A 55,980-nucleotide genomic window follows, 5' to 3' on the forward strand; every position below is an offset into this window, starting at 1 on the left:
CGCTTCCTCTTCGGCCTGATCGTCGACGGTGAAAAGGGCGCGTCCGACTGGCTCTACGCCTTTCCGCTGTTTTTCCCGGCTGTTGGCATCGCGCTTTATTCCAGCCGGAAACATGTCGAAACGGTCTTTGCGATCTATTTCCCGATCGCCCTCGCCGCCCTGCTGATCTCCACCGACTACCGGCTGATCCTGGAAGGTAACGCACGTATTTCGCCGCTCTTCCATCACAACCTGATCCATGGCGCGATTGGCTGCGGCTTCCTGATGATCGGCGCCTTCTATTGGCTGTTGCACGCCTGGGAGACCGGCAAGCTCGCGCGCCGTTCCGGCAACTGGATAGCCGCCGTCGCCGTATCTGTCATCGCACTCTGCCTTTTCAATATTTATGGCTCCAAGGCGAAAGGCGTCTGGCTGAGCCTCGTTCTCGTCGGGCCGCTCATGCTGGCCTCGCTGCTGCTTTACGCAAACAGACGCCGCGCCGCGTTGGTAGGAGCTGCGGTCGTCGCTGTCATTGCAGCAGCGCTTTTTGTCGGCGGCGATGATATCTGGAGATTTGCCGGCCCGACCTATGAGGCAACCGCGCGGATCGAGACGGCGATTTCCACGCAGGGTGGCGTATGGAACGCTGTTGCCGCCGCAATCGCCTCGGAGGATACGCCGAATGCCATGAGCGAGCGCCTGCAGTTGTGGGCGAATTCCTGGGAAGTCTTTTCCCAGGCGCCCGCCTTTGGTGCGGGCAACCACTGGCTTACGCTCTGGCAATCGACCACCTATTCCAAAGTTCCCTATACGCTGCTTCACAATGGCTATTTCGAAATGCTTGTCCGCCATGGGTTGTTCGGCATGATCGTCTTCGCCATTCTGGCGGTCGCCATGTACAGGCGGGTACTGTTTGCACAGCGTAAGAAGCTGATCAGCCTCAGCACGCTTCTGGCCTACAGCATGGTGACGCTGTTCTTTCTCGGGACGATCCTGTCGAACTCCAACAACCGGTTGGCAATCGGCGAATCGTTTTTCTTCGTCTTCTCAGGCGTGGCGTTCGCCTGCTGGATCATGTTGAGGAAGGGAAGGTCACTACATAGTTCGAGCACACGAAATCGCCCGAACTGATCCGTGGGTCAGTCGCGTGGATTTCACGACATATTTTCCTTGTACAGAATGCGCTGGGCCGGTCGAGGCTCTGATTGCAGGTGTTGGCGTAGGGCCTGTGATCAGATAGAGGGGCGTCAGCAGGAGCTATGCTACCTAAAATGCCGGGGCTCCCCAGCACGTCCCGGCCGATATCGAAAGCGCGAATGAGAGTCCTTCATTTCTTCAAGACGTATTGGCCGGATACGTTCGGCGGCGTTGAACGCACTATCCATGCAATTGCGAAAGGTACGCAAAAGTACGGTGTTGAGAGTGATGTCCTGTCGCTGAGTCAGACACCGCAGGCGAACACAAGGCTATTTGATGGCCACATGGCGTATAAGGCCAAGCTTGATTTTGAGTTCGCTTCCACAGGTTTTTCGAGAGCCGTTTTCCGGCGTTTTAAGGAGCTGAGCGCAACGGCCGACGTCGTTCATTTTCATTTTCCCTGGCCACTTATGGATGTAGTGCACCTGCTGTCGCATCATCACAAACCGACACTCGTCACGTACCACTCCGATATCGTGAAGCAGAGGTCACTTCTGCGACTCTATAGGCCCCTAATGAATAGCTTCCTTGGAAGCGTTGACCGCATTGTCGCGACCTCGCCGAATTATCTGGATACGAGTAAGGTTCTTCGAAAATTCAAGTCGAAGACGTCTGTTATTCCTTTGGGGTTGGCTGAGGCGGACTATCCAGATGTCGATGGTGCGGTTAGGGCCTATTGGAAGGCGACGCTGCCTCCGCGGTTTTTCCTTTTTGTCGGGGTCCTGCGCTATTACAAGGGGGTTCATTTCCTGCTTGAAGCCGCGGCCAAGACAGGTCTTGACGTGGTAATTGTCGGCGAGGGACCGCTGAGACGAAATCTGGAAAAACAGATAGTGCGGCGAAACATCACCAGCGTCCGATTTCTAGGAGCTCTCCCGGATGTTGACAAGCGCGCGATCTTCGATCTCAGCCTCGGTCTAGTGTTTCCGTCACATCTGCGCTCCGAGGCGTTCGGACTGTCTCTCGTCGAAGCCTCCATGTTTGGCAAGCCGATGATATCCTGCGAAATCGGTACGGGAACGAGTTTCGTTAACCTGGATGGGAATACTGGCTTGGTTGTCCCGCCAGGCGACGTTGATTCCCTCGCCAGCGCTATGGTGAGACTCTGGGAGGACGAGCGATTGGCTCTGTCGTTCGGTGTGAATGCCAAGCGTCGATACAATGAGCATTTTAGAGCTGAACAGATGGCTGTAGCCTATGTGGAATTATATCGTGAGTTGGTTGAGCCTACAGAGCGCATATAGGCGTATTTGAACTCTACCGGTAAGTTTGTTGGATCTCCGACTTACATGCATAGCTCGGGAAGGCCGCACAATTCGCTTGCAAATGCACGGAGCCTCAACTATTCGGCTCACTTGCATTGAGCTTAGGTCTGGCGGTCGTAGCGACGAACACATAGGGTTTGACCGTCAAACGGTCCTTTAAGGCACCCCATATATCCGAATAAGTCGAGGCCAATCTTGAGTATTTGCTCAATTGAGTCGTATGCGAAAAACAACAGGACGCCGGTAGCAGTATTCGCTTATAACCGACCGGAGCATACGGAGCGTGCGCTGCTCGCTCTTTCGCGATCACGACGTCTTCAGGACTGCGATTTCTATTTTTTCTCCGATGCAGCCAAGACCGAAAGCGCGCGCGCGAAGGTCGCTGAAACACGTGAAATTTTGCGCCGCTGGGCAAAGACGCTGAACGCGACGGTGGTTGAGCGAGAGGCGAACATCGGGCTTGCGCGTTCGATTTCAGCCGGTGTCAGTGAACTGTGCTCGCGCTACGGGCGGGCAGTCGTTGTCGAGGATGATTTAGTTGTAAGCCCTGATTTTTTGCACTTTATGATCGAATCGCTTGATCGTTATGAAAACGAGCCTGGCGTCGTTCAGGTGGGCGGTTTCACGATTAGTCCGCCGGAAGATCCGGTTGAGGATGCCTTCCTTTTGCCAGTAACAACGACGTGGGGTTGGGCAACGTGGCAGCGAGCTTGGAAGGATTTCAATCTCGATGTTCCCGATCTGGAAGCTGCGCGCCGAGATGGTGAGTGGATGCGCCTCTTCAATTTCGACGGCAGTTCCGCTTATACGGCGATGCTAGAAGATCGGATTTCCGGACGTAATGACTCCTGGGGTATACTCTGGTGGTTTGCCGTGTCGCGCAAACGGGGGCTTGTCGTCTATCCTTCGAAAAGCCTGGTATGGAATGGTGGCTTTGACGGATCCGGCGTGCACTGTGGCGTCGACGATTTCCTCAATCAGGGCGATGCCACACTTTACGCCGGCTCCGCTCTGCCGGAGCGCCTCTTCTTTCCTGCGCAAACGGCCTTCGAGGAGAGCCACTTCACGCAACTGAAGGATTTCTTCAGAAAAACACAGGCCCCGGCGGCGTCGTTGGATGTGCCGGCAGCCGGAGTGATTGCGTACCTGAAGACGTTTGCCCGCAGGGCACATAGGAAACTCATCAATGCGTTTTCGTGATAAACTCAAGCGAAGAGCATTCGGCTGGCTGTCGCGTGAACTTGAGCGCGAGCGTAGGCGCGCTCATGGCGCTGAAGCCTGCTTATTAGGTGAGGGATCTTCGTTAACGCCAGAAGCCGAAGTCAATAATTTTTCGGGTGGCCCGGAGACGATAACCGTTGGATCCAATTCCTTTGTCCGCGGCAGATTGGTAACTTACGGCCATGGTGGCCGCATTTCCATTGGTGATTGGTGTTACGTGGGTCACAGAACCGAAATCTGGTCTATGGAGTCAATCAAGATTGGCAATCGCGTTTTGATTGCGCACGACGTAAATATCCATGATGGGACCGCGCACTCAACCAATATGGCAGAACGTCACAATCACTTTCGAGATATAATTACACGCGGCCACCCGAAAGAGCATTCGCAGCTACCTGGAATTGTTTCGCAGGAAATTGTGATCGAGGATGATGTTTGGATCAGTTTCGGCGTTACGATATTACGGGGTGTTCGGATTGGCAGAGGCAGTGTCATTGCTGCTAAAGCGATTGTCACCAAAGACGTTCCACCAGGAGTTGTATATAGATGCGAAGTATCGCCCGTAATCTCGCCGCTAAAGCACTACGACCAATAATTAATTTTGTGCGGGAAAGCCAATCGCGCGACGCCATTACCAATCCGTCCAATGCAACGAGTGATGGCACCATACTCCTCGGTTATGTGTTGGATATACGATCCGGCAAAACGGAAGGGCGAGTCAAAATCGGATCTAACTCAGTCCTGAGTTGCAGGGTCGTCTTAGAGAACGCGCAAGGCCATGTCGCGATTGGCAATGATACGTTTATTGGTGGATCAATGCTCATTTGCGCGACAGCCATCGAAGTTGGGAACAATGTGCTGATCTCTTGGGGTTGTACGATCGTCGATCATGACTCCCATTCCCTTGATTGGAGGGAGAGATCAAAAGATGTCGCAGACTGGCGAGCGGGACTAGCGTCCGGCGGTCTGACTCAAGCGGCACAGCTGAAAAATTGGGATATTGTCGAAAAGCGTCCTATCGTCATTCGCGACAAGGCTTGGCTTGGTATGAATGTGACTGTGCTTAAAGGTGTAACGATAGGTGAGGGCGCAGTTGTTGCCGCCGGGTCGGTTGTTACAAAGGATGTCCCCGACTGGACCCTTGTCGCCGGAAATCCTGCCCGACAGATCAGGGAGCTGGAGAGAAGCTAAGTGCGCTCTCAATTGACGTCTTTGAGTGCCTCGCTTTTAAGTACATTCATGATTGCTTGTCTCAATTCAGCATAGGTTTTTGCAGTTGGATGAACCCCATCTGTTGTGGAGCCCGAGTTGGCAAGCCCATGGCCGTCTCCAGCCAAACTTACCGGCAAAGGCACGATTGACACGCCCGAAGTGGCGCTGATCTCGATTATTTTCTGATTCATTTGATTTATCATGTCGACATCGAAATATTTACTTCCCAATTCCTTTCCATTTTCAACGGGAAGAACGGGTATCAAATAAACGGCGCGGGCAAGCTTTTTTGACCTATCAATGATTTCCTTATAGCGGATTGTCCAGTTCTGCAGGTAGTCCGATCTACCCGCGCTGTCGGAGTTGACTAGACCGGAATAGGCGTCGTTGACGCCAATCCCAAGGACTATTGTATCGATCCTTCCTTTGTAAGGACCAAGTCCGTCAAGTACCACGAGTGTCGAATCGACACCCCCGCCTCCAATACCGGCATCAATTATTGGAATTGACGACGGTCCCGTGTAAAGCGCTTCAACAATGCTGTCGCCCAGCAGAACATTGAACGATGCGCTCAGCCCTGCAATCTGCGGAAGTTCAAGGCCGATAATGTTTGTTCGTACAAGGGCGTGTGATGACACAACCTGCGGAGAAGATGTCGGGTTGCTCTGGAGCGATTTGGTTCCAACAAACAAAGCTGAGAATACTAGCGCGCCGCAAAAAATTCCCGTGATAGCTGGATGTATCTTCATTAACTCGCCACTCTGGACATACGCGTGCTCCTCCTATAGCAGTTCCGTCCGACTGGGTAGGGTGGAAATCGAGGTACGCGCCCATAATGGTTGAAAGCGCTTGTGCAGCTTTCATGTGGCTGTTTTTTGCCGTATTCGCAGAAACAAGCCTCGACTAGTTGAAAGATTAAGGACTGCGAATGCAACAAATGAGCTGGGAAGAGTCGGTACAATGGCTGCGCGATCAGAAAGATCAGCAGGCACTTGTACGCGCCTGCTACTTCGACGATCCGCTGCAGGATGCGGCCGAGCGCTTTTGGGCAAGCACGGAGTGGAAGGCCATCGCCGCCCTTCTTCCGACGCCCGGCGGAAAGGCGCTAGACCTGGGCGCAGGCCGCGGCATCAGCAGTTATGCCATGGCGCGCGACGGCTGGGACGTGACGGCTCTCGAGCCCGACCCCAGCATGCTGGTCGGTGCCGGTGCCATTCATTCCCTCTCGGCCAGCAGCGGGCTGACCATCAAGGTTGCGGGCGACTATTCCGAGAAGCTGCCCTTTGCCGACAATACCTTCGATGTCGTCAACGCCCGCCAGGTACTCCATCACGCCCGCGATCTGCCGCAGACTTGTCGCGAAGTCTTTCGTGTCCTCAAGCCGGGCGGTGTGATGATCGCCACCCGCGAGCATGTTTTGAGCCACCGCGAAGATCTGCAAGCTTTCCTCGATGCGCATGCGCTCCATAAATTCTATGGCGGTGAAAATGCCTTCCTACTTCAGGAATACCTGTCGGCGATGACCGATGCCGGACTGCATCTCGATCAGGTGCTCGCTCCGCTGGATTCGCCGATCAATTACTTCCCGATGACGCCCGATCAATGCTTCGTCCATTGCACGCGGCCGGTCGCCGCCATGATCGGTCGGCCGCTAACCAATCTCATCTTCAGCAGCAGGCATTTCATTGGCCGGATGCTAATGAAGCGTTTGGTGGCCGCACTGAATGCGCGTGACCAGACGCCCGGCCGGCTTTACTCGTTCCTTGCGGTCAAGCCGATTGCTGCAAGCGGGCGCCAATGACTGTGGAGCCTGTAAGCAAACCCGCAAAGATCGTGCGAACCTATGAAGCGGTCGGCGACGTCCTGGGACCTGTCGGTTCCGTCGTCCTTGCTGCCCGTGAGCTCTCATGGTCGCGGCATGTGTTGTGGCACCTTTTCAAGCGAGATTTTGTCGCCGGCTTTCGTCAGAAGCTTCTTGGGTACCTCTGGATTGTGTTGGTCCCGTTGCTCGGCATTGCCAGCTTTGTGTTTATGCAGCTGACGGGCATCCTGAACCCCGGCAATATGGAAATACCCTACCCGATCTATGTATATCTCGGCACGACGATCTGGGGCGTTTTCATTTCCGCTCTATCGGTTGTCGCCAATGGACTGATTGCCAATACCGACCTCGTAATGCGCACAAATATCCCGAAGATCGGCCTTGCCGTCACCGGGCTTGCCTCGCTGTGCTATAATCTCCTCGTCAATCTCTTGGTGCTCATTCTGCTTCTACTAGTCTTCGGGCGGTTCCCGTCGGTCTGGGTCGTCCTCTATCCCCTGACGGTCTTACCGATCATGGCACTCGGAGTGGGAATTGGTCTGATGTTGTCAGTTGTCGGTGCCGTGGCGCGCGACGTAACAAGCATGTTCGTGACGCTGATCAACCTTGTCATGTATGTGACGCCGGTCGTTTACACGGCCGAGTTTGCTAATCCCGTTCTCCAGCAGGTTGTTTTCTGGAATCCGCTGACCTATCTGGTTGACGCGCCGCGCAGCATCGTCGTGCTCGGGACCGTACCGTCCTGGCTCGGCTATATTGCAGCCTCGCTGTTTTCGGTCATCGTGCTGTGGATCGGCGTTCACGCCTTCTATTTGATCAAAGACAAGGTTACTGAGCGGCTATGAGTGCTTATAACTGGGCGATCCGCGCTGAGGGGGTTTCGAAAAAATTTGGCCTGACCCTGCGGCAATCCATGAAATATGGACTTCGCGATTCTGCCCGCAAGCTCGCGGGCCGTCCGAGCACGGCGGATGTCCTTCGGGAAGGCGAGTTCTGGGCCGTCAACGATGTCAGTTTCCAGCTGAACAGCGGCGAAGCGCTCGGCATCATGGGTGTCAACGGCTGCGGCAAGACCACATTGCTGCGCATCCTGAACGGCGTCTATGCACCTGACAAGGGGCGTATCCAGATCCGCGGCCGTGTCGGCGCGCTTATTGCCGCCGGAGCTGGCTTCGCGCCCATGCTAACCGGACGCGAGAACGTCTATGTCAACGGCGCGCTGCTTGGTCTGTCGACGCGAGAGATCGATGGGCTCATGGATGAGATCATTGCATTTTCCGAACTGGATCACTTCATCGACCTGCCCGTGCGTAACTATTCGAGTGGCATGTATGTCCGCCTCGGCTTTGCGATCGCGGCGCTCAGCCGTCCCGACGTGCTGCTGATGGACGAGGTGCTGGCAGTCGGCGACTTGAATTTCCAGAAGAAATGTTTCGATCATATTCTGCAACTAAAGCGCCAGGGAACGGCGATTATTCTGGTATCCCATTCGCCAGGGGCAATTTGGTCGGTTTGTGACAGGGGTCTTTTCATGAACCGCGGCTCAGTCTTGGTCGACGGTCCTGCGGAAGATGCCATACGGGCCTATGACGATCAAAACTCTCGAAACGCCTCGATCGCTTCGAGCCGCTTTGATCGCGCGGTTTCGGCTCACGACAAGAAGGCCTCCGAGGATGAGGACAAAGCGGAATATGGTCATACCAAAGGCGGCACCGGTGACGTTATTTGCACGTCGGTAGAGGTGATCGGTGAAAATGGTCGAAGGTTTGGTGGTGAATTTCGGTTTAAGGAAAGTATCGAAATCGTTGCCGATATCGAGATAAAAGAACCGCAAGAAAATCTTCTAATCCGTTATACAATAGATGCTGTCCATTATAGATTTATCGCTACGCTGGACAATTATGAGCAGGGTTTTGACTTACCAAAGGTCATGCCAGGCCATTATGTGTTGAGAGTTAGGGTTCCGGCGCCGAATTTTAGGCCAGGTGCCTACGTCGTCAATATAGGAATTACGCGTAAAGAGGTGGGCGCGCACCTGTTCTACTGGTTTGGCGCAGGAAGATTCGTGGTCTTGCACCCCAAGGACTTGTTTCTGTATGCCGATAACAATGCGGTGATGCATCTGGACAGCACGTTCGAACTGACGCCCGGTCTCCAGGCTTCGCCAATAGCTCCGACGCTACTGTGAATGGGGGCAGCTAGCATGAATACTTTTTTCAAAAAGACCGTGGACGAGTGCGGCGTATTCACGATGACGACGGAGGATGTTCGAAAGATCACTCCTCCGGAGCTTCCATTGAAGTTTCTTTCTGAGTTCATGGCGGATGGCCGAACCCCGGCGCGAGCTATGACGGACGAGGCGATGATCAAATTTCTGCCCGCTCTTCAAGGAACTGGTACGATACTGGAGCTTGGTGCGGGCAGCGACTATTACAAGAAATTCCTGCCGTCGGATCAGTCATATCTGACAAGCAATTTGGTTTCTGGCTTCGATATGGTTCTGGACATGACGAAGCTAGATCTGCCAGATGACTCTGTCGATGCGCTTGTCTCTGTGTTCGCCCTGGAGCATCTATTCGACTTTCAGGCTGCATTCGAAGAGCAATATCGTGTGCTGGCCCCAGGAGGTCGGTTTCTTTTGATCGTACCGTTCATGTACTATTATCATGCCGCTCCGGACGATTTTTTCAGGTTCTCATCCTCGGCGCTCGATAAGTTGCTCTCCCCCTTTCGCGTTCTATCGCGTCAACCTATCGGCGGACGCTGGCTGATTTTTGCCGAATTCCTTCACGAAAAGAAGGTGATGGGATCGAAACTAGGTTCTATTGCCCGTGTCGCATTACGATGCCTCGCTTTGCCTTTCCTTACAAAAGGGTTGAAGGAAAACGATCCAAGATATGCATTGGCGTTTGCCTATTTGTGCGAGAAGGAAAGAAGGAGTTGAGCGGGAGAGGTTTTCGACGCAGAGTTGCGACATTGCTTCGGCAATTGGCGGATAACATTTTTGTCGAGCCCGTGATAAGCGAGATTCACGGCAACCAGCCCTATTCGGCCGACGGTTGGGATCATATCCCGCAAGGCCACTATGATTATGTTCCGAAAGGAAAGTATGTCTATGGCCCGGTCGATCGATTCCTGCTGGTCCCGAAAAACCGCTATCGCGCGGTTTTGCTTCCAGACCAGACGCGTAGCGCTGACCTCGGGGTAGGCTGGCTGACGGAGGACAATTCGGCCGAAGGTTATGACCTGCTATGGGGCGACAACTCCAATCTCGCCGCTTTCAAGGCAGAAGGCAACCACGCGCGTGACAAGCTGACGATAGAGATCGTTGACCAAATCGAGGTATATTTGCCGGAAGGCGGAAGCGTCTGCGATATAGGCTGCGGTGTCGGCGACCTGCTGCGCGAGGTGCGCCACCGGAGGCCTACTCTTGCGGTTTTCGGCCTGGATTTTTCTGGAAAGGCTGTCGAGGGTGCGGCTCGGGCCATGCCCGACGGCGCATTCCAGCAGTTCGTCATCCACCAGACGCTGCCCTACGAGACGGCATCCTTCGATGTGGTTCTTTGCACTGATGTGCTAGAGCATCTTGAGTATCCGAAGCTCATTGCTGCCGAACTCGTACGCATCTGCCGTCCGGGCGGCACGGTGGCGATCGTCGTGCCTGATGGAATGGGGGACCAGTTCCTCGGCCACAACTGGTTCTGGAGCGAGGAGAGCTTTGCCGTCATGCTTGCCGAGCTTGGCGCCAGGGTCTCGACGCTGCCTGTCACGAAAGAACTGATGGCGGTCATATCCCGCCCACATGAAACTGGGACACAGTGATGCTGACACGCATAGTCAACCGTCTCGAGCGCCGCAGGCGCGAGAAGTTCGAAGCTTGGATGAAGGCGCGCTCGCGGTTCTCCAAGGCCGCCGGCGCTGATGATGTGCGCTGGCTGCTTCCGATTGTCAAGGAACTGGTGAGGTCGAGCGGGATAGAGGACAATGCGGAACTGCGTCACTCGGCGCAGGAGCTTCTGTTGACGCAGTTACCGAAAGAGGCCTGGGTACTGGCTCCGGGACTTGAGAAACGCGCCGAACCGGTGCGTAGCACCTGGACGTACCAGAACGAAGTGATGAAGTGGGACATCGCCGAAACCGATCTGGTACTGGACGTTGGATCGGGTGGCTATCCATTTAAGCGCGCCAATCATCTCGCCGACAAGTTCCCCGAGGAAACGACGCATCGCGTCGAACCCATGGTTCTCGACGGCCGTACGTTTTTCGAGGTCGATATCGAGAAGCTGCCCTTTGAGGATGGTGCCTACGACTTCGTATTCTGCTCGCATGTGATGGAGCACCTCGACAATCCCGGCCGGGCAATGCGCGAACTGTCACGCGTCGGCAAGCGGGGCTACCTGGAAGTGCCCACGCGTCTTTCGGATGTGATGTTCAATTTCACCCGGCTGCAGAACCATCATCGCTGGCACAGCATTAGGCTTGGAAATACGCTATGCCTGATAGAATGGAACGAAAGCGAGCGCCGTGAACTCGGAAACGAATTCTTCGAAGCGCTTCAAAGCGCTTATACCAATCCGTTCCAGGACTTTTTCGAGCGCAACCGCGACCTGTTCTTCACCTCTTTCCCCTGGGAGGGCCAGATCGACTTCCTGGTTATCGGCAAGAATGGCGAAATTCTTGATTCTTCCTCCGGTCTTGGCACGTGAAGATGAATGCCGGGGCGGAGATTGGCGCTGCGACAGAGGCGGCCGGGTCTGGCCGTCAGACCGTGCATGTGGTCATTCCGGTATTCAACAGGCTGCATTTCACTCGCGCCTGCATCGCTTACCTCCAGGCCCAGACGTGGAAGCCGATCAATATCATCGTTTCGGATGGTGGCTCGACGGATGGAAGTGTCGCAACCATTCGCACAGAATTTCCTGACGTAACGGTGTTGACAACGGACAAGGAGCTCTGGTGGTCGGGGTCGATGGCACTGGGCATAAACCATGTTCTCTCGCTTGGAGGTCGACCGGACGATTTCGTCCTGATGATGAACAACGATACGATCTTGGTTCCCGATTACGTCGAAACGCTGGTCAAGGCGTCGCTCGAGCACGACGCGGCGGTCGGCGGGCTGATCGTCGACAGCCGCGACCATGCGCAGATTCTCGATGCCGGCGAATATGTCGACTGGGAGAGCTACACATTCCCAGTCAGGCAGCATGCCGATCCCGGTGAGATCTATCGCGACGACGTGGATGTGCTTCCGGGCCGGGGCAGCATCATCCCGTTGCGGATGATCACTGCCGCGGGGAATGTCGATGCCGAGATGCTGCCGCATTACCTCGCCGACTATGAGTTCTTCTGCCGGTTGAAAAGCCACGGCTTCAAACTGGGCGTGACCTATGAAACCCGCATCATGGCGCATATCGAGGAAACTGGCATCGTGCCGACGCAGGGGCGCCGCACTTTTCGCTCCATCTGGAACGAGTTGTTCTCGCGCCGGTCCATGAGCAACGTGCGTGACCATTGGCGCTTCATCGGCCGTCATGCGCCGGCTGCCTACCGCAATCGCAACCGCATGCGTCTGATCAAGCGCGTCGTCATCGATCTGACCTTGCGCACGGGGGCAAGGCCTCTCTTTTTGCCGATCTTCTGGCTCACTTCTCTGCCCGGACGCACCATCGCGTATGTCCGCAACCAGCGTCGGATGTTTCGGGAGTTCTGGAAGGCGATCGGAACCGAGGGTGCCGATGTGCTGTGCCGTCCTGAGATATTTCCAGGCGTGATCCGCCTGCCGTTGTTCCTGGTGGCCGCCACCGGGCCGGTGCAGGAAGCGGACGTGCAATCCGTCGGCCTGGATGTGGCGACGCTGCGGAAGCGCGGTCTTCTCCGCACGCTGCAGAGTGAGGCATGGTTCGGGCTGACGACGCTCGACTTTTCTAACCTCCCCGATCGCGCCCAGCTGGAGCGTCTGCGCCGGCTCGCCTGGAACCCGATACCGAAAATTGGCAGGAAACGGGCCTGGCGCCGGTCGATGCGGGAGCTACACAGATTGTGAACGGACCAGAGCGCACACTTCGCATCGGAATAGAGCTGATCAGTGATCCGACCTGGATGGGCGGCGTGCTGTATCTACAAAACCTCGCCATCTGCCTTTCGCGGCTGCCGGCCAATGAGCGCCCGCATGTCGAGCTCCTCGGGGCGCCGGATGTGGTCGGCAAGTTCCTTGCCGAAAATCATCTGGCGGGTGCTCTGGGTGGCAAGACAGACCTGCTGAAGCGGATTGCGCGAAAGATCGGCCTTAAGATTGCCGAGCCGCCGATCGATATTGTCTATCCGGGCTTCGGGCGCGAGGTGGAAGGCGCGGTGACCATGCGCTGGATCCCGGATTTTCAGCACCGCTACCTTCCCCATCTGTTTTCGGCAGACGAGATCGCCGCGCGCGACCGTTCCATCGCGGAATTGGCGGCAAAGCCCGGTGTGATCGTTGTCAGCAGCGAGGTTGCCGCTGTCGATTTTCGCTCCTTCTATCCCGGTCAGCCCGCGACGCCGCGCGTCTGGCATTTCTGTTCGCTGCTGGAGACCTCAGGGGCGGCTGACGATTCGATAGTCGGGAAGTTCGGACTGCCGCCAAAATTCCTTTATCTGCCCAACCAGTTCTGGGCGCACAAGAACCATATCGTAGTGCTGAAGGCGCTCACAATGCTTAAGCGCGATTATGGTCTTACCATCCCACTTGTTTGCACAGGGGCGCAGTCTGACAGGCGCAACGAAAGCCATTTTGCCGGGCTTCTCGCCTTTATCGAGGAGAAAGGTCTCCGGGATCAGGTCAAACTTCTGGGCCTCATCGACCGTCTTGCGCAGGTGGAAATCTTCCGGCGCGCCGCGGCGATCGTCCAGCCGTCACTGTTCGAGGGCTGGAGCACGGTGGTCGAGGATACGCGCGCCATAGGTCGCCCGATCTTCCTGTCGGACCTTCCGGTCCACCGTGAGCAGGATCCTGCCCGCTGCACCTATTTCGATCCTCACGAGCCCTCCGATCTGGCTGCAAAGCTCGCCGCCGCCTGGGCCGGGCTTGCACCTGGGCCGGACCGGGCATCGGAACTGGTGGCGCGGGGCGAGATGGAAGGCCGCATCCTAGATGCCGGCCGGGTTTTCCATGACATCGCCCGGCAGGCGATGGGATAGGCCGTGCATGAGGTTGAAGCTACGGATCGAGTTTTTGGAAGACGCGCAGTGGCTTGGCGGATCGATTTATATCGACAATCTCCTTGCTGCGCTGTCCTCGATGCCTGTCGGAGATCGACCTGATGCGCGACTGGTATTCCTATCATCGGGCGAAACCGCGCTCGCTCGGCGAATGCTTAACTATCCTGTGCTGGCGCGTCAGAAAGCCGGACGCTGGTCAGTCGGATTGATGGCCCACGCGCGGCGCCTTCACCGGGCGATCCTTCGCCGGGCGCCTGCCCTCGGCGCATCCTGGCCGGCGGCCCGTGACACCGTCTATTTCCCGGCATTCGATGCCTCGCAGCGCTGGCGCACCAATCTCTACTGGGTGCCCGACTTCCAAATATTTCATTTCCCCGAGCTTTTTTCGCCGGAGGAACTGGCGACCCGCACCCGCAGCATCGGCGAGATCGCGGCCACAAAGGGTGTCCTGCTCCTGTCGAGCCATGCCGCGCTCGCCGATTTCCGCCGGTTCTTTCCCGATGCGACGGTCGTGCCGCGTGTCTGGTCGTTCTGCAGCAGCATCGACGCCGGTGAGGTGGGCGACGGCAAGCAGATACTTGAATCCTACGGTCTGCCGGAACGCTTCGTCTATGTTGCCAACCATTTCTGGAAGCACAAGGATCACGAGACGGCCTTCAGGGCATTGAAAATCCTGAAGGATCGCAACGTGATCGTCAGAATGGTCTGCACCGGCCTGCAATCGGATCGCCGCGATCCCGGCTATTACGACAGGCTCGTCCAGAGCCTCGCCGATTGGGGAATCGCCGATCAGGTGACGATCCTGGGGCTCGTGCCTCGGGACCATCAGATCGAACTTTTTCGTGCAGCAAGCCTCGTGCTTCAACCCTCCCTGTTTGAGGGGTGGAGCACCGTGATAGAAGATGCTAAGGCCCTGGGTAGACCCATCCTGGCATCGGACATCGCGGTTCACAAGGAACAGTTGAACGATCTCGAGCAGTGTCATCTGTTCAGGGTGGCGGATGCGAACGATATGGCTGAACGGATCGAGCGGGTATTACCAGGATTGGCGGCCGGGCCCTGTGTCGAGACGGAACGCGCGGCAGCCGATAGGCGCAATGCTGCGAGGGTGGCATCCGCGCATGCGTTTGTCGCCATTGTAAACGAAGCGGCCGGCCGTGCGCCGAAAGCGGGATAGAGGAATAGGAAGGCGAGCATGTGCGGCATTAGCGGTATGATTTCAAACTTGGCTCTGACAAAGGCGGACATAGCCGGCGTCGGCCGGATGAACGCGCTGCTGGAGCATCGCGGTCCCGATTCGGAGGGCATGTTCAACGACACAAATGTGATGCTCGCCATGCGTCGCCTGTCGATCATCGATCTCACCGGCGGACGCCAGCCGCTTTTCAACGAGACGCGCGACATCGTCATCATTTGCAATGGCGAGATCTACAATCACGATGCCTTGCGCGAGGAACTGCGCGCGCTCGGGCACCAGTTCTCCTGCCTGAGCGATGTCGAGACGATCATCCATGCCTACGAGGAATACGGCGTCGATTGCCTCGCCAAGCTGCGCGGCATGTTCGCCTTTGCGCTCTGGGACAAGCGTAACGGGACACTGCTCCTGGCCCGCGACAGGATGGGGGAAAAACCCCTTTATCTGCATCGCGGCGATGCCGGGCGGATCTGGTTCTCCAGCGAAATCCGAAGTGTTTCCTCCGTGATGCCTAAGCCGCTGAAGCTGACACCGGAGGCCTTCAACATGTTCCTGACGTTCCAGTACGTCCCGGAGCCGCTGACCCCGCTCCAGGGTCTCGAACTGTTGCCAGCTGGCCACTATCTGCTGCTGAAGCCCGGCGCGCTCGATGCAGCGCCGCAATCCTACTGGGATCTGTCCGAGGTCCGCGAAGATGCCGGCAAGCCGGTCGCGGTTACCGAGGAAATTCTTGACAATGCCTGCCGTCTGATGGGCACGGCGGATGTTCCCGTCGCCGTCGCGCTCTCTGGTGGCATCGATTCCAGCCTGGTCGCAGCGCTGACGGCGAGGCATTTTCCGGGCCAGTTGCACGCGTTCACGATCGGCTACAAAGGCCGGCCCGAGACGGATGAGCGTGGTTTTGCCGAGACCCTTGCGAAGGATCTCGGCATCGGCTTCACGGAAGTGGAGTTGGACACGGACCAGGTGATTGACGGCTTCCCGGCACTTGTCGACGTCATGGATACGCCGATTGGCGACATAGCCGCCTTCGGCTACTACTCCGTTGCCAAGGCCTCCCGCGAGGCCGGCTATCCGGTCCTGATGTCCGGCATGGGTGGCGACGAATTCTTCTGGGGCTACGAATGGGTGCGCGAAGCCATGTCGCGCAACGAGAAGCTGCTGGCCGGTAAGAAGGTGAAACTGCCGTGGTGGAAACGGCTTATGGGGCATAAGCCGCCCGAAAAGCCGGATTTCTTCGGGGTCCACCCCGATCTGCGCAACGGCGACGCCTGGTCGCGCAAGCTCATGCCGGAAAAGGCGCTTGAACATCTGCCGGAGGGCTACTGGCTGAAGGAGGCCGCGCTCGATCTCTCGCGGCCCCTGCATCTGGCAATCTCGAACCTTTTGAACCGCACCTGGCTGCGGTCGAACTGCCTGGCCCTGTTCGATCGCATGAGCATGGCGCATTCGGTGGAGGGCCGGTTGCCGCTTCTGGATGTCGAGCTCGTAGACCGGGTGACGGGTATGCGTAACAGCGGCCTCGTCGACTGGCACAAGCCGCACAAGTGGCTCTTGGTCGAAGCCCTGCACGACGCTTTGCCGGCCGATGTCCTGTCTCGCAAGAAGCAGGGTTTCACGCCGCCTGTGCGCGATTGGATGCACGGCATCGTGACCCACTTCCTGCCGCTCGTCGAAAACGGTGCATTGGTGCGCCAAGGCCTGATCGCGCCTGAGAAGTCCCGGGACCTATCCGCCTACAACCTGCCTTTCCTCTACAAGCTCGTACTGCTTGAATGCTGGACGCGTTTGCACATAGAAGGAAAACCTGTAGGCGAGTTGAGTCGCAAAGCCGCCTGAATTTGACTGGGAGGGTCGCGTCCGCCTTTCCCGGCAAGCAGCGCAAGAGGGAATATCGGCCGCGGTGGCGGCTCCCGGAAGGATCGTTGAGTGCGCAGAGTGACTGATATCGCGTTGGTAACGGGTGCCTACGGCTCGATCGGCCGGAATGTGGCTATTGCCCTTGCGCAGAAGGGTTGGACCGTTCATGGCATCGGTCACGGCAGTTGGGGCGTCGAGGAACAGCGCTCCTGGGGCATCGAGCGCTGGGCCGAAAACGATGTCTCTCTTGCAGAGCTGCGCTCTCTGGAAATCCGGCCGGACCTCATCGTTCATTGCGCAGGCAGCGGTTCCGTGGGTGCTTCGATCAGCGACCCGCATCTGGATTTTCGCAGAACCGTATCAGCTACGGCCGACCTGCTAGAATTCGTGCGCCGCGAATGCCCGCAAGCGACTCTGGTCTATCCGTCGAGCGCCGCGGTCTATGGGATCGCCGAGCAGTTTCCAATACGGGAGGATGCGCCCCTTCGTCCTGCTTCCCCATACGGCGCACACAAGCGTTTGGCCGAGGAACTGGTTCGCGACCACGCACGGCTTTTCAACCTCAACGCAGCTGTGGTGCGTCTGTTCTCGATCTACGGTGAGGGTTTCCGCAAGCAACTGCTCTGGGATGCCTGTCGCCGCATCTGTGCCGACGAAACTGAGTTTTTTGGCACGGGACTCGAAACACGCGACTGGCTGCATGTTTCCGACGCAGCGGAACTCATGATCTGTGCAGCAGATAACGCCGGCCCGCATTGCCCGGTGGCAAACGGCGGGTCTGGTGTTGCTGTCACCGTCGCCGATGTCGTCGGCGAGCTCTTCGAACTTATGGTCAAAAACGACCGCCCGGTGTTTTGTGGCACCGAGCGGCATGGCGATCCGCGCGACTATCAGGCCGACATATCCCGAGCAGTGGCTTGGGGCTGGCGACCCTCCGTTGACTGGCGGGCTGGATTGGCGCGCTATGCCGCGTGGTTCCGCAAGGAGAGTGGTCTGGTATGAGGGCGACACTATCTGCGCTCGGCCTCGGTACAACGCTGAGGCGCATGGCGGGGCTGCGTCTCGGTCTGTTTCATCAGTATCCCCCGCGTCCGCTCAGTATATCGACGATCGCGCAGTCCGGCGACGATCGCAATCTCCCGCAGATCAGTCTCGTAACGCCGTCCTTCAACCAAGCCCGCTTCGTCAGCATGACGATCGAAAGCGTCCTGTCGCAAAATTACCCAGCTTTGCAGTATATCCTACAGGATGCAGTATCTTCCGACGGCTCGCAGGCAATACTTGAGAATTATCTCGGTCGCGGTGTTGACATCATTGTGGAAGCCGATAAGGGACAGACAAATGCGCTGAACCGTGGTTTTGCCCGTAGCTGTGGCGAGATCATGGCCTATCTGAATTCCGACGATATGCTGCTACCCGGGACGCTTCATCTGGTTGGTCGCTACTTTCGCGACAATCCATCGGTCGAGGTGATTTATGGAAATCGTCTCATCGTTGATGAGCTGGGAAACGAAATAGGTCGCTGGATATTGCCGGGGCACGACGAAGAGGTCTTGCGGTTTATCGATTATGTGCCTCAGGAGACGATGTTCTGGCGGCGTAATCTATGGGATAGGGCGGGAGCCGGTTTCGACGAGCATTTCCATTTCGCGATGGACTGGGATCTGATCCTGCGTTTCATGCGAGCAGGGGCGGTGTTCAATCATGTGCCCGGGCTGTTCGGATTGTTCCGCGTTCATGGCGATCAGAAATCCCAAAAGGAGTTTCGCCAGCGGGGCGCGCGCGAGATGGCGGAACTCCGTCATTCCCACGCTGATGGCAGGATGAATACGACGCAGCGTATCATGTGCCATATCGCGTATCTCTTGAAACACAAGCGTGCCGATGATGCTTACAGGTCGCTTTACGGAAGAATGGATAGGACATGAAAAAGGCGCTGATCACAGGTGTAACGGGGCAGGACGGCTCATATCTGGCTGAGCTCCTTCTGGAGAAGGGGTACGAGGTTCACGGCCTGAAAAGGCGCGCGTCGCTCTTCAACACCGACCGCATCGACCATCTGTATCAGGATCCACACGAAACCGGCCGCCGATTCATCCTCCACTACGGTGACATGACGGATTCTTCCAGCCTGACACGCATCATCCAACAGGTCCAGCCGGACGAGATCTACAATCTTGCGGCCCAGTCGCACGTCGCTGTCTCCTTTGAGGAGCCGGAATATACCGCCAATTCCGACGCTCTGGGCGCCCTTCGCATTCTCGAGGCGATGCGTATTGTCGGTATCGAAAAGACCTGCCGCTTCTATCAGGCCTCGACCTCTGAGCTCTACGGACTGGTGCAGGAAACCCCGCAGCGCGAAACCACGCCGTTCTACCCGCGTTCGCCCTATGCCGTTGCCAAGCTTTACGCCTACTGGATTACCGTCAATTACCGTGAAGCCTACGGCATGTATGCGTGCAACGGCATCCTGTTCAACCACGAAAGCCCGGTGCGCGGCGAAACTTTCGTGACGCGCAAGATCACGCGCGCGATCGCCCGCATCAAGCTCGGCTTGCAGGACTGTTTGTTCCTCGGAAATATGGATGCCAAGCGCGATTGGGGCCATGCCAAGGACTATGTAGAGATGCAGTGGCTGATGCTGCAGCAGGAGAAAGCCGAGGACTTTGTAATCGCGACCGGCATCCAGTACAGCGTCCGCGAATTCGTCGATGCCGCCGCGCGCGAGGTGGGCATCGAGATCACCTGGAAGGGCGAAGGCGTCGACGAGAAGGGTTATGATCCCGCTGGCAAATGCATTGTCGCCGTCGATCCGCGCTATTTTCGCCCCACCGAAGTCGAAACCCTTCTGGGCGACGCCACGAAGGCGAAGGAAAAACTCGGATGGACGCCCAAAATCACCTTCCAGGAACTTGTGCGGGAAATGATGCGTGAAGACCTTAAGTCGGCTGAGCGCGACGAACTGGTCAAGCGCCACGGCTTCTCAGCCTATGACTATCACGAGTGAGCCGATGGACAAGCTGGCGAAGATCTATGTTGCCGGGCATCGCGGCATGGTCGGATCGGCGATCGTACGGCGGTTGCAGGGCAACGGCTACGGCAATATCGTCACCCGCACCCACTCGGAACTCGACTTGACCAACCAGCAAGCGGTCACCGCATTTCTCGCAGGGGAGAAGCCCGATTTCATTTTCATGGCTGCCGCCAAGGTCGGGGGCATCCATGCCAACAATACTTTCCGTGCCGATTTTCTCTATGCGAACCTTCTGATCGAAGCCAACATGACCCACGCGGCTTGGCAGGCCGGCGTGCGCCGCATGTTGTTTCTCGGCTCCAGCTGCATCTATCCGCGAGATTGCCCTCAGCCGATCCGCGAGGACTACCTGCTGACAGGTTTGCTGGAACAGACCAATGAGCCCTATGCAATTGCCAAGATTGCCGGTATCAAGCTGTGCGAGAATTACAACCGCCAGTATGGGACGCAATATGTCTCCGCCATGCCGACTAACCTCTATGGTCCAAACGACAATTACGATCTGAACAATAGCCATGTGCTGCCTGCGCTGATCCGCAAGGCGCACGAGGCTAAGGTTCGAGGCGATCGCGAACTGGTCGTCTGGGGTTCGGGCAAGCCCATGCGCGAGTTCCTCTATGTCGATGACATGGCGGATGCCAGCGTGTTCCTTATGGAAAGCGGCATTACCGAGGGACTTTACAATATCGGCACCGGTACCGACGTGACTATTCGCGAACTGGCGGAGACGGTTATGCAGGTCGTGGGCTTTTCCGGAGATATTGTTTTCGATCAGACGAAGCCAGATGGCACGCCGCGCAAACTCCTAAATGTTGATCGCATGAAGAACCTCGGTTGGCAGGCAAGCACGTCTCTAGTAGATGGCATAGTCAAGGCCTACGCGGATTTTCAAGGGCGAGTGGGGGGGTAAGCTATGAGCGCACCCTTGGTGACGATCGCTGTTCCGTCCTTCAATCAGGGCCGATACCTCGATCAGGCACTACAGTCCATCTTTGAGCAGGATGTGCCGGTCGAGGTCTTCGTCATGGATGGAGGGTCCACGGACGGTTCGCTTGACATCATCCGTCGATGGGAACATCGGCTGGCCGGTTGGAGAAGCCATCGCGACAATGGGCAGGCGGCTGCCATTAATGAGGGCATTGCGTGCGGCAGCGCACCATACGTGGCTTGGCTGAACAGCGACGATTGGTATCTAAAAGGCGGGCTGGCGCACCTTTGCCGCGCGCTTTCGGACGAGGCTCCAAATGCGCCGATGGCCTATGGCCTCGCGTTGAACGTTGTCGAGAAGAGCGGACGACGTTATCCGGTGTGGGTGGAACCGTTTAGCGAGCGCAGGCTGGCGCTGCGCTGCATCATCTCTCAGCCCGCGACGCTCATCCGCCGCTCGGCCTGGGAAGCCGTCGGCGGTGCCGATCCGGACCTGCATATGGTCATGGATTACGACCTCTGGTGGCGTCTTTTCAAGGCACGCGGCGCGCTTTATTTTGTGCAGCAAGATGTCGCTGTCAACCGGGAGCATGAAACGACTAAGACCAACACCCTGCGCCGTCGGCATTACAGCGAGGCGATCCGCACAGTCCGGAAGCATCACGGCAGCGTGCCGATCAAGTGGTGGCTGATGCAGCCGTATGCCGTCTGGTACAAGGCCCTGATGGGTTAGATCCGATCCTCGGAAAGCGTTAACCGCATCCTTGGTCAGCGTCAGCTTAGGGTCCTGTAAAGATCGACATATTTGGCAACCATGCGCGCTGCCGTGAAATTTTCTATATAGCGATGGAATGCTGCAGCTCCATAGCGCTGCGTAAGTTCGGTATCGTTCGCCAAATCGTTCATTGCCTTCGTCAGTTGCCGGGTGTCATCCGGCGCAACGACGATTCCGGTGACACAATTGAGATGACCTGTTTCGCTGGTTCGTATCTCGCAGCTGAGAATCGGCTTTCCGAACCTTTCCGCCTTCGCCAGCGACAGACCGAAAGCCTCCGATCGGAGACGCGAGGGGAAAACCAATCCAATGTAGAGTTCGAATAGCCGCCCTCGAACGGTCCGCTTCCGCGCCTACGTTTCGTCTCTTCAGCTTGCCTGACGTAATGCGGCCCGAGGATAGGAGACTTGGGGGAAGTGCACGTCGAATTGGTTCACTTCCGCTATCCTCCGTGTTTCCGTCAATTTATTCCGGCCACCTCGCGAAGACGCTCTTCATCGTCTTTGGACGTGTTAAACTCGGTCGGGATGTTACTGAGAAACAGTCGAAACTCGGCGAAGGTGCGCGGGCGGTAGTTTGGAGTGTTGACATCCACTGGCACCATGTGGTCTCGCGCTTGCTATAGATGTGATTGGTGTAGCCCGCAGTGCCTCTCACCAACATACCTTAAGAATACGGGCAACGCCTTTACTTTAGCGATTCGTGACAGTTGCCCTGTTCATCCGGCTTGGCGGCAGCAGCTTCTCGAAAAAGCCTCTACCTTCCTTATGCTCTCTTGCTTTCCGAACATCTTTAAACGATGAAGCGATCAAGCGGATTGGACATCGATAGTCGACTAACCTCGAAGTGCCCTTCTTCGAAGGTACTTGCAGGGGTTTCGCGCTGGATTTCCAACGCGAACGTCTTGCGCGCAGGCACTTCGCCGATATTCACAGATACACGACGCCAATCGGCGTTCGCTTCAAACCTGCTGGCCGGCTTGCCATTTAAGACAACAATGAACGATGCTGGGTGGACAGACCGCACATCAAAGGTAACAGACTTCGAGAGCAGTCGGCTAAAGAACCAGCGCGCACGTTTGAAAGCCCGGCGATGCACCTCCTTCTCCCGCGGCATTCGCCAGCCATTCAAGAGATCAAATTTAGTGTGTGGCGCCGATAGTTTTCTATTCACATACTCTTTGGGGATGAAGTCTGCTAGGCTGGATATCGCTAATGCCTGATCTGTGAGCAAGCTAGCAAAATGATCTGGCTGCAGGGCGTATCCCTTGATTTTGCCTCTGCTGCCTGGCACGGTTTTCAGTTTTTTCACTCGCATCGCTAACGAGCCAGAGCGCTGCCTCAGTCGATCCGCGTCCTGTAGACCCCATTTCAGAAGCTGAGTGGCATTAGGCCCATTGCCATCTATCCCGCCATACAGAGTGTGGGTATAGAGATCGACCCTCACGCAGTCCGAGTGCAGGATTAGTGTATCTGTAAAATCCCTAAAACGTGGCACCTGTTCGTTGACGCCAAGCAGGACGGCCTCGTCCGCGTCGAATATCTGCAACTCCTGTGAAATCGACGTATTATCGGGCCGAAATGAATCACAGGTGGTGATTAGCGTCCCACCGGGGCGCAGAACGCGTAATGCTTCAAATATTACAGTCGGCAAATTGCGCATGTGGTGCAGCGCTGCATTGAAGAAGACCATGTCGAAGGACTCATCGGCGAATGGCAGTGCGTGCGCCATCCCGCCAACCCATCGAATTTTCGGAAAGTTTGCCGCCCCTACTTCTTGTAAGATCGGACTGAATTCAATGGCGGTAACATTCGCTCCCTTGCTAGCCAAACGATGACTATCATACCCAACACCGGCGCCAACATCGAGGACGGCCTTGCCGTTCAAATCGATATCGGCCGTCAACTCGTGAACTTCCTCCCATTCCGCATATCGGTTGAGGAAATAGGGTCCGTGCCTATCTTGGACACTTGCCAGGAATTCAACCTTGTCGGTCGATGTGTAGTAGCCGTAGCAAAGCCCTTCAATCTCTTCCACCGTTTCGGGAGCCAGCCCAACAGATTTTCTGTTTGGAACATTTGCTGCGATCTCAATTAAACCTAGTATGTCTTCAGACTGATATGCCCCAATGAAAGGTGAACCCAGAATCTGAGGAAACTTATGACCACATTCCGAGCATGATAGATTGTTTATAGCGCCACCGCAAAACGGACACTCTAAATCGCTTGTCATCAAACAATCCGAAAGAGGAATGGCTATTCTCGCCCAAATTGAGTGACAAAAGCTGTTCTTGTCAACCAGTAAGTGAGGTGATTGAACGAATGACAGTCGCCAATATCCATCAGAAGAAGATCGGTGCGGTGACCTGATGAAGTGCTACCCGATTTTGGGCCAGCGGGAGCGGGAGTTTTCCGGGGTTAAGGCTCTGGTCGGCGGGGGTGCCGATGAGCCGTTCATGAGCAAAATCGGCACCTTGGTGCCGATCGCGCTGTGTGGCCGGAACTCGTTGTAGATCCTATGCAAGCTCACCGCGGACCTTGATAGTTCGACCTCCGCTTTCGCTACGGAGGATGACCATGAGCGCGGATGCCGTCAACGACTGCTATATTGCATTGGAATTGAGCCAGAGAACTTGGCTCGTTGGGTTTTTGCTGCCTGGCTCCGAGAAGGTCCAGACAATGGCGATTGCCGGTGGTGATGCCGACGCGTTGCTCGGTGCGATTTCGAGAATCGAAGCAAAAATTGAAGGAGATGTCTGGTCGGAAGGCCTCACATGCCGCATGCGTGTCTGTTTTGAGGCGGGCTATGATGGGTTCTGGCTGGCCCGCTTTCTTCTCGATCATGGCATCGACACGACGATACTGGATCCCTCGAGCTTTCTGGTCTCGCGACGAGGGCGCCGTGCGAAGACAGATCGCATTGACGTCGAGGCAATGGCGTTCACGCTGAAGGCTTACCTCCTAGGCGACAAATCTGTCTGCCGCCCGGTTCGACTGCCCACGCCCGAGGAGGAGGATGCAAAACGCCTCGCCCGAGAACGCACTCAATTGAAGAAGGAACGGACACGCCACGTTAACCGGATTCGAGCTCTCTTGATCCTTCACGGTGTCCGTTCAGTGCCCGGCCTATGGGGAGGGCGCTGGAGAGATGCACTTTCGAACATCCGCACAGGGGATGGCAGAGAGCTTGGTCGTTTTCTTTTACGTGAACTCTGCCGCCAATTTGAACGGCTTGACGTCGTTCATGCACAGCTCAAGACTCTGGAAAAGGAGCGCATTGAAGCATGCAGCACCGAAGGGTCGATCAATAGCGGCCAGAAGATCAGGATATTGAAGCAGCTCAGTGGTATCGGTGAAGTCGGCGCTGCACATCTGGTGGCTGAAGTATTCCACCGAACCTTCAGAAACCGAAAGCATCTGGCATCTTATCTCGGATTGGCGCCCAGTCCCTACGCCAGTGGAGAAGTGTCACGCGATCAAGCAAGGCGGGAAACAAACAGGCGCGCGTCATGCTTGTCGAACTTGCGTGGTGTTGGCTCAAATACCAGCCACAAAGCCATTTGACGCAGTGGTATCGTTCTCGCTTCTCGGGGCGCGGAAGCCGATCTGGGAAGGTAGGCATCGTCGCTCTGGCTCGTAAACTGGCAATAGCGTTTTGGCGATTCATAGAAGACGGTGTGGTTCCTGAAGGAGCCACGCTATCGACCGCTGCTGATTAAGGATCATCTGCCGACGGGCAGTTGACGGCAAGTGCGGCTACCGTGCGTAGAGAGGGCAATCATCGGCCGAGTTGTAGTTTGGTACCGTGCTTCCATGCAGACGTCTGGCCACCATGAATCGGGATTATGGTCCGGGGCAAAGCTTCGACCGGATACAAGTGGAGGCACCAGCGGCGCCAGAGCAGCCAGACGATTGCAAACTTCAAAAAGGAATTGAGTCGAACTCTTCGGAAGGCACTGCCATGGATTGACAAAACCCGCCTCATACAAGTCTCTACGCCAATCCTCCATCTTTGCCCGTGCGTCGTCAAGGCTCATGAACCAGTGGGCGTTCAGGCATTCGGCGCGGAACTTGCCATTAAAACTCTCGATGTAGCTGTTGTCGGTCGGCTTACCTGGTCGCGAGAAGTCGAGCACGACGCCCTTGTGATAGGCCCAGAGATCAAGATCTCGCGAGATGAATTCACTGCCATTATCGACGCGGATCGACGTTGGATACCCGACCTGGCGGCACACCCGCTCGAGCGTCTGAACCACATCCTCAGCCTTGTAATTGAAGCGTGCATCGACCGCCGGCGAGAAGCGGGAGAAGGTATCGACGACCGTCAGAACCCTGATCTTGCGGCCGGTAGCCAACTGGTCATGAACGAAATCCATGGCCCAGAATTGGTTGGAGTGCGTTGGCTCCGTGCGGTCGGCCCGCAGCTTCGCCTTGACCCGACGCTTGGGAACCTTGTTGCGGAGTTGCAGGTCCATCTCCTTGTAAAGGCGATAGATTCGCTTCGGGTCAACGGGCCAGCCGTCACGCTTGATCAGGACATGCACACGCCGATAAGGGTCCGCAGGACGGCCCCTAGCGCCTCCCTCCGTTCAATGGATAGGATTTCACTATCAAAGTCTGGGATCAACCACCTAGTGCATCCTGGGGTCTGAGGTGTGTTCTACGGAATTTCGTTTGATGGGTTTAGGGCAATTTAGCGCGGCAGTACTGGAAGGCCTTCTTTCCGCTTCCGATACCTGCGGTAAACGGCTTGCATGAATTCGCCTCTATCTCAAATCCGTACGCCGCCACCGCTTCCGAGGCAAACCGTATGTAATTGCGATTTGAGAGATCGACATCAATGACGTCCGACGGACGGTCCCCAATTCGGCAAAGCTGGTCGCTATTCTCGATCGGATCGACAGTCGCGCGAAAATGCATGCGATCCACAACGGACCGTAAAAAGTCGCAGCCGCTTGGTGTCCGCGTCAAACCTAGTCTACTTGCCATATCGTTATAGTATTGCATCTCCAAGGCGTGCCGGTTGTCCTCGCCATTCGTAAACACATAGATGGGGCCACCACGGTTTCGCGCCGTGTCGCGCACGCGATCCGCATAAACCTCCGTTTCAGGAAAGCTGCCCTTGATGCCAAGAAAGGCAGTTTGCGGCGGAAACAACGTCGACAACCAACCCAAAGGATTGGTTTTGGATACAAGGAGGACCGTCGCCCTTTCGGGTTGTTCTAGGGCAGTAAGGTTCGTGTGGTATAGGGGATACGCCCAGCCTTCATGGCCCCATGTGCGACCGCCAATTACCACAATTGCTGTAGCAAATGTGAGAACCCAGGCGCAGATCCGACGGGCGCGCAAATAAGGATACAGTTGGAAAAGAAGAATGAATGTGGCAAGCGGCGACAAAACCTCGAAAGCAACAGTATATCTGTAAATGCTGAAAACAATCATCCAGATAAAGAAAGCAGATGAGACGAAGACTACTATGAACCTTGAGCGGGCGTCCATTGGCCTTCCAGGACGTCTCGCAAGTCTTCGCCACAGCGACTGGCAGATCCAAGCGATAAGAAAAACATAAACGACAGACCAAATTATCTGATAAACGTGCAATTCGCCCACGCGGCGCGAATTTATTGAAAGAATAAATGGCCACGTTGCGTACTCTATAATTCCACGTGGCAGCCAGCGCACGTCGGCAACATTTATCGGCTGGGCCAAAGGGTTAGGGAAGAGATTGCCGAACTGTGGAAAGAGCGGATTTCCAAACTCCTTCCACATCAGGAACATCCAGATCCCACCCGATGCCGAGAAGCCGGCGAGTACGGCGACCCCAAATAGAAAGCTGGTGCAAATCCTCTTCGTATTCCCGCCCGGGCTGCACACAAGCAGAGAAAGGCAGATCGCCAGAGCAGAGGTAGCGTTAGTGAGCTTCAGGCCAACAGCCAGCCCTACTAATATCCCTGAGAGAAAAAGTAAGCATATGGCTCTCGGGCCGAAGTGGTCGAGCACTCTCCATTGCGAAACGATCAAATATACGGCACTCAAAACCAAGAGTGCGGTAGTATTGTCTCCCATGCCGTTGCCAACTTCGGAACGGAAGTTTGCGGTGAGGCATCCGGCAAGCGCGAGTAAAATAGGCAGCCTATGCTGATCCTCCGGTGCGAGCGCCGTCAATACCTGGCGCGCTATCCCAAGAACGAGCACAAAAGCCAGCCCGTGCATGGTACCTTGTAGAAAGGCTGACAAGCGCGAAGGAAGATACTCATTCAGCCAATAGGGCAAAAAATCCAAAAAAGGATTGAAATACCCTTGGAAGCCGCCCGCTCCCAGATCCATTCCGAACTTACCATTCAGGAGCGCAAATGGACCATATCGATGATAGTTGTATAGGTCCCAGTTCGCATCAGCGCCCAAGTAAACAGCATATAATCCGAACATAAACGGCACTATGATGACCGCGTATCGCGTGGCTTCGCGTTTGTTCAACCCGGAAAGGATAAAGCTTCGCCTCGGCTCTTCTTGATTTTGTGTAATCACAAGGTTCCCCAACCATGGGTAGGTCTGAACACCCACCATTTTCCAAAGCAAAATCAATCGCCAAGCCGCATCGAACCGGACGCCGTAAATCCGATAATACCAACAAGGCCAAAGCGGAGGAAAAGCGGCTCAGTCATTCGAATGGATCCTCCACGAGCCTGGTATCGACAAATAAGCCAATCGTCTCGTTTCGGTGCGGCCACGCGTGACAATGTCCAAAACGAGCCCACATGTCAGCAACAGCATTCCGAATAACGTTATTGACGCGCAAAGAAGGGCGGTCGGCAACCTGGGTACAAGCCCAGTTTCGAGATACGTCACCAGCAAGGGCACGGCTAAAACGAGCGCGACGAAAATGCAAACTATGAAGCCAGACGCGAAAAAGGGCAGCGGTTTCTCCGCTTTATATAGCCGACCTATGGTCAGTAATATTCGCAAACCATCCCGATAAGTATTTAACTTACTGGTCGAGCCAGCCGGTCGCGCTCGGTACACTGTATCTATTTCGGCAACAGGCATCCGCAATTCTAGCGCATGAATTGTGAGTTCAGTCTCTGTTTCAAATCCGGCAGCGTGCGCAGGAAACGATTTCACAAAGCGCCGTGAAAATACGCGGTAGCCCGACAGCATGTCAGTCAACTGACGCCCAAAAAGGGTGGCGACACAGGACGTTAAGAGTTTGTTTCCAAAGCGATGGCCTGGCCGATACGCCGCGTTATGATCGGACCGTCTGCATCCAACCACCATATCAAGGCCCTTTGACGTAAGCTCGTTCACCAACACAGATGCAACAGATGCGTCATAAGTGTCGTCGCCATCAACAAGAACGTAAATGTCTGCCTCAATATCTGCAAACATGCGGCGAATGACGTTTCCCTTGCCTTGTTCGCGGACGTTATTGACGATTGCGCCCGCGGCCCGCGCGCGCAGAACAGTTTCGTCGGATGAGTTGTTGTCAAAAACATAGACGGTCGCGTCAGGTAAGGCGGACTGAAAGCCCTTAACCACGGCCGTAATTGTTAGCGACTCATTGTGACAGGGAACTAAGACGGCAATGGTTCTATCTTGCATATCGGTCGCCAACTGTATGCTGGAAAATGGATAAATACTTCGCCTGCGCCCGTATCGGCCGGAATTGGAGCGTCGGTATATGACCGTGTCCAGACTCTAGTCAATTGAGATCCGCGCGGGAGATCGGTGGCTTCATAGTTGACTGCACGGTCTTCGGCAATACTGCCCGATTCTTTTGACCGCCGCTGCCGGTTTCTTGGGCGTAGAGCTATCCTTGGCGACGTAGTAACCGCCACACTACCGAGGCTCGCCTCCAGCGACCTCGAAATTAACACCAGCAACCTTTCGCAGGCGTTCTGCATAGTCGCCTGACGAGTTAAAAGCAGAGGGTATGTCGGGCAAGAATTCGTTAAATTCCGCTAGTGTGCGAGGCCTATGGGTTGGTGTGCGCTTCCACCAGGCGACCAGGTCATCCAAATCTTCGGAAGTCCACCGACGCCAGGTTTCCTCCCGCTCGCTACGGATTGCGTTGACATAACTCGCCGTCAGTGGCGTGCCATAAAGGCCTTTTTCGCCCGGATCAATAAAGCGGAAGTAAACTGGGAGCGCCTTCACTTTAGCTTTTTCCGAGAGGACTTCCTGTTCGTTGACACTGCTGGTCAACAGGGCTTCGAAGAAGCCACGCCCGCCCGTGTGCGTTCTTGCAATTCGTACATCGAAATTGGAGTCCAACATATATGCTGTATCCTCTTCCGGATCGTAGACATCAGCAAAGACGTGCCCTGGAAGCGCTGGCGTATTGGCCGAGATGAGAGCAGCTTTTAGCCCGAGTGCTTCCGCGACGATCATCACACGAATTGTGAAGTCGCTGCAGTTTCCGCTGGTTCCAAGAACCATACTCCTGAAGTCATTTGGCACCGCATCCCTGACCTCATAAGTGGGCATCGAACCGTTTACTCGCAACATCGCAAACGTGATTAGCGCGCGGCGTTTTGTCTTTCCCAACTTCAGGTTTTGGGGGTCGCGTTCAAATTCTGTCACAATGCGAATTTGAAGAAGCTGTTTTATCTGATCGGCAGAGAGCTTTTTGAAGTCTGTATTCAGATCGAGGAGAGGACCGCGGAAACGCTTTAAGAAATCCAGGTCGTCTTTCGTTACGCCGAATTCGGCGGGAACGAGTTTCAGCCCTTGCGGTGTCTCTGCATAAGCCAGTGGCAGTTTGCCCAATTGGCTGACCGCATCGCTCAGCCTCGTCAGTTGCTCCGAAAGCCGCTCGTTCTGTTCAGACAACTGCCTGTTCTCAAGCTTGATGTTCGAGATTTTCTTCGATGTGATGTAGTTTTGGACGGCGACACCTGCGAGGAGTGCCGCGCCAAGACAGAGTGTGAGGGCAGGAAGCAGTGGCCGCCCTTTGAAATAGTTCAGAGCCATTCAAAGTACCTCCTTATGAAGGTCAGCATGATTTTGCTGGCTAGCATTCTCAACAGAGGCCACGAAGGTTTCGACGGTTGTCCCAATCATAAAAAGCAATTGTGTGGCGCAGAGGCATCACTGCCGGAGCGATTATTGGCTATGTCTCGTGTGTGGGTAGGCAGAGGCCTGGCCCCTCGTGCTGACCGGGGCTCCAGGTCCAACACAACCTTGAGAGCCAGCGGCGGCAGTATGAGCTGGTCGATGAGGCCCGCCGGCGCGGATTCCGAGACGTTGAAGTTATCGATGATGTCCTTGGCCGTTCTGCTAGCGGAACGGTCGCTCGCCCAGGATTTGATAAACTCGTCGCTGGGCAATGTGGGCGCCGTTCTCTGCCTGGATGCGTCGCGTTTGGCAAGCAATGGGCGTGACTGGCATCATTTACTTGAGCTCTGCGGGCTGGTTGAGGCAAGGGTCATTGACCTTGCCAGAAGCGGCGAATGCAGTCGGCTTGCGTTTCACCGGCCTCGGGCTTTATCTCTCGCCCCTGCCTTTAGATCCGGTAGAGCTGCTCGAAGAACCTGAGAGCTTGCTCCGGCGGGCCGCCGCCATTCTTTCTCGCCTTTGAGGGCTTCGACGAGCGCCGCCTGGAGTGAGCCATGCATCCGACATGGGCTGCGCCATGCAATGTGCGCCACGCTGTGTAGCCATCAGTTACCCTCGGCTTCTCATACGGGTTCCGGCAAGGAAGGGGCCAGCATGACGCGCTGGACGCCTTGTGGGTTGGGATCGACAAGCGCGAGATCAACTGGATACTGGACGCGGATATTCGCTCGTTCTTCGATGAAATCGATCACGAGTGGATGCTCCGTTTCCTGTCACATCGAGTAGGTGACCGCCGTCTGATACGTCTGATCCACAAATGGCTGAAAGCGGGCACGATTGAGGATGGCCGTCGCGTCGCATCAACGCGAGGAATCCGTGCTATCGAATATCTACCTGCATTACGCATTGGATTTATGGGTCCAGCAATGGCGTACTCGCGCCCAAGGCCGTGCCTAAGGAGATCTAGGCAGACGGTAACGACGATATTGCCTGAAGATTTCGCGAACGGACTGCGCGGATATTCCCCGCCATTCGCGTTTGTTCTGCGTTTTCGAGCTGACGTACACGGCGGGTGAGGGGGGGTGCTTTTCGGTAGGTTTCTGATTTCCTTGAAGGAAGCAGGTGCTGCCGAGTGAACCACCGACCTCGGGCTTCTACGGGTTCGCTCTCGAACCGCCTTCAAGTTCTCAATCACGAAACCCGTCGATATCGTTGAACAAAAAGGTGAGGGGAACGTTCCGGGATTCGCTTTAGAATCAAAGGTCGAATTGGTCGGTAAGGTGAGGGGATTCCGGCAGTCGCAATCACCAGCAAGTGATTGGAATCGTTGCAAAAATACCAAAATTTGATAGAAAATATGGTGGGCGATGAGAGACTCGAACTCCCGACATCCTCGGTGTAAACGAGGCGCTCTACCAACTGAGCTAATCGCCCTCGATGCTCTGTGTCATCGTTCGGTGCAGCGTCTCTAACGATATTGAGAAAGAACCGCAAGCCTCTTTTTGAGTTTCTGTGCAATTTGCTTGGGGGCGCCGCTCTTCCCCATAGCGGGCATTCTCTGTAGAGGTGCGGTTGAAAAAAATCGGAGCGAAAATGACGACGCGAGAGCAGCGAGCGGCCCTTCGGCAGAGCACCCCCCGGACATTTCTGGATTACGCCCACACGGAAGAAGCAAAGTTGCTTCCCGATCGCGGCAAGCTTCTGGACAATCTGCCGAAAGGTGGGATCGTGGCTGAGTTGGGGGTTGCGGAGGGCGCCTTTAGCGAGGAGATCGTTGCGCGCAATCAGCCGCAGCGGCTCTATCTCATCGATCCCTGGAATATGGACCGATACTCAGAAGGTCTTCAACTCATCAATGGCAAATTCGGACAGGAGATCGCCGCCGGCAGCGTTGTCATTCGCCAGGGCACGTCGCTCGATATGCTGTCCCAGTTCGACGACGGCACGTTCGATTGGGTCTATATCGACACCGATCATTCCTTCGAGCTCACATGGGAAGAGCTCCTGCTGGCGGACCGCAAAGTGAAGCCGGATGGCAGAATCGCAGGTCACGATTTCTGCACGGGTAACACGGTCAAACCCGTCGTCTATGGGGTTGTCGAGGCGGTCAACAAGTTCTGCGTGGAGTACGGCTGGCGCTTCGAATTTCTGACGCTCGAGCCGGATGCTCACTTTTCCTACTGCCTCAAGCGCATCAGCGCATCGCGATAGCCCTCAGCAGCTTACATATCGATCGTGCCGAGCTCCTGCTTGGCTTCGAGATACCACTCGACGAAAGCCCTGGCGCCTATTTCTAAAGGTGTGTTCGGCTGGTAGCCCGTGAGGGCCAGGAGAAGGTCGGGGCTTGCAAAGGTGCGGGGCACGTCGCCCTTCTGCATGGGAAGCATGACGTGCTTTGCTCCGTGCCCCATTACATTCTCGACCTTCTCGATGAAGTCCATGAGGCTGACCGGTTGCCCGCCGCCGATATTGACGATGCGGAAGGGGGCCTGATGCGAAAGGGTTTCAATTCTGGTATCCGCGAGGCGGTCGGCTTCCGAGGGAATGACGTCAGACAGCCGGACCACCGCCTCAACCAGATCGTCGATATAGGTGAAATCGCGGCTCATATTTCCCTTGCCGTATACCTCGATTGGCTTACCCTCGATCATGTTCTTGACGAACTTGAAGAGCGCCATGTCGGGCCGGCCCCACGGGCCGTAGACGGTGAAGAAGCGGAAGGCCGTAGTCGGAATCCTGTAGAGATGCGAATAGCTATGCGCCATCAACTCCATCGACTTCTTGCTGGCAGCATAGAAGCTCAGTGGCTCGTCGGCGCGATCGGTTTCGCGAAAGGGGACGGTCCGATTGGCGCCATAGATCGAGGAGGTCGAGGCGAGCATGAGATGGCGAAGCTCGATACGGCTTGCCAGCTCCAGAATGTTCCAGGAACCCTCGATGTTCGAACGCAGATAGGCCTGCGGATTTTCGATGCTGTAACGCACACCGGCTTGTGCGGCCAGATGAATGAGAACATCCGGCTTTGCTGCCGAAACGGCGGCCTCCAGCGCTGCCTTGTCTTCGAGCATGGCAACGACTGGACGGAAGGCAGGATATTGCATCAGCGCGGCATGACGCATTTCCTTCAGCCTGACATTGTAATAGGGCGTCAGTCCGTCGAAGCCTGTTACCTCATGCCCATCCTGCAACAGCCGGCGGGCGAGATGAAAGCCAATGAAGCCTGCCGTTCCCGTAATGAAGTAGCGCATTTCTACCTTTTTCTCGGGTCTCCTGCCGATGGCAAGTAGCCGAATCCGTATTCGATTGCTTCACTTATCGGATAGATGCTCCCGAGATCAATAATCACCTGGATTTTCGGAGCTTTTAAGCGCTACAAGACGAGCGCGCAAAGGGTGCCGCTTCGATTACCGGAGCTGATGTCCGTGGCAATCTTGAGATCGTCGCGTGAGCAATCGGCTCGAACACATATATCTATTTCTATTCCGATATCTTGCCACCTTCGCCGGAGGAGACTCTGAGAAGTCGTTTCCTCACGGAGTGATGTGACCGATGTTTGTGGGATCGCCCCCGCGATGGCGCAGAGTCCGATCAGCCCTCCCACAACAGGACGAGGTCGGATTCAGAGAACGGAGCATCAATGGCTATATGCTCCCACCTGCTGCCGACACCGAAAACCTAATTGCTTGAGTGCGCTTCATCGCTTGAGCACCCAAACGGTCTTGCCGTTCTGTGACGCTTCGATGCCGGCTTTGGTCCGGGTCAGTCGAAGGCATTTTTCGTCATCCCCCGGCCGCGGCCTGCAAATCCCGTCCGGAGCGGCCCTCCACGTCGGACTTATGCTCACCAGGCTGTCGCTGATGGTTCCACCGCCGTCGGGACGAAACACGAGGATGTTTGAGGCTTTTCGTTTGACGACGACCATCTCCCACGGCTTGCCGTCGGCAATGACGCTGGAAAGCGGTTCTTCGGCTCGCGCCGGTGCGCCGGCGAAAATTGCAAGGACAAGCAATGGCATGAAAAATCGGCAAGAAGAGAGGTCGCCTGGCAAGCGAGCTGTGGGCATTACGTGTTCCTTTGCGTGAGTATGACCCTCTGATGGCAGGTCGTGATCGAGGGATAAAACTGAGCGAGCGGAACGTGGCCATGCCCTTCCGCCGGTGGTGATGTTGTCGCGATATTCTCCAACGCGCTCGGCAAAGTCATCACGAGATATATTTTGATTTGTTAAGCGCGCCGGGCGGTATGTCTCCGCATAGCCGTCACCAGATGGGATCATGCGGCATGTCCGCAGCAGCGCAGGTTCGCACAAACGCTGCGTACCGGAAAATTCTACCTGGCGTTTCGCCATCGTCACAGCGCAAGCCGTTCCGAAATCAAAATGAGCATCACGATCGGACCGCCGAGAAGGGCTCCGAACAGGATCGTCGCGAAGAACAGGTTTGCGAGCAGGTGAAGCATGGTCTTGCGCGTCATGGGTGCATGCCGATCCTTGCAGGGTCAAAAAGGACGGGACCCAGTTTCATCTCGGCCATCCGCACCTTGCCTGTCCAGACATCGACGATCCTTTCGTCCCATCTGAAGATGAGGATGATCAGCCATTGCCCGCCGTCGGGCGTGCTGCATGCCGCCTCGAGCATCACGAAGGCAATGTGCATGGATCCGATAACCACCAGCGCCGCAGCTGCTCTTGCCGTCCGTTTCGAAGTCATAGCCCTGTTCCAAAAGTTGAGGTCGGATGAGGTCATGCCCTGCCGTTTCCAGGTGAACGCTTTTCCATTTGGGCTCCGACAATTGCGGAAACATGACTGGATTTGCTTTTTTGCGTGTAATGCGAGGCGGGGGGTCTGGGGCTTAGCCTCGTCAAGCAGATCACCGAAACCATGACGGAAAAGTCGGCATCGAAAGCGGTCCGTCGGGAACAAACCTATCGATTCAGCTCTAAGATGCTGCAAGTGGGGCCATGTAATTGTGTCGCAATTGTTCGCACCGAATGTCCGGTCATCGTCATGATCGGAGGCCAACGAGATACATGCCCAGCAATTCGCATTCACGTCGTCAATTTTTCAACCAGCCATCCAGGGCATCGCTCCTTGGATTTATTGCCTTGCTGACAACGGCAACCGTTTCGGGATGCGCTGCCGTGCCGCTCAAGGAAGCAGGAACGCTTGCCTCCTACGGGAACCTTGGTCCGTCGAAGGGGACGCTCGCCAAGAGGCGGCTCTATGTCGACGGGCCGAAGCTGGCACGGGTAAAGACCGTCGCCATCGTCCCGACCGTCTTTTCCTTCAGTGCTGCGTCCAAAATCAAGTCCGAAGCCGATCGGTCCCTGGTTTCCAATGCTCTCGACCGGGCGCTGTGCGTTTCATTGAGTGACAAATACCAGATGGTCCCGGCCGGTCAGCCGGCAGATCTGACCGTTCGCTCGGTTGTCGCCGACATCGTTCCCACCAACAAGGCAGTTGCCGGGGTCGCGACCGTCGTCAGCGTCGGTTCGGGCTTTGCCCTGCCTGTGAGCGTACCGCGCCTCCCCTTCGGCCTTGGCAGCCTGTCGATCGAAGCCGAAGCTACCGACGCCACGGGAATGCAAAATGCCGCAATGCTATGGGCGCGTGGCGCAAACTCCATTCAGGACAATCCCCGCGTTTCCGAGGTCGGGGACGCCTATGGTCTCGCAGCGAAATTCGCCGGCGACTTCTCACGGGTGCTGATCGCCGGAAAGGAACCGAAGGGACTGAACCTTTCGCTTCCGTCGAGGCAGCGCGCCCGCTCCTGGCTCGGCGGAAAGCCGAAATATGCTGCCTGTGATGCGTTCGGCCGCGCACCCGGACTGCTTGGCGTGCTCGCTTCGAAGTACGGCGCTCCGCCGCAGTGGACGGAAAGGAAGTCAAAGCCCCCCATGACGCATTGACGGAGGGCCGAGCGGCCATCCAGCTGCTCCGCGAAGGTTTGGAAGAGGCGCCAAGGAAATCGACCGGCCGCGCTGGTCGAGGACGGGCAGAGACAGTGCCGGAATCCCGCGGCATTGCTCTGCCCGCCTGCACTTTGCCTGCAGGGAGCGTCAGATCCTGACGGTCTCGCTCGCAGCGACCTCACTCCGTTGATAAGAACTCGATCCATCCAAACGAACGGCGCAGGGGATGATCTGATGCAACATTCTTTCCTTTGCATAGAGACATTGTATTCTGATGTCGCAGACACACTTCGGCTTGAGGAAAGAGTATGCGTGTCGACCATTTCGATATTCGTTCGAAGACAGGATCTGGCCTGACCTGCGACATGAAGCGTCAGGTCGTGATTTGCCGGAACGGTCGGCGCCATCTGAGGTGCATGGCGCTAAGCGTGATCATTGTTGCCGCATCATCCTTCAGTTCGCCGGCATCCGCCGCCAATGTTCTCGAACGAGCGATCGAGGCCGCTCAGCCCTGCAAGCCTTTGAAGGTCAGGCAGGAGGTTTTGGGCGTCAAGGTCGAACTGGGCATCGACGAGCTCGACTTCGTCAAAATCGACACGATCGAGATCAGAGTGAACGGCGATTTGGCCGAAGCAAACGCACTCGGCACGCTCGCATGCAAGACGTCGGATGATGCCCCTCTCCAGGGCGGCTTTTCAGCAAAGGCCCGAATTCACCTGCAGGCAAATCTTGCCACCTGCATAACGAACGCAAGTTCGATCGATATCATCGAGGTAGGGGGAGAGTTTGGTGACGTTGTCACGACCTTCGAACCCGAGATTTCGGCCGCCCTTCGCAAGGGCGTGGAGAGGGCGCTGAAGAAGCTGTGCGCGAGCTGAAATCGGGGATGTGTGAAACGAGCCGATCGGTCTGCAAGCCGGCAGCTCCGTGCCTCAGGCACGCTGCGTCGTCAACGGAGATAGTGGATGTGCGGCCGGGCGTGATAGGGCGAGGCTTCGACGCGCGCATCCACCGAGAAAACATCCCTGAGGACCTCTTCGGTCAAGACTTCGGTCGGTGTGCCGGACGCAACGATCTTTCCGCTTTGCATGACGATGAGCTCGTCACAAAACATGGCCGCATGGTTGAGGTCGTGCAGGGCAATGATGCTGGTGACCGGCAGACCGGAGACGAGCCGCATGAGGCTGATCTGGTGCTGGATATCGAGATGGTTGGTCGGTTCGTCGAGGATCAGTTCTTTTGGCGACTGCGCCAGAGCTCTTGCGATATGGGCGCGCTGCTTCTCCCCACCGGACAGGCTCTGCCAGCGATCATGTCGCTTGCCGGTCATGCCGGCCCGCTTCAACGCTTCCTCAACCGCCTGATCGTCTGTGAGCGTCCAGCCGGAAAACATCGAGCGGTGCGGAAAGCGTCCGAGCTTGACGACATCCACGACCCTCAGATCGGCGTTTGTTGTCGAATTCTGTTCAACGAAGGCGACGCGCTGCGCGATCGTGCGGCGTCCGATTGTCCCTATGTCCCTCAAATCGAGCGAGATTCGCCCGGAATTGGGCCGCTTCAGGCCGGCCAGAAGCCGCAGCAGCGACGTCTTTCCAGAGCCGTTCGGGCCAAGAAGGCCGAGCATCTTTCCCGGTGGCGCTTCGAAGGAGACGCCATCAATTATGGTCTTCCTGCCAATTTTCCAGACGAGGTTTTCGGCTTTGATGCTCATGATGCGCGCTGGAACCGGTAGAGAATGACGGAGAAGAAGGGAACGCCAACCAGCGCCGTGACGACCCCGATCGGTAGGACCTGCTGCGGGATGAGCGCGCGCGAGGCAATGTCGGCAAGCACCATGAAGATTGCGCCGACAATGGCGCAGGCTGGGAGAAGCCGGATGTGGAGCGGACCGACGACGAAGCGCGCCGCATGCGGCACGACCAGACCGACAAAACCGATCGAGCCGACCATGCTGACGATCGTGGCCGTCATCATTGCGGTAAGCGCAAACAGCACGATGCGGACCCTTCCGACGTTGACACCGAGAGATGCGGCTGCTTCATCACCGAAGGCAAAAGCATCCAGAACCCTGGCATAGAACAGGCAGACGACAAGCCCGAAGCCGACGATGCCGGAAACCAGCATGAACTCCGGCCAGCGCACGCCGCCGAAGCTGCCGAGCAGCCAGAACATGACGTCGCGAGCCTGCTGCGCATTGCCGGAAGTCGTGACCACATAGGATGTGGCGGCGTTGAAGAGCTGCGAAGCGGCAACACCTGCGAGGATTGTCCGGTCAGCGCCGCCACGCGTACCGTTGGACAGCAGCGCCACAAAAAAAAATGCCGCAAACGCGCCGGCAAAAGCCCCGGCCGACAGCGAAACCACACCTGCACCAACGCCGAGAATGACGATGGCGACTGCGCCGGTGGACGCGCCGGCGGAGATACCGAGCACATAGGGCTCGGCCAGCGGGTTGCGAAGCAGCGATTGCATGATCGCACCCGACAGAGCCAGTCCCGCGCCGCAGAAAGCGGCCACGAGCGCGCGGCTGAGCCGATAATCCCAGATCACGGTCTCGTGGATGCGGTTGAGTTCCACCGCCGTCCATCCCAGCCTGTTCGTGACGGCGGCAAAGGTCGTGGTAAGCGGGATCGGCAGGTCGCCAATCCCGACACTGATGCCGACGACCAGGCCGACCGCCACAAGGGAGGCCAACAGGAGGGCGCCGAAGGGGGCAGCCTGCTGGAGGGAGCGGTTCGGGGCGGTCACTTGATCAGGCCGAGCGCTTTCAGTTGTTCGGCCACCTGTTCGGCGCCGTAGATGGTGCGGATCGTCGGGTTCATGGCCTGGCCGTCCATGACGACGATTGCCTTGTTTTTCACCGCCGGCATCTGGCTGACGGCCGGATCGCTGTTCAGGAACTTGATCTTGGCCTCCGGCTTGTCGAGTTCCCAGCGGTTGCGGTCGAGATTGGCCACGACGATGACATCCGGATTGGCGGCTATGATGCTTTCCCACCCGAGTGTCGGCCATTCGGCTTCCGCGGTGACGGCATTCTTGCCGCCGAGGAGATCGGCGATGAAGCCGGATGCGGCGTTCTTGCCCCCGAGATAGGCGTCTGCGGAAGGAGACTGGCTGGAGAACCAAAAGACGTAGGAAAGCTGCTTGCCATCCTTGGACACGCTGGTACGCAATGCCGCTTCACGCTTCTTGAAGTCGGCGATCAGCGCCTGACCACGATCGGCGACGTCAAAAATCTGCGAAAGCTCGTCGATCTCCTTGTACAGCAGATCCATGTTCCAGAGCTGGTCGCGGCTGCCGTACTCGTTCTTGACCTTTTCGGTGCTGAGGCAGGTACTGGGCGAAATGTAGCTTGGTATGCCGACCTTGTCGAAGTCCTCGCGCTTGGCGACCTTGCTCGTCGGTCCGATCAGGCTTGGCAAGGCCGCTGCCACGAAATCCGGGTTCTGCGCCAGAATCGACTCGAAGGTCGGAAACTCGACAGACAGAAGCTTAACCTTCTCATTGGCTTCGGCGAGCTGCGGCAGAACCTTGCTCGGCCAGAATGCGGTGCCGGCCATTTTGTCTTCCAGACCGAGAAGCAGCATGATCTCCGCGCTGTTCTGGCCAAGTCCGATGGCTCGCTCCGGAGCCCTGGCGATGGTGACCTTCGCGCCGCAATTGTCGAGCGTCAGCGGATACGTGGTCGGCGCGGACAATGCCGGCGTCGCGATCAGGCCGAGTACCGTGAGCAGTCCGGGAACCGTAAGGGACTTGAAAACTTTCATGAAAACTTCCTGTTCTTCGAGCCCCCCCAACATGGGGATTCTAAGGGCGCGGGCGGTATAACCCACTTGCCCGAAGAAAAACAAGAGTAATGCAGTCACCTTTGGCAATGGCAGATGCTGGCTCCCGTTCCCCAAGCGGCCGAGCTGCTTGAGAAAACGAGGAATGAGCTCGTTAGGAGCGGTCCCCGAATGTAGTACTGGAACTGCCGGCCGATCAGCGACTTCATCGCGTTGCAATGGAGGCGGGGGGCTTTGCGGACGACTTTCGGGGTATGAGGGTCGGCGCCGAAACGCGGATCCGGTCCTCTGCCGAAACAGCGCCACTTGTGAGCAGATCTAAAGCGTTGGACGCGATCTGCTCAAAGGGGACGCGCAGTGTCGTCAACGGGGTCGCAAGATGGCTGACGATAGGGATATCGTTATATCCGACGACCGAAACATCGTTGGGTACGGAAATCCCAAGGCGCGAAAGACCGGAAAGAGCGCCGATCGCGGTATTGTCGTTCACGGCAAAAATCGCCGTAGGACGATCTTCCAAGCGCATGAGCTGCTCGGCCGCATCTGCTCCCGTGTCGATTCCAAAGGTCGACGGAACAATGCAGTCCGGACGGAGCAATACCCCTGCCTCTTCCAGTGCCTGCCTGTAGCCTTCAACGCGTCCGAGCGCGCTGGAGGCGTATGAAGGACCGGCGATCACGCCGATACGACGGTGGCCAAGGTCCAGGAGGTGGCGCGTCGCCAGATAACCACCCAGCCGGTCGTCCCCAATCGAAGAAAGGCTCCGACCGTCGGTCCGCAGAGCCAGGACAAGCGGCACGCCCCGGGCCACCAGCTCGTCAGGGAAGTCATCGTCTTCGCGCGCGGTCGAGAGGATCAATCCGTCAACGCCACGCTTTAGAAGTGACTCGGCGGCAAGTCGATCGGCTTTGGGCTTGTCATCGGTCGTCGCGACAATGGCAAAGCGACCGCTTTTGCTGCACGCCTTCGCCAGGGCCTCGTAGAGCATCGCCATGACCGTATCGGTTAGCCGGGGAACAATCACGCCGACCGTCATCGTGTTGCCGCGCCTCAGGCTCGCAGCCGAGACATCTCGGACATAACCCATGTCTTGCGCGATCTTGCGAACGCGGCGCGACGTTTCGTTGTCGGACCGGGGAAGCCGCTCGTCGAGGATGCGTGATACCGTGGATTTGGAAACGCCTGCGGCCGACGCAACATCCAAGATGGTCACGCGTGTCTGGCGGTTGCCTTCTTCGGCCTTTGAATCCATTTCACTTTTTCCCATCTGCAGCGCTCTCGCGATTGAGGCCCTAAGCATGCATTAAAAAAAATGTTGACTCCAGCAAAATCGGAAACGATAGTGGGAACGTTCCCATTAACGATCCCATCGCTGATCGCACAGGCGAACAGCGGCTATCTAGGAGGAGATACCCCGATGCAAGCTATGGATTTGAGAGGCCTGAGCCCGGCACCCGTCACCGCATTCACCCGCGACGGAGAGGTCGATTACGCGGCCAATGCCCGTATCGCCAAGTGGCTTGCCGGCATGGACGGCGTGAAGAGCCTCGTCATTCTTGGCCATGCCGGCGAAGGTACGTTCCTGACTGAGGAAGAGCGCCTGAAGCTCATCCGCACCTATGTTGAAGCCGTCAATGGTCAACTTCCCATCATTGCAGGTATCACCGGTGAGGGCACCAGGGTTGCGGCGGAAGAAGCCAAGAAGTGCAAGGCTGCCGGTGCGACCGGCGCGCTCGTCTATCCGAACCACGGCTGGCTGCGTTTCGGCTTTCAAAAAGGCGCGCCGCAGGATCGCTACAAGGCGATTTGGCAGGAATCAGGCCTGCAGTGCATCCTGTTCCAGTATCCGGATGCCACAAAGGCTTCCTACGATATCGACACGCAGCTTGCGATTGCGACCCAGGACGGGGTCGTTGCCACAAAGAACGGCGTCCGCAACATGAAGCGCTGGTACGTCGAGATTCCGGAACTCAAGAAGGCCAACCCGAACCTGCAGATCCTGAGCTGCCATGACGAATGGCTGCTGCCGACCATGTTCGACGTTGACGGCCTGCTTGTTGGCTACGGCAATATTGCACCGGAGCTGCTGATCGACCTGATCAAGGCAGGAAAGGCGCAAAACTATCCGCAAGCCCGCGAGATCTTCGAACGTCTCCTTCCGGTCACCCGTGCCGTCTATCACCGTGGCTCCCATATGGAAGGAACCGTGGCCCTGAAGCTCGGCCTCGTCCATCGTGGTGTGCTTGACCATGCCACCATCCGCGAGCCGCTGAAGAATCTGGGCGAAAAGGCAGAGGCCGAAATCTTCGCCGCCTTCGAGGCCGCGGGCATCGGTCGGGTCGAGCAGTTGATCGCAGCGGAATGATTGAGAACGCCCCCGTCGTTCGAACGGGGGCGTCTTCTTCGGGGAGGAAAATTGCGGTCGCATCGGGAGTGACGCGCCGCCCGCAGTCGCACGGTCTGTTACGCCGTGCATACTTCGCCGACGAGAGAGCTTCCGGATCCGCAGCCGCACCCAAAGGATCCTGAAGTGAGCCATCCAACGTGTAGGTTCGAAGCCAGGCCGGGAGAGGGCCGGGCATAGGGAGGAAAACATGAATATGGAACAGCGCATAACCGCGCCGTCACCGGTTGTCGATCCACAAGCAGAAATCAGCGCCCGCCTTGAACGGTTGCCAGTGACCCGGGAGGTGTTCTGGGCCCGAAACATCGTCGGCGCCGCGACATTCTTTGACGGTTACACCGTGATCGCCATCGCCTATGCGATGCCGGTTCTTGTCCGCGAATGGGGTTTGACGCCAGGACAGACGGGAATGATCCTGTCGATGGGTTACCTCGGACAATTGATCGGCGCGGTCTGCTTTGGCTGGCTCGCTGAGCGGATCGGCCGCCTGAAAGTGCTGCTATTTACGATCCTGCTATTCGTCAGCATGGACATCGCATGCCTCTTTGCAGCCGGCGCCGGCATGATGATGGCATTCCGCTTCGTCCAAGGCATCGGAACCGGCGGCGAAGTTCCGGTCGCCAGTGCCTATATCAACGAACTGATCGGCTCGAAGGGGCGCGGCCGCTTCTTCTTGCTGTATGAGGTCATGTTCCTTCTCGGCCTCGTCGGCGCGGGCCTGATCGGCTACTTCATGGTCCCAGTCTACGGCTGGAAGGCGATGTTTGTCGTCGGCCTGATCCCTGCAATCCTCATGATCCCCCTGCGCTGGTTCCTCCATGAATCACCTCGCTGGCTGGTCGCCAACGGCCGCTATGAGGAAGCCGATCGTATTGTCACCAAGTTGGAGAACAGCGCCCGTGCCGGCGGCAAGGAACTGCCGGAGCCGAAAGTCGTGGCCGCTCCTGCCCGCCGCAGATCCGACTGGCGCGAACTTTTCCAGGGCATTTACCTGAAGCGCACGCTGTCGATCTGGGCCATGTGGTTCTGCGCCTATATGGTCGCCAATGGCACGATCACCTGGCTTCCGACCCTCTATCGCCAGACGTTCAACCTGCCGCTTGAAACCAGTATTTTTTACGGGTTTGTCACCTCGGTCGGTGGCGTAATTGCGGCCGTTATCTGCGCACTGCTCATCGACAAAGTCGGCCGCAAGCGCTGGTATACAGGCGCCCTTTTGATCGCACCGATCCCGCTCGTCATCCTCGCCTGGCTGGGTGCGACGTCGGCGACACAGGTTCTCATCCTCGCCGGCCTCGCCTACGCCATCGTCCAGACCGTAACGTTCTCGCTCTACCTCTATTCGGCGGAGATCTATCCGACCCGTCTTCGTGCCATTGGCACGGGCACAGGCAGCGCCTGGCTGCGTCTCGGGTCCTCTGCCGGTCCTATCGCGGTAGGATGGGTGATGTCATCGATGGGCATCCAGTATGTATTCGGCGCCTTCGCAGCAATCCTGCTGGTCGGCGCCCTGGTAACGGCCCTCTTCGCGGTCGAAACCAAGGGGCGCGTCCTGGAGGAATTGTCGCCGTAATATCTACCTTCCGCATTCGAAGGACCCGAGAAGGCTTGGCGGGTAACCGCCAGGCCTTATCGCATATGTGGACCTGCAGAATCTCCGGCATATGTTTGGTGGTTTCGGTTGATTGATCCGGGGTTCGATCCCGCTCAAGGCGACGGCCGAGCTCGTCAAAGGCACGACGCGACTTCTCTTCGGTGCAGTTCTTTGCCCGTTTCGGGTCGTACAGCATCGAGCGAATTCGGATGATGCCGCGATTGCCGCTTCGCGATAGCCGTGTCCTTCAAGGTGTCAGGACAGCCGCTCCGCTCAGGCGGCCGGCACGCAGATCGTCGAGCGCCGCATTTGCATCTGCAAGCCGATAGGTTTTCGTGTGCGTGCGCACACCTGCCTGGCGGGCGACGGGGAAGAATTCCTCGGCGTCTTTCCGCGTCAGATTGGCGACCGAAACCACGCTTCGCTCGCCCCAGATCAGCGCATAGGGCATTGCGGGCAGATCACTCATGCGGATACCGCCGCAGACGACCCGGCCTCCCTTTCGCACCACCTTCAACGCCGCCGGCACGAGTTCGCCAACCGGCGCAAAGATGATCGCCGCATCGAGCGCGACGGGCGGGCGCTCGTCCGAGCCTCCCGCCCAGACGGCGCCGAGACCGAGTGCGAAGCGTTGTGCCGCCACATCGCCGGAGCGCGAGAACGCATAGACATCGCGACCCTGCCAGCGACAGATCTGCGCGATGATATGCGCGGCCGCGCCGAACCCGTAGAGCCCGATCCTCTTGCCGTCGCCGGCCTTCTTCAGCGAACGCCAGCCGATCAGGCCGGCACAGAGGAGCGGGGCAAGGGCGACGGGATCGGCCTGGCTGTCGAGCATAAAGGCATAATCGGCATCCGCAACGACATGGGTGGCAAAGCCTCCGTCGCGGGTATAGCCGGTAAATTGCGGTTCATCGCAAAGATTTTCCTCTCCGCTCCTGCAAAACGAGCAGCAGCCGCATGTATGACCGAGCCAGGGCACGCCGACCCTTTGCCCCATGCGCGACGGCGCTATTCCTTCCCCGACAGCCTCGACGATGCCGACGATCTCATGGCCGGGAACGAGCGGCAGCTTCGGGTTCGGAAGATCGCCGTCGCAGACATGAAGATCCGTCCTGCACACCGCGCAGGCTTCGACCCTCAGCATCAACTGTCCTTTTGCGGGCACGGGATCCGGCCGGTCGACCGGACGCAGGGGCATCCCGATTGCCTCCAGGATCATAGCTTTCATGAACTGTTCCTCATCTTCATGATGCCATGATCCTGAAATCGCGGCAAACCGGCATTGACGGTTGTCAAAGACGACCCGTGCCCGTGCTTCTTCGCCCCTATGGAAATTTCCCTTCACGGGAGATGTTGATCCGGCGCAATGAGCCGAGCCGCGTGTCCTGATTGGCATCCTGGTCGGCATTGAGCGTGGCTGGCAGGAGCGAGAGGCGCCACTCGGCGAAAGGGTCGCCGGCATTCGCAACCTAGGCCTCTCAAGTTTCGTGGCGGCCTATGCGGCTTGCCTCAGCCCGCAAAAGGACCGATCCTGCCGACGACGGTCTTGTGTTCTTTTGCATCACAATTCTCGTTTTCAGCTCCATGCAAGCGGCGCCCGACGAATTACAGCGCGACCGCTGCCATTGCCGCGATATCGGTTTCGTGCTTGGTTTCAGCGCCGTGGTTGCCGACTGTGCAAAGCCTGACCTTGATCGTCGTCCAAGTCCGGAACGATGCTATCAGCGCGCGCTATCGTCGAGCTCTTCGAGCGCGTCCAGCAGGCGTTTCTGGATCTCGGTCTCCTGCCGGTTGATGGCGACGACAAGCCTGCGCATCGCACCGCGCATGCCGTGGAGCTGGTCGACGAGCTCCATGACGACGTCGACGCCGGCCTCGTTGACGCCCATTTGGCGTGTGAGGTCGAGGATCAGGCGGGCGCGGGCAAGATCGGCATCCCGGAATCGGCGCCGGCCCTTGGAAATATCGGGGGCCAGCCAGCCTTGCTCGACCCACAGATCGAGCTCGCTCACGTCGATTTTGAGGTAGAGACGGAATTCGCGATCGTCCATGGTCAGGCCTCCATGTTCTTTCTCGGATCCTGTGTGCTGGCTGCCGCCCAGCCCTTGGCGAAGGCGGTCAGCTGTTCGTCGGGCTGTTCGGGAAGCATGATCTTCAGCGTCACATAGACGTCACCGGCGTCGCCGCCGCGCTTGGCAACACCCTTGCCCTTGAGGCGCAGCACCTTTCCGCTGCTGGAATTTGCCGGCAGCGTTAGGTTGACCGGCCCCGAAGGCGTCGGCACGCGCACCTTTCCGCCGAGTACCGCTTCTCCCAACGTGACGGGCAGATCGAGGCGGATGTCGTCGCCGTCGCGGGTGAAGAAACGGTGCGGGCGCACATGGACGTCGATCAGCGCATCGCCGGCCGGCCCGCCGCCGAAGCCGGGTTCTCCCTTGCCGCGCAGGCGCAGCGTCTGGCCGTCGCGCGTGCCGGGCGGGATCTTGACGTCGAGTGCCGGCCCGTCCGACAGCCTCACCTGGCTCTGCGCGCCGTTCACGGCATCGAGGAAATCCACCTCCATCGAGAAGCGCCGGTCCTGGCCCTTTGCGCGGAACTGGCCGCCGCTGCTGCTGCCGCCAGCGCGGCGCGAGAAGAAGCTTGCGAACAGATCGTCGGCGTCTCCAAAATCGGCAAAGCCGGCGCCGTTGTGATAGGCGCTGCCAGGGTCGCTCGAGGAGGCATAGTCTCGATAGTAGCTGCGGGGCGCCTGTTCGGCTCCCGTGACGTCGATCTCGCCACGATCGAAGCGACCGCGCTTCTCTTCGTCGCTCAGGATTTCATAGGCAGCAGAAATTTCCTTGAACTTCGCCTCGGCCTTCTTGTCGCCGGGGTTCAGGTCGGGGTGGAGCTTCTTGGCAAGCTTGCGGAATGCCCCCTGAATTTCCTTCTGGGTGGCATCCCGTTTCACGCCCAGAAGCTCGTATGGATCTTGGCTCATACATGTCTCCGTGTAAGGGCAGCGAATACTGCGGACTGGAATCCGCCTTGATATAGGTTGCCGGTCCGATGTCGGGGAGGGGAGGAGGGCAGCGTCCTGTCATTCGGCCTGAATTGGCGTGATGTTGTGCGAAGGCTGGCCATCCTGCCGGTCCCTTCGCGTCATGTGCAAGGAGAAGGTCGAGGCGAAGGCGGAAAACACGACGCGCCGTTGCCGAGATCACAATGCTATCAGCGCGCCACCGCCGCCGCCGCGCGGCTCAGCTTATGCCCCGGACTTTGCTTGCGATCGACGAGGACCGAGCATTTGGCGTGACGCACCACGCGGTCGACCACGGCCCCGAAAATATAGTCGGTAATATCTGCGACATGGGTTGAAAGGATGATAAGGTCCGCCTCTTTCTCCCGCGCGGCGGCCAAAAGCACCCTTGCCGCGCCACCGGTATGGACCTCGACCAGGGCAGGGATCTTCATCTGTCGGCAGAGCAAGGTCAGCTTCTCCTCGGCATCCTTTATGACGGCGGTCTCGAAGTCTTCCGGCAGGCTCGCCGTCATGTAGTGCGGCATGGTTTCGACGGCGTGGATGACGAAGATCGAGCCATCCTCGTCGAGGAGGCCGGCTGCCTTGTTCAGGATGCGTTCGGCTGTTTCGCGAGGGCCATTGCCTATTGCGCAGACTATCGTTCGGTACATATCGGATCTACCCTCATCCGTCAGATGATTGTGCGATTTTAGCCTCCTGCATGGATCATACATTGACCGACATCAAGAAACGGTCCTGCATCAGATTTGATACGGAACAGGGGCGGCTGGGCCAGATCGCTCACGTCACCGTCACGCAGCAGACGAATGTCGCCATCGCCATCAGGCTTTCGCCTGAGGAGGTGCGGTGGCTTGAGAGGCGGCTGGTCTGGGAACGAACCGTAACAATGACTGCTCTCGTCAAGGAGCTCCTGGAAGGGAGAACTTCTGGCCGTTCGGATGTGAGCGAGCTTGACAAGTGCGCTCGTCGATGAGAACAAAGAGCGAACCAACGGGAAGGTCACCATTCATGATACGTTTCGCGCCGAAGATAGAGCAGGACGCTGCCCCAGCAATCAAAATTGCAAAGCCGAACGCCAAGATACGATCCGACATCGAGCCATCGGACACTCCCACCACGACCGTTGAGAACGAAACCAACAGGATAGACGGCCAGGCTGCCACGACGACATCAGGACCTGCGGAGCCTGCCGCAAAACTCCTTGAGTTATCAGCGGACCTCCCCGCGAAAGGCAAAAAGCCGGGTTCCCGGAAGCGCAAAGAGGTAACAAGCCCCAAGCCGCTCGAAGTCAGCAAGCGGGGGCACGATCAAAGCGTTGGCGATTTGCTGCTCGACCTCTGACGATAGGCTTCGAGTACCCGTGCGGAAGGGCGTTTGCGCTTTTTTGTAATCCTGCCTGGATTTTTCAGGGCTCACGCCGCATCCGTAGAATGAGCCGCGATCAATTCCAGCTCGCAAAGCTCATCGATCGTCTGGCGCCGGCGGATAAGCCGGGAGTTCTCCCCGTCCATGAGATATTCGGCAGCGTGAAGCCGGCTGTTGTAGTTCGACGACATCGACGCGCCATAGGCACCCGCTTCGTGGAAAACGAGCAAGTCGCCGACCTCGGCAGGAGGGAGCGCACGCGTCTCGACCACGCCATCGGCCCCTTGCGTGAATACGTCGCCCGATTCGCAGAGCGGGCCAGCACCTGAGAGGGTCGGGCTGGTGGAAAATCCGGCCCGCTGCGCGCGATTGATTTCGCCGAGAGACACGGAGTCCACAAGCACACCTTCCTCACGCATGAGGGAGAGGATGTGGATGTTGGAGCACGCCTTCTGCGCATAGCGGATCACGTCGAAGGCGCCGAGCTGCCTTATCCGATCGCGGATCGTCGTGATTTCGAAGGGCAATCCTTTGTCAGCCTGTCGGCGATGGATAGCTACCGGCGGCAGATCGATCAGATTTTTCGAAACGCCGGCATCATGCGGTGCATGGTCATCGAGACCCACAGCGCGGCATCCGTCTGCTCCATGGTACGGGAGGGAATCGGCCTGGCGATCGTCAATCCCCTGACGGCCCTGGACTATGCCGGCCACGGCCTACATCTTCGCCGGGTGTCATTCTCTATCCCGTTTTCCGTCAACATCGTGCGCCCGATCCATCGGCCGCAATCGCAACTGGTCGAGGTTTTCCGGGCCGAATTGGCGAGGCAAGCAGGGCTGATCGAAGCCCGGCTTGCCACGCTCATCGATTCTCGATGACTTCGTGAAGGCGTATGGGATAGCGGCGTGTTACCGATGCCCCGTCACACGTCATCAGTTCAGCACCGGCTCGCCGGCAGTGATGCGCTGCTCGCCTTCGTCAAACAGGTGGACGCTATCATGGAGCGGAGCGATCCGCAGCACATCGCCGGGGGCTGCCCTGATCCGCTCCCGGAAGACGCAGCTGATCGTCTGCGTGCCGAGACGGGCAACCACCAATGTCTCGGACCCCGTCGGCTCGACAACGGCGGTTGTCACCTCGATGCCGTTGGGGTCGAGTGTGATGTGCTCGGGGCGAATGCCGTAGGTGACGGCACCGGACGGGCGCCGTTCGCTCGGCAGGATAAGCCCGTCTTCGGTCCGGAAGCCTTCATTCGTCATGCTTCCCTTGATGAAGTTCATCGCTGGGGAGCCGATGAACCCGGCAACGAAGAGATTGCTCGGGCGATCGTAGAGTTCGAGCGGCGAGCCCGACTGCTCGATCACGCCGTCCTTCATCACGACGATCTTGTCTGCCATCGTCATCGCCTCGATCTGGTCGTGCGTGACATAGATCGTCGTGGTCTTCAGCCGCTGATGCAGCTCCTTGATCTCGGATCGCATCTGGACACGGAGCTTGGCATCGAGGTTTGACAGGGGTTCGTCGAAGAGGAAGACGGCGGGATCGCGAACGATTGCGCGACCCATGGCAACACGCTGCCGCTGGCCGCCCGACAGCTGCTTCGGATAGCGCTCCAGGAGCGCCTCCAGGCCGAGGATCTTGGCGGCATTGCCGACACGCTGCTCGATCTCTGTCTTCGGCATGCGCTTCAGCCGCAGCGAGAAGCCCATATTCTTGGCGACCGTCATATGCGGGTAAAGCGCATAGTTCTGGAACACCATGGCGATGTCGCGATCCTTCGGTGCCAGCTCGTTGACGATATGCTTGCCGATCTGGATCTCGCCCGAGCTGATGTCTTCCAGACCGGCGATCATTCTGAGAAGGGTGGATTTGCCGCAGCCGGAAGGGCCGACGAGGACGACGAACTCGCCATCGCGGATATCGACTGAAACACCTTTGATGGCTTTGAACGCGCCATAGTCCTTGCGCGCATTGTTCACTCTAACATGAGCCATTTTCGTCCTCCCCGGTCGCGCTCAAAGCTTGTTCAACACGTTTCTGAGGTAGGCGAGCCCAAGGCGTTCACCTTCTTTTCGCGCCTCGAGATCCTTGCCCGGCCATCCATAGGCGGCGTCCTCGTGCTCGATCGAAAGGGTGCCGTTGAAGCCGTTGGTCCGTGCCTGACGCAGGAAGCGCGGCCAGTCGAGAAGGCCGTGGCCCGGCAGCTTGTATTGCCACCAGCCCTTGCCGTGATAGCCGACCGCTTGTTGTCTGGCCGCATCGATTGCGGTGTCCTTGGCGTGGAGAATGGCGATGCGGTCCTTGACCGCGTCCATGGCGGCATAGGGATCGACGCCGATGCGGATGAGGTGCGAAGGATCGAATTCGAGACCGAAGCGCCGGTCGGGTATGCGCCTGAAGAGTTCCTGCCACCCGTTCGGCGTGGTTCCGACGAAATTATCCTTGGGCCCCGGCCAGTTTTCGATCGCGAAGACCAGGCCGCTTGACGTCGTCTTGTCAATCAGCCGGTTGGCGAAATCGGCAAAATCATCGTAATTGGCTTCGTCGTCAGCATTGTCGTTACGTCCGGGAAAGATCACGAAGATCGGCACGCCCGCTTCGCCGATCGCCTCGGCAAATTCCTCCGTGCGGGCGCGAAGTTCGCCGCGTTTGCCGCTGTCGGCATCGAGCTGATTGCCGAAATAGGTGACCGAGGAGACGAAGAGGTTTTGGTCGCGGGCAAGTGCCACCGCAGCCTGCACCTTGTCCGGCGTCTTGATATGGCCGCCGACATCGATTTCGATTGCGTCGAAACCGGCCGAAGCAGCGAAATTCACCACTTCTTCTAGCGGCCGGTCGTTGAATGTCGACGTATAAAAACCAATCCTCATCAATATCCTCCCAGCGGCCTTGCCGGCTGTTTCAGTTGTTCAGGCGATCCATGAATTTGAGGGGCGAACGGGTGCGTTGAACGGCGTCCGCGGATGCCAGCATCAGCGCCGCCGCCATCGGCATCGCCGCAGCACCGAGCGCCGAAGCGTCCTCGCCGATCGAGGCACGATGCAGCGAAGGCAGAGTGGTGTCTCCGGCCGTCAGATGTTCGTGAACGTAGCGGAGCAACTCGTCGATCATGCGGATCGGCAATCGGCCGCCGATGATGATGGCATCGGGATCGACGATCATGCCGATATGCTTGACCGCAACGGCAAGGTGAGCGCTCATTTCCTTCAGCCACTTCGACACCAGAGCCTTGCCACGTGCATCGAGTGTGAGAAGGTCCTGAGGCACGCTTGCATGGACGCCATGTTCGCCAAGAAACTTGTAGAGAAAAAACATCGTCACCATCTCACCGAGAAGGTCGACCTTCGGAGCGGTCTTGTCCCGGTCGTCGGCAATCGGCAGCCATCCGATTTCGCCGCTCAGCGCCATGGCGCCGCGGTGGCCGTTGCCGTCGAGAACGAGCCCTCCGCCGAGACAGGCATTGATGGCGATATAAAAGAAACTGCGGCTTTCCGCCCCGAGGCCGTAGTCAAGCTCGGCAAGTGCTGCGGCATTGGTCTCATTTTCGATGAAGACCGGATGCTGGGTCAGGTTTTCGATTGCTGCGCGTACGTCGAATTCCATCCATTCCGAATAATCGTCGGGCATGCCGAGGAAAGGGATCTCTCCGAGCCAGTCGGGCATGGCGAGCCCGATGCCGGCCAGGTGCGCGTCGTCGATCAGGCGGCTTCGCTGGAAATGCGATATCGCATCGGCCGTCAGCTGCATGAATTCGGCGGGCCGCACGTAGCGCTTTTCGTGGTGGACGCGGGCGCGTACGTTGCCGACGGCATCCACAGCCACAATCGTCAGGTGATCGCGATCGATGTTGATGCCGATTGCAAAGAACGCATCGGGGTTGATCTCGAGCTCGATTGCCGGCTGACCCCTCAGCCCATGTCGCCGGCGAGCTTCGATGATCAGGCCTTCGTCGAGCAGCCGATCGACGATTCGGGCGATCGCCGGCTTCGTGAAACCTGTCTGCCGGGCAATCTCGGCGCGCGAAATCGGCGCCTGCCGATGGATGCAGCGCAGCACGACGGCTCTGTTGTGCTCGCCCGCATCCTCGACATTGGCCCCCGTCAGGTCGGGAGACAGTCTGGCGCCGGTCGTCTGGTTCATGGGTTGGGATCCTCTATCAGCCACGGACACGCAAACCGACTTTACCCCTTCACCGCACCACTGGTCATGGCGCCAAGGATCAGCCGCTGAAGCGACAGGAACGCCACGATCGCCGGTACGACGGAGATCAGGCAGGCGGCCGCAAGCAGCTGGATGGACGAGTCGGTCTGCATGCCACGGAAGTTAAAGATCCCGACGCCGATCGGCATCAGATTGTTTTGCGTGAGCAGAAGAAAAGGCACGAGGAATTGCGACCAGCCGGCAATCACAGTGATGATGAAGACGGAAGCAATACCCGGCGCCGATAGCGGCAGGACGATCCGCCAGAAGACCGAGAACCGATTGCATCCGTCGATCATCGCAGCCTCGTCGAGACTGCGCGGAATGCCGTCTATCGTGCTCTTCAGCAGCCATGTTGCAAGCGGCACACCGAGGGCAATATAGACCATTGTCACCGCAAAATGCGTATCGAGCAGGCCGAGACGGTTCATGTAGCGGTAGAGCGGCACCATGATGACTAGCGGCGAGATCATCTGGAACAACAAAAGCCCCATCATCGACAGGCCCTTGCCCCTGAACTGGAAGCGGGAGAATGCGTAGGCTGCGGGAAGGGCGACGACCAGAACACCGAAACCGCTGAAGGCGGCGAGCTTCAAGCCGTTCCAGAGGTAGATCGGGAAGTAGCTGTTGTTGAGGACGGTGACGAAATTATCGATGGTCGGATTGTGCGGGATGTAGCGCGCCACACCACGATAGATTTCGCGCCTGTCGCGCAAGGCCATCGATAAGAGATAGCTGAGGGGACCGGCGAAGAAGATGAACATCGCCAGCATGAAGAGATAGCTCAGGAAATCGCCGAAGCGCGTGCCGGTGCGCCTGCTCATTGCTCTTCCTCCTTCGGCAGGAACGATGCGTAAACGAAGGCAAGTCCGAGACTGATGATCAGCATCAGCACGGAGAGCACACTTCCGCCGGAAAGGTCGTAATTGCGGAAGACGATGTTGAACACATAGAGCGAGATCACTTCGGTCGCGCGCCCCGGTCCGCCGCCCGTCAACGTGATGATCGCGTCGAAAGTGTTGAGCGTCATGATCGTGATGAGGATCATGTTGACGAGCATGGCTGCGCGCAGCTGGGGGAGGGTGATGAAGAGGAACTGTTGCGGGCCCGTTGCGCCGTCGACATCTGCCGCCTCATAGAGCGAGGGGTCAATCGATTTGAGGGCTGCATACATGACCACCATCGAGAAGGCCGTGCCGCGCCAGATGTTCGAGATCAGCGCTGACCACGGCGCAATCGCGGGGTCGGAAAGCCAGGCGACCGTCGGCAGGTGCATGAGCCGCAGGATGCTGTTCAGCGCACCGTAGGGGGCTTCGGAAAACAGCATCTGCCAGATGATGCCGCCGGCAATCCCGGGCACCACCCAGGCGATGAGTGCCGTGGTGCGCAGGACGGTCGTGCCGTACAGGCCGCGTTTCTCGCCTCTGATGACGACGACGGCGACGGCGAGACCAAATATCTGCTGTCCGACGACGCTGCCGCCGACGAAGATAAGGGTCGCCCACATGATGTCGGGCAGCTGCGGCGAGCTCAGCGCATTCGATATCGTGCCGAGCGTATAGACCGGATTGTCGCCGATCAGCGTCGCATTGGTGAACGACAGACGGAACACGTCGATCACAGGGTAGAGATAGAAGATGCCGATGACGATGATCACAGGCATGATCCAGGGCAATGGTGCCCCGGCAAAACGGCGCATGAACGATCTGCTGTGAGGCGGGCTGGCAGCCTCGATGGCAATGGGGCTCATTGGGCTTCTCTGTCCGGGTTTGACATGACCGGCGACGCCCGTCGTGGGCGCCGCCGCGATCTCAATCGTTAGAGACGCTTGTAAGCCTCCATCGTCGCGTTGAACGCGGCGTCCAGAGCCTCTTCCGGCTTCTTGGTGCCTGAGAGAACGTCACCCATCATGATCTGGATCTGGTTGGAGATTTCCGGATAGATCGGGGCGCCCGGGCGGGCCTGACCATTAACGAGAGCCCCGGCAAAGGTCTTGTTGGCTTCGGTCGCGAAGACATCGTACTTGTCGAAGAGCGACTTGCGCGTCGGCAGCTGCTGCTGCAAGGCGTTGGCCGGTCCCATATAGACCTCGCGGGCAAGGTTGGCGCACATCTCCACCTTGTCCTTGTCTTTGCTGAACGAGGCGATCGTCCATCCGCCGGTGCCTGTGGAGCGCTGGTCGGCGGTCGGGCCGGGGATCGGCGAGAAGGTCCAGTTCTTGAACTCGTCCTCGTCGAGCGTGACCTTCAGCTGGGCATATTGCCAGTTGCCGCCGATGAAGAGTGCCGTGGTTCCGGCTGCCGCGGCGGCGTTGAGGTCGTCATAGTTGCCGATGGTGGTCACGCGTTTGGGTGCTGCACCGGAATCAACGAGGTCCTTGTAGTAGGTCAGGGCTTTTAAGAATTTCTCCTTGTTTTCGCCCTCACCGAAGATCGGCTTGCCGGAATCGTCGACGAGCTTACCGCCGAGCGCCCAATAGTTGGCCAGCCAGTCGAAAGTGGACCCTTCGTAACGGCCGGCGTTGAAGAGGATACCTTCCATGCCCTGCTCGACGGAGGAAAGCCCGGCCTTCTTCAGGTCATCCCAGGTCTGCGGCGCATCGGCAACGATGGACTTGTTGCGGTAGAGCACGCGAAGGTCCGTATCCCACCACCATGCACGGATCGTCTGATCCTTGTCGGTAATGCCACTGCGAATGAAGGGGAACAGGTCGGCGACCTCTTCCTTCGAGAAGTAAGGCGTGAAGTCGGCGAGCACATGGTTGACCATGAACTGCGAGAGCACGAAGGAGTCGACCGCGGCGCAATCCGGAGCGTTACCGGCCTTAGCCTGTTCCAGCATCTTGGCCTGTTCGGTACCGATGTCGGCCGACATGAACTGCATCTGCAGTTTCCAGTCGGGATGCTTCTTGATGAAATCGACGAAGAGTTTCTGATAGCCTTCGGCAATTGCCGGGTCGGCG

At 57.6% G+C, this 55,980-nt stretch carries 54 protein-coding genes, 1 tRNA gene and 5 pseudogenes (1 of these 60 only partly in view); 32 read left to right on the forward strand and 28 right to left on the reverse strand.

The window, feature by feature from the left end; genetic code table 11:
• The 5 genes from AB4Z13_RS31210 to AB4Z13_RS31230 form a co-directional block, all read left to right on the forward strand.
• Positions 1-1,110 (forward strand): O-antigen ligase family protein (locus AB4Z13_RS31210; protein WP_442207634.1); only part of this gene is annotated, 1,110 nt, incomplete at its 5' end.
• A gap of 185 nt (positions 1,111-1,295) precedes the next feature.
• Entirely contained in the window at positions 1,296-2,420 is a 1,125-nt protein-coding gene (locus tag AB4Z13_RS31215; RefSeq protein WP_442207635.1) for a glycosyltransferase family 4 protein, read from the forward strand.
• Positions 2,421-2,636: 216 nt separating this feature from the next.
• A complete protein-coding gene (locus AB4Z13_RS31220) occupies positions 2,637-3,641 on the forward strand; it encodes a glycosyltransferase family 2 protein (protein WP_442207636.1) in 1,005 nt (334 codons plus the stop codon).
• A complete protein-coding gene (locus tag AB4Z13_RS31225; RefSeq protein ID WP_439017333.1) occupies positions 3,628-4,257 on the forward strand; it encodes an acyltransferase in 630 nt (209 codons plus the stop codon). The genes AB4Z13_RS31220 and AB4Z13_RS31225 overlap by 14 nt, the downstream gene beginning before the upstream one ends.
• Positions 4,209-4,853 carry an acyltransferase gene (locus AB4Z13_RS31230; RefSeq protein ID WP_442207637.1) on the forward strand — a complete coding sequence of 215 codons (645 nt, stop codon included), beginning with the start codon at positions 4,209-4,211 and terminating at the stop codon, positions 4,851-4,853. The genes AB4Z13_RS31225 and AB4Z13_RS31230 overlap by 49 nt, the downstream gene beginning before the upstream one ends.
• 8 nt (positions 4,854-4,861) lie before the next feature.
• On the opposite strand, the gene AB4Z13_RS31235 is transcribed toward AB4Z13_RS31230, so the two are convergent.
• On the reverse strand, positions 4,862-5,623 hold the full coding sequence (locus AB4Z13_RS31235) for an SGNH/GDSL hydrolase family protein (protein ID WP_439017335.1): 762 nt from the start codon (positions 5,621-5,623) through the stop codon (positions 4,862-4,864).
• Between the two features lie 179 nt (positions 5,624-5,802).
• Here AB4Z13_RS31235 and AB4Z13_RS31240 point away from each other — a divergent pair, with 179 nt between their 5' ends.
• The 15 genes from AB4Z13_RS31240 (at position 5,803) to AB4Z13_RS31310 (ending at position 21,639) form a co-directional block, all read left to right on the forward strand.
• Positions 5,803-6,675 (forward strand): class I SAM-dependent methyltransferase, encoded by an 873-nt coding sequence (locus tag AB4Z13_RS31240; protein WP_442207638.1) that lies wholly within the window; start codon positions 5,803-5,805, stop codon positions 6,673-6,675.
• Complete coding sequence (locus AB4Z13_RS31245) at positions 6,672-7,541, forward strand: ABC transporter permease (RefSeq protein ID WP_442207639.1); 870 nt, start codon at positions 6,672-6,674, stop codon at positions 7,539-7,541. Before AB4Z13_RS31240 ends, AB4Z13_RS31245 begins: the two co-directional genes overlap by 4 nt.
• The gene (locus AB4Z13_RS31250) at positions 7,538-8,884 is read left to right on the forward strand and encodes an ABC transporter ATP-binding protein (protein ID WP_439017338.1); all 1,347 of its coding nucleotides are present in this window, start codon (positions 7,538-7,540) and stop codon (positions 8,882-8,884) included. Before AB4Z13_RS31245 ends, AB4Z13_RS31250 begins: the two co-directional genes overlap by 4 nt.
• A gap of 15 nt (positions 8,885-8,899) precedes the next feature.
• A complete protein-coding gene (locus tag AB4Z13_RS31255; RefSeq protein WP_439017339.1) occupies positions 8,900-9,640 on the forward strand; it encodes a methyltransferase domain-containing protein in 741 nt (246 codons plus the stop codon).
• Between the two features lie 71 nt (positions 9,641-9,711).
• Positions 9,712-10,518, forward strand: a complete 807-nt coding sequence (locus tag AB4Z13_RS31260; RefSeq protein ID WP_442207640.1) for a class I SAM-dependent methyltransferase — start codon at positions 9,712-9,714, stop codon at positions 10,516-10,518.
• Complete coding sequence (locus tag AB4Z13_RS31265) at positions 10,518-11,402, forward strand: class I SAM-dependent methyltransferase (protein ID WP_439017341.1); 885 nt, start codon at positions 10,518-10,520, stop codon at positions 11,400-11,402. Before AB4Z13_RS31260 ends, AB4Z13_RS31265 begins: the two co-directional genes overlap by 1 nt.
• A 2-nt stretch (positions 11,403-11,404) precedes the next feature.
• Positions 11,405-12,739, forward strand: coding sequence for a glycosyltransferase family 2 protein (locus tag AB4Z13_RS31270; RefSeq protein WP_442207684.1), 1,335 nt, complete (start codon positions 11,405-11,407; stop codon positions 12,737-12,739).
• Positions 12,736-13,869 carry a glycosyltransferase gene (locus tag AB4Z13_RS31275; RefSeq protein ID WP_442207641.1) on the forward strand — a complete coding sequence of 378 codons (1,134 nt, stop codon included), beginning with the start codon at positions 12,736-12,738 and terminating at the stop codon, positions 13,867-13,869. The genes AB4Z13_RS31270 and AB4Z13_RS31275 overlap by 4 nt, the downstream gene beginning before the upstream one ends.
• A gap of 7 nt (positions 13,870-13,876) precedes the next feature.
• Positions 13,877-15,067: a glycosyltransferase gene (locus AB4Z13_RS31280; RefSeq protein ID WP_442207642.1), complete on the forward strand. Its 1,191-nt coding sequence runs from the start codon at positions 13,877-13,879 to the stop codon at positions 15,065-15,067.
• A gap of 18 nt (positions 15,068-15,085) precedes the next feature.
• Positions 15,086-16,924, forward strand: a complete 1,839-nt coding sequence (gene asnB / locus AB4Z13_RS31285; RefSeq protein WP_442207643.1) for an asparagine synthase (glutamine-hydrolyzing) — start codon at positions 15,086-15,088, stop codon at positions 16,922-16,924.
• 99 nt (positions 16,925-17,023) lie between these two features.
• The gene (locus AB4Z13_RS31290; protein WP_442207644.1) at positions 17,024-17,947 is read left to right on the forward strand and encodes an NAD-dependent epimerase/dehydratase family protein; all 924 of its coding nucleotides are present in this window, start codon (positions 17,024-17,026) and stop codon (positions 17,945-17,947) included.
• On the forward strand, positions 17,944-18,873 hold the full coding sequence (locus tag AB4Z13_RS31295) for a glycosyltransferase family 2 protein (protein ID WP_442207645.1): 930 nt from the start codon (positions 17,944-17,946) through the stop codon (positions 18,871-18,873). Before AB4Z13_RS31290 ends, AB4Z13_RS31295 begins: the two co-directional genes overlap by 4 nt.
• On the forward strand, positions 18,870-19,952 hold the full coding sequence (gmd, locus tag AB4Z13_RS31300) for a GDP-mannose 4,6-dehydratase (protein ID WP_439017347.1): 1,083 nt from the start codon (positions 18,870-18,872) through the stop codon (positions 19,950-19,952). The genes AB4Z13_RS31295 and gmd overlap by 4 nt, the downstream gene beginning before the upstream one ends.
• A 4-nt stretch (positions 19,953-19,956) precedes the next feature.
• Entirely contained in the window at positions 19,957-20,889 is a 933-nt protein-coding gene (locus tag AB4Z13_RS31305) for a GDP-L-fucose synthase family protein (protein ID WP_442207646.1), read from the forward strand.
• Positions 20,890-20,907: 18 nt separating this feature from the next.
• A complete protein-coding gene (locus tag AB4Z13_RS31310) occupies positions 20,908-21,639 on the forward strand; it encodes a glycosyltransferase family 2 protein (protein ID WP_442207685.1) in 732 nt (243 codons plus the stop codon).
• Between the two features lie 41 nt (positions 21,640-21,680).
• On the opposite strand, the gene AB4Z13_RS31315 is transcribed toward AB4Z13_RS31310, so the two are convergent.
• Both AB4Z13_RS31315 and AB4Z13_RS31320 read right to left on the reverse strand, forming a co-directional pair.
• Positions 21,681-21,986, reverse strand: coding sequence for a glycosyltransferase (locus AB4Z13_RS31315; RefSeq protein ID WP_442207647.1), 306 nt, complete (start codon positions 21,984-21,986; stop codon positions 21,681-21,683).
• A 487-nt stretch (positions 21,987-22,473) separates the two neighbouring features.
• On the reverse strand, positions 22,474-23,913 hold the full coding sequence (locus tag AB4Z13_RS31320) for a class I SAM-dependent methyltransferase (protein WP_442207648.1): 1,440 nt from the start codon (positions 23,911-23,913) through the stop codon (positions 22,474-22,476).
• A gap of 344 nt (positions 23,914-24,257) precedes the next feature.
• Between AB4Z13_RS31320 and AB4Z13_RS31325 the strand changes: the two genes are divergently transcribed.
• Entirely contained in the window at positions 24,258-25,244 is a 987-nt protein-coding gene (locus tag AB4Z13_RS31325) for an IS110 family transposase (protein ID WP_442207649.1), read from the forward strand.
• A gap of 428 nt (positions 25,245-25,672) precedes the next feature.
• Here the strand turns inward: AB4Z13_RS31325 and AB4Z13_RS31330 are convergent.
• From AB4Z13_RS31330 to AB4Z13_RS31345, 4 genes and pseudogenes are all read right to left on the reverse strand, one after another.
• Positions 25,673-26,233: pseudogene (locus AB4Z13_RS31330) on the reverse strand (DDE-type integrase/transposase/recombinase); the annotation flags it as partial.
• A 130-nt stretch (positions 26,234-26,363) separates the two neighbouring features.
• Entirely contained in the window at positions 26,364-28,208 is a 1,845-nt protein-coding gene (locus AB4Z13_RS31335) for a hypothetical protein (RefSeq protein ID WP_439017351.1), read from the reverse strand.
• A gap of 129 nt (positions 28,209-28,337) precedes the next feature.
• A complete protein-coding gene (locus tag AB4Z13_RS31340; protein ID WP_442207650.1) occupies positions 28,338-29,279 on the reverse strand; it encodes a glycosyltransferase family 2 protein in 942 nt (313 codons plus the stop codon).
• A gap of 237 nt (positions 29,280-29,516) precedes the next feature.
• The gene (locus AB4Z13_RS31345) at positions 29,517-30,650 is read right to left on the reverse strand and encodes a hypothetical protein (RefSeq protein WP_442207651.1); all 1,134 of its coding nucleotides are present in this window, start codon (positions 30,648-30,650) and stop codon (positions 29,517-29,519) included.
• A 194-nt stretch (positions 30,651-30,844) separates the two neighbouring features.
• Here AB4Z13_RS31345 and AB4Z13_RS31350 point away from each other — a divergent pair.
• Positions 30,845-31,112 (forward strand): annotated as a pseudogene (locus tag AB4Z13_RS31350) (recombinase family protein); the annotation flags it as partial.
• A gap of 1 nt (position 31,113) precedes the next feature.
• Here AB4Z13_RS31350 and AB4Z13_RS31355 read toward each other — a convergent pair.
• Positions 31,114-31,344 (reverse strand): annotated as a pseudogene (locus tag AB4Z13_RS31355) (IS66 family transposase); the annotation flags it as partial.
• A 4-nt stretch (positions 31,345-31,348) separates the two neighbouring features.
• Here AB4Z13_RS31355 and AB4Z13_RS31360 point away from each other — a divergent pair.
• Positions 31,349-31,673, forward strand: a pseudogene (locus tag AB4Z13_RS31360) (reverse transcriptase domain-containing protein); the annotation flags it as partial.
• A gap of 419 nt (positions 31,674-32,092) precedes the next feature.
• On the opposite strand, the gene AB4Z13_RS31365 reads toward AB4Z13_RS31360, so the two are convergent.
• Positions 32,093-32,168 (reverse strand) — tRNA-Val (locus AB4Z13_RS31365).
• Between the two features lie 159 nt (positions 32,169-32,327).
• On the opposite strand from AB4Z13_RS31365, the gene AB4Z13_RS31370 reads away from it, so the two are divergent.
• Entirely contained in the window at positions 32,328-32,945 is a 618-nt protein-coding gene (locus tag AB4Z13_RS31370; protein WP_442207652.1) for a class I SAM-dependent methyltransferase, read from the forward strand.
• A gap of 11 nt (positions 32,946-32,956) precedes the next feature.
• Here AB4Z13_RS31370 and AB4Z13_RS31375 read toward each other — a convergent pair whose 3' ends face one another.
• From AB4Z13_RS31375 to AB4Z13_RS31390, 4 genes are all read right to left on the reverse strand, one after another.
• On the reverse strand, positions 32,957-33,982 hold the full coding sequence (locus AB4Z13_RS31375) for an NAD-dependent epimerase/dehydratase family protein (RefSeq protein ID WP_442207653.1): 1,026 nt from the start codon (positions 33,980-33,982) through the stop codon (positions 32,957-32,959).
• 446 nt (positions 33,983-34,428) lie between these two features.
• The gene (locus AB4Z13_RS31380; RefSeq protein WP_442207654.1) at positions 34,429-35,082 is read right to left on the reverse strand and encodes a hypothetical protein; all 654 of its coding nucleotides are present in this window, start codon (positions 35,080-35,082) and stop codon (positions 34,429-34,431) included.
• A 2-nt stretch (positions 35,083-35,084) separates the two neighbouring features.
• The gene (locus AB4Z13_RS31385) at positions 35,085-35,207 is read right to left on the reverse strand and encodes a hypothetical protein (RefSeq protein ID WP_442207655.1); all 123 of its coding nucleotides are present in this window, start codon (positions 35,205-35,207) and stop codon (positions 35,085-35,087) included.
• Complete coding sequence (locus tag AB4Z13_RS31390; RefSeq protein WP_442207656.1) at positions 35,204-35,479, reverse strand: hypothetical protein; 276 nt, start codon at positions 35,477-35,479, stop codon at positions 35,204-35,206. The genes AB4Z13_RS31385 and AB4Z13_RS31390 overlap by 4 nt, the downstream gene beginning before the upstream one ends.
• A 284-nt stretch (positions 35,480-35,763) precedes the next feature.
• Here AB4Z13_RS31390 and AB4Z13_RS31395 point away from each other — a divergent pair, with 284 nt between their 5' ends.
• Both AB4Z13_RS31395 and AB4Z13_RS31400 read left to right on the forward strand, forming a co-directional pair.
• The gene (locus AB4Z13_RS31395; RefSeq protein ID WP_442207657.1) at positions 35,764-36,642 is read left to right on the forward strand and encodes a DUF3313 domain-containing protein; all 879 of its coding nucleotides are present in this window, start codon (positions 35,764-35,766) and stop codon (positions 36,640-36,642) included.
• A gap of 545 nt (positions 36,643-37,187) precedes the next feature.
• The gene (locus AB4Z13_RS31400; protein WP_442207658.1) at positions 37,188-37,523 is read left to right on the forward strand and encodes a hypothetical protein; all 336 of its coding nucleotides are present in this window, start codon (positions 37,188-37,190) and stop codon (positions 37,521-37,523) included.
• Between the two features lie 71 nt (positions 37,524-37,594).
• Here AB4Z13_RS31400 and AB4Z13_RS31405 read toward each other — a convergent pair whose 3' ends face one another.
• The 4 genes from AB4Z13_RS31405 to AB4Z13_RS31420 all read right to left on the reverse strand — a co-directional run bounded on the left by AB4Z13_RS31405 (position 37,595) and on the right by AB4Z13_RS31420 (position 41,682).
• On the reverse strand, positions 37,595-38,356 hold the full coding sequence (locus tag AB4Z13_RS31405; RefSeq protein ID WP_442207659.1) for an ABC transporter ATP-binding protein: 762 nt from the start codon (positions 38,354-38,356) through the stop codon (positions 37,595-37,597).
• The gene (locus tag AB4Z13_RS31410) at positions 38,353-39,393 is read right to left on the reverse strand and encodes a FecCD family ABC transporter permease (RefSeq protein WP_442207660.1); all 1,041 of its coding nucleotides are present in this window, start codon (positions 39,391-39,393) and stop codon (positions 38,353-38,355) included. Before AB4Z13_RS31410 ends, AB4Z13_RS31405 begins: the two co-directional genes overlap by 4 nt.
• On the reverse strand, positions 39,390-40,412 hold the full coding sequence (locus tag AB4Z13_RS31415; RefSeq protein WP_113321251.1) for an ABC transporter substrate-binding protein: 1,023 nt from the start codon (positions 40,410-40,412) through the stop codon (positions 39,390-39,392). The genes AB4Z13_RS31410 and AB4Z13_RS31415 overlap by 4 nt, the downstream gene beginning before the upstream one ends.
• Before the next feature lie 223 nt (positions 40,413-40,635).
• A complete protein-coding gene (locus AB4Z13_RS31420) occupies positions 40,636-41,682 on the reverse strand; it encodes a LacI family DNA-binding transcriptional regulator (protein WP_113321252.1) in 1,047 nt (348 codons plus the stop codon).
• A 165-nt stretch (positions 41,683-41,847) separates the two neighbouring features.
• On the opposite strand from AB4Z13_RS31420, the gene AB4Z13_RS31425 reads away from it, so the two are divergent.
• A complete protein-coding gene (locus tag AB4Z13_RS31425; RefSeq protein WP_162747948.1) occupies positions 41,848-42,795 on the forward strand; it encodes a dihydrodipicolinate synthase family protein in 948 nt (315 codons plus the stop codon).
• Between the two features lie 229 nt (positions 42,796-43,024).
• Complete coding sequence (locus tag AB4Z13_RS31430) at positions 43,025-44,407, forward strand: MFS transporter (protein WP_442207661.1); 1,383 nt, start codon at positions 43,025-43,027, stop codon at positions 44,405-44,407.
• A gap of 268 nt (positions 44,408-44,675) precedes the next feature.
• Here the strand turns inward: AB4Z13_RS31430 and AB4Z13_RS31435 are convergent, their stop codons facing one another.
• Positions 44,676-45,659 (reverse strand): zinc-dependent alcohol dehydrogenase family protein, encoded by a 984-nt coding sequence (locus AB4Z13_RS31435; protein WP_442207662.1) that lies wholly within the window; start codon positions 45,657-45,659, stop codon positions 44,676-44,678.
• A 157-nt stretch (positions 45,660-45,816) separates the two neighbouring features.
• On the opposite strand from AB4Z13_RS31435, the pseudogene AB4Z13_RS31440 reads away from it, so the two are divergent.
• Positions 45,817-46,105 (forward strand): annotated as a pseudogene (locus AB4Z13_RS31440) (hypothetical protein); the annotation flags it as partial.
• Between the two features lie 47 nt (positions 46,106-46,152).
• On the opposite strand, the gene AB4Z13_RS31445 reads toward AB4Z13_RS31440, so the two are convergent.
• From AB4Z13_RS31445 to AB4Z13_RS31455, 3 genes are all read right to left on the reverse strand, one after another.
• Entirely contained in the window at positions 46,153-46,482 is a 330-nt protein-coding gene (locus AB4Z13_RS31445; protein ID WP_113321256.1) for a chaperone modulator CbpM, read from the reverse strand.
• 2 nt (positions 46,483-46,484) lie between these two features.
• A complete protein-coding gene (locus AB4Z13_RS31450; RefSeq protein WP_113321257.1) occupies positions 46,485-47,411 on the reverse strand; it encodes a J domain-containing protein in 927 nt (308 codons plus the stop codon).
• 230 nt (positions 47,412-47,641) lie between these two features.
• A complete protein-coding gene (locus AB4Z13_RS31455; protein WP_442207663.1) occupies positions 47,642-48,103 on the reverse strand; it encodes a universal stress protein in 462 nt (153 codons plus the stop codon).
• Positions 48,104-48,165: 62 nt separating this feature from the next.
• Between AB4Z13_RS31455 and AB4Z13_RS31460 the strand changes: the two genes are divergently transcribed.
• Both AB4Z13_RS31460 and AB4Z13_RS31465 read left to right on the forward strand, forming a co-directional pair.
• Positions 48,166-48,426, forward strand: a complete 261-nt coding sequence (locus tag AB4Z13_RS31460; protein ID WP_442207664.1) for a hypothetical protein — start codon at positions 48,166-48,168, stop codon at positions 48,424-48,426.
• A gap of 35 nt (positions 48,427-48,461) precedes the next feature.
• A complete protein-coding gene (locus tag AB4Z13_RS31465; RefSeq protein ID WP_113321260.1) occupies positions 48,462-48,794 on the forward strand; it encodes a hypothetical protein in 333 nt (110 codons plus the stop codon).
• A gap of 71 nt (positions 48,795-48,865) precedes the next feature.
• Here the strand turns inward: AB4Z13_RS31465 and AB4Z13_RS31470 are convergent, their stop codons facing one another.
• A complete protein-coding gene (locus tag AB4Z13_RS31470) occupies positions 48,866-49,444 on the reverse strand; it encodes a hypothetical protein (protein WP_442207665.1) in 579 nt (192 codons plus the stop codon).
• Between AB4Z13_RS31470 and AB4Z13_RS31475 the strand changes: the two genes are divergently transcribed.
• Entirely contained in the window at positions 49,367-49,696 is a 330-nt protein-coding gene (locus AB4Z13_RS31475; RefSeq protein ID WP_442207666.1) for a LysR substrate-binding domain-containing protein, read from the forward strand. The two genes, AB4Z13_RS31470 and AB4Z13_RS31475, sit on opposite strands and share 78 nt — an antisense overlap.
• 54 nt (positions 49,697-49,750) lie before the next feature.
• Here AB4Z13_RS31475 and AB4Z13_RS31480 read toward each other — a convergent pair whose 3' ends face one another.
• The 6 genes from AB4Z13_RS31480 to AB4Z13_RS31505 all read right to left on the reverse strand — a co-directional run.
• Complete coding sequence (locus AB4Z13_RS31480; RefSeq protein WP_442207667.1) at positions 49,751-50,812, reverse strand: ABC transporter ATP-binding protein; 1,062 nt, start codon at positions 50,810-50,812, stop codon at positions 49,751-49,753.
• Between the two features lie 21 nt (positions 50,813-50,833).
• On the reverse strand, positions 50,834-51,688 hold the full coding sequence (locus AB4Z13_RS31485) for a sugar phosphate isomerase/epimerase family protein (RefSeq protein WP_442207668.1): 855 nt from the start codon (positions 51,686-51,688) through the stop codon (positions 50,834-50,836).
• Positions 51,689-51,719: 31 nt separating this feature from the next.
• Entirely contained in the window at positions 51,720-52,958 is a 1,239-nt protein-coding gene (locus AB4Z13_RS31490) for an ROK family transcriptional regulator (RefSeq protein WP_113321264.1), read from the reverse strand.
• Positions 52,959-52,999: 41 nt separating this feature from the next.
• Complete coding sequence (locus AB4Z13_RS31495; RefSeq protein ID WP_113321265.1) at positions 53,000-53,842, reverse strand: carbohydrate ABC transporter permease; 843 nt, start codon at positions 53,840-53,842, stop codon at positions 53,000-53,002.
• On the reverse strand, positions 53,839-54,768 hold the full coding sequence (locus tag AB4Z13_RS31500; protein ID WP_442207669.1) for a carbohydrate ABC transporter permease: 930 nt from the start codon (positions 54,766-54,768) through the stop codon (positions 53,839-53,841). Before AB4Z13_RS31500 ends, AB4Z13_RS31495 begins: the two co-directional genes overlap by 4 nt.
• Before the next feature lie 68 nt (positions 54,769-54,836).
• Positions 54,837-55,980, reverse strand: the 3' portion of a protein-coding gene (locus AB4Z13_RS31505; RefSeq protein ID WP_113321267.1) for an extracellular solute-binding protein. Its footprint extends 155 nt past the window's final position; 1,144 of the gene's 1,299 nt are visible here — the last part of the coding sequence; its start codon lies beyond the right edge, outside the window — the gene reads right to left on this strand; its stop codon occupies positions 54,837-54,839.

Source organism: Rhizobium sp. YAF28 (assembly GCF_052113285.1).
Lineage (GTDB): Bacteria > Pseudomonadota > Alphaproteobacteria > Rhizobiales > Rhizobiaceae > Rhizobium.

Coding starts and splice junctions, on each gene's coding strand:
- AB4Z13_RS31405 (WP_442207659.1), bottom strand. CDS start 38,356: ATGAGCATCAAAGCCGAAAACCTCGTCTGGAAAATTGGCAGGAAGACC.
- asnB (WP_442207643.1), top strand. CDS start 15,086: ATGTGCGGCATTAGCGGTATGATTTCAAACTTGGCTCTGACAAAGGCG.
- AB4Z13_RS31345 (WP_442207651.1), bottom strand. CDS start 30,650: ATGGCTCTGAACTATTTCAAAGGGCGGCCACTGCTTCCTGCCCTCACA.
- AB4Z13_RS31445 (WP_113321256.1), bottom strand. CDS start 46,482: ATGGACGATCGCGAATTCCGTCTCTACCTCAAAATCGACGTGAGCGAG.
- AB4Z13_RS31340 (WP_442207650.1), bottom strand. CDS start 29,279: ATGCAAGATAGAACCATTGCCGTCTTAGTTCCCTGTCACAATGAGTCG.
- AB4Z13_RS31395 (WP_442207657.1), top strand. CDS start 35,764: ATGCCCAGCAATTCGCATTCACGTCGTCAATTTTTCAACCAGCCATCC.
- AB4Z13_RS31380 (WP_442207654.1), bottom strand. CDS start 35,082: ATGGCGAAACGCCAGGTAGAATTTTCCGGTACGCAGCGTTTGTGCGAA.
- AB4Z13_RS31390 (WP_442207656.1), bottom strand. CDS start 35,479: ATGACCTCATCCGACCTCAACTTTTGGAACAGGGCTATGACTTCGAAA.
- AB4Z13_RS31245 (WP_442207639.1), top strand. CDS start 6,672: ATGACTGTGGAGCCTGTAAGCAAACCCGCAAAGATCGTGCGAACCTAT.
- AB4Z13_RS31435 (WP_442207662.1), bottom strand. CDS start 45,659: ATGAAAGCTATGATCCTGGAGGCAATCGGGATGCCCCTGCGTCCGGTC.
- AB4Z13_RS31215 (WP_442207635.1), top strand. CDS start 1,296: ATGAGAGTCCTTCATTTCTTCAAGACGTATTGGCCGGATACGTTCGGC.
- AB4Z13_RS31280 (WP_442207642.1), top strand. CDS start 13,877: ATGAGGTTGAAGCTACGGATCGAGTTTTTGGAAGACGCGCAGTGGCTT.
- AB4Z13_RS31325 (WP_442207649.1), top strand. CDS start 24,258: ATGAGCGCGGATGCCGTCAACGACTGCTATATTGCATTGGAATTGAGC.
- AB4Z13_RS31420 (WP_113321252.1), bottom strand. CDS start 41,682: ATGGATTCAAAGGCCGAAGAAGGCAACCGCCAGACACGCGTGACCATC.
- AB4Z13_RS31480 (WP_442207667.1), bottom strand. CDS start 50,812: ATGGCTCATGTTAGAGTGAACAATGCGCGCAAGGACTATGGCGCGTTC.
- AB4Z13_RS31295 (WP_442207645.1), top strand. CDS start 17,944: ATGAGGGCGACACTATCTGCGCTCGGCCTCGGTACAACGCTGAGGCGC.
- AB4Z13_RS31490 (WP_113321264.1), bottom strand. CDS start 52,958: ATGAACCAGACGACCGGCGCCAGACTGTCTCCCGACCTGACGGGGGCC.
- AB4Z13_RS31430 (WP_442207661.1), top strand. CDS start 43,025: ATGAATATGGAACAGCGCATAACCGCGCCGTCACCGGTTGTCGATCCA.
- AB4Z13_RS31305 (WP_442207646.1), top strand. CDS start 19,957: ATGGACAAGCTGGCGAAGATCTATGTTGCCGGGCATCGCGGCATGGTC.
- AB4Z13_RS31265 (WP_439017341.1), top strand. CDS start 10,518: ATGCTGACACGCATAGTCAACCGTCTCGAGCGCCGCAGGCGCGAGAAG.
- AB4Z13_RS31375 (WP_442207653.1), bottom strand. CDS start 33,982: ATGCGCTACTTCATTACGGGAACGGCAGGCTTCATTGGCTTTCATCTC.
- AB4Z13_RS31425 (WP_162747948.1), top strand. CDS start 41,848: ATGCAAGCTATGGATTTGAGAGGCCTGAGCCCGGCACCCGTCACCGCA.
- AB4Z13_RS31415 (WP_113321251.1), bottom strand. CDS start 40,412: ATGAAAGTTTTCAAGTCCCTTACGGTTCCCGGACTGCTCACGGTACTC.
- AB4Z13_RS31385 (WP_442207655.1), bottom strand. CDS start 35,207: ATGACGCGCAAGACCATGCTTCACCTGCTCGCAAACCTGTTCTTCGCG.
- AB4Z13_RS31495 (WP_113321265.1), bottom strand. CDS start 53,842: ATGAGCAGGCGCACCGGCACGCGCTTCGGCGATTTCCTGAGCTATCTC.
- AB4Z13_RS31255 (WP_439017339.1), top strand. CDS start 8,900: ATGAATACTTTTTTCAAAAAGACCGTGGACGAGTGCGGCGTATTCACG.
- AB4Z13_RS31475 (WP_442207666.1), top strand. CDS start 49,367: ATGGATAGCTACCGGCGGCAGATCGATCAGATTTTTCGAAACGCCGGC.
- AB4Z13_RS31465 (WP_113321260.1), top strand. CDS start 48,462: ATGATACGTTTCGCGCCGAAGATAGAGCAGGACGCTGCCCCAGCAATC.
- AB4Z13_RS31485 (WP_442207668.1), bottom strand. CDS start 51,688: ATGAGGATTGGTTTTTATACGTCGACATTCAACGACCGGCCGCTAGAA.
- AB4Z13_RS31235 (WP_439017335.1), bottom strand. CDS start 5,623: ATGAAGATACATCCAGCTATCACGGGAATTTTTTGCGGCGCGCTAGTA.
- AB4Z13_RS31370 (WP_442207652.1), top strand. CDS start 32,328: ATGACGACGCGAGAGCAGCGAGCGGCCCTTCGGCAGAGCACCCCCCGG.
- AB4Z13_RS31230 (WP_442207637.1), top strand. CDS start 4,209: ATGCGAAGTATCGCCCGTAATCTCGCCGCTAAAGCACTACGACCAATA.
- AB4Z13_RS31450 (WP_113321257.1), bottom strand. CDS start 47,411: ATGAGCCAAGATCCATACGAGCTTCTGGGCGTGAAACGGGATGCCACC.
- AB4Z13_RS31250 (WP_439017338.1), top strand. CDS start 7,538: ATGAGTGCTTATAACTGGGCGATCCGCGCTGAGGGGGTTTCGAAAAAA.
- AB4Z13_RS31240 (WP_442207638.1), top strand. CDS start 5,803: ATGCAACAAATGAGCTGGGAAGAGTCGGTACAATGGCTGCGCGATCAG.
- AB4Z13_RS31455 (WP_442207663.1), bottom strand. CDS start 48,103: ATGTACCGAACGATAGTCTGCGCAATAGGCAATGGCCCTCGCGAAACA.
- AB4Z13_RS31225 (WP_439017333.1), top strand. CDS start 3,628: ATGCGTTTTCGTGATAAACTCAAGCGAAGAGCATTCGGCTGGCTGTCG.
- AB4Z13_RS31320 (WP_442207648.1), bottom strand. CDS start 23,913: ATGACAAGCGATTTAGAGTGTCCGTTTTGCGGTGGCGCTATAAACAAT.
- gmd (WP_439017347.1), top strand. CDS start 18,870: ATGAAAAAGGCGCTGATCACAGGTGTAACGGGGCAGGACGGCTCATAT.
- AB4Z13_RS31270 (WP_442207684.1), top strand. CDS start 11,405: ATGAATGCCGGGGCGGAGATTGGCGCTGCGACAGAGGCGGCCGGGTCT.
- AB4Z13_RS31500 (WP_442207669.1), bottom strand. CDS start 54,768: ATGAGCCCCATTGCCATCGAGGCTGCCAGCCCGCCTCACAGCAGATCG.